This is a genomic window from Pseudomonas sp. (assembly GCF_035512415.1).
Taxonomy (GTDB): Bacteria; Pseudomonadota; Gammaproteobacteria; order Pseudomonadales; family Pseudomonadaceae; genus Aquipseudomonas.
The window spans coordinates 56268-111761 of the sequence record NZ_DATKDZ010000026.1 but is presented as its reverse complement, the minus strand read 5'-3'; the positions used below and the strand labels follow the sequence as shown (position 1 = coordinate 111761).

The window sequence follows — 55494 nt, the reverse complement described above, 5'->3', positions numbered from 1 at the left end:
ACGGTTGAAACCCTTACCGCTGCGTTGCAGCCAGGGGCGAACGCGGTGGGCCATGCGTGCCAGCAGGTATTCGACGCAGCCTTCAACCACGGCAAAGGTGGCGGCCATGATCGCGAATTGCAGCCAGAGGTCGCCGCGCGGGTCGAGAAACTGCGGCAAAAACGCGCCGAAAAACAGGATCACCTTGGGGTTGGACAGGGCTGACAGCAGGCCCTGGCGAAACAGCTTGAAGCCACTGCGTTCGGTGGTTTTCTCGGCCATGGCGAGGTGCAGCGGCGGGGCGCGCCAGAGTTGAATGCCGAGCCAGATCAGGTAGGCACCGCCGAGCCATTTGAGAATGGTCAAGGCCTGCGCCGAGGCTTGCAGCAAGGTACCGATACCGAGCATCGACAGGGCCATCAGCAGGGTAAAGCCGAGTACGCCACCACCGACGGTAAACAGGGTTCTGCGATGGCCATAGAGCGCGCCATGGCTGAGGGCGAGCAGGCCGTTTGGCCCCGGGGTCAGCGCCAGGCCGATCACCGCAGTGAGATAGAGCAGCCAGGTATGCAGGGCCATGGGTAGGGATCCGAATCGCGATATAGAGCGCAGCGCCCAGTAGTTGCAGGCGCATGCGGCCCTGTTTTTTCATGATGTGACCGAATAGTCAAGTACGCATGCCCGGACGGGCGGCGGCAAGGGGAAAGCCCGCACCGGTGAACCGGGCGGGCATCTGCATGTCAGCGGTTGGCTTCCTTGAAGTTATCGTCGGACGGTTCCTTGGTATAAGCCCCCTGATCGTGCACCAGCTTCTTGCTGCCATTCATGATGGCAGCGATGCGGCTGTCGCTGGTTCTGGCCGATGCGGCTTGAGTGCTGGTACCGCTGATCAGCGGCGGGTTGCTGCTGAATGACCAGAGGTAGTGCCAGACCGCGGCGTTGTGTTTCTCGGTCAATTGGGTAGCACCGAAATACCAGGGCTTGAGTTCAGTAAAGGCGGTCATGTTCATCAGGCCGCTGTTGCTGTCGCCGATAAAACCGGTACTGCTGGCACCCGAACTGCGGTAGGTCTCGAAGATCACCCCCTTGGTCTTCAGCTCGCTGACATAAGTGCGGCAGACTTCGCCGACCCATTTGTTGCCCAGGTAGCTCTTGGCGTAATTGGAGTAGAAGGGGTCGAGCAGGGCCACGCGCTTGGGCAGCAGGCGGCTGTGGAGGCTGCCGGCGTTTACCGCGTCGCTGATCTTCTTGGTCAGCACGATGGCCATCTGGTTGCCCAGGGAGTGGCCGAGGATGCGGATATTGTTGCCGCTGTAGCCGGCCATATTGGCCTTGTAGCTGTTGAATAGCAGGTCACCGGCCGACTGGCTGGGGCCGTTGCTGTAAACACCGCTGCTGTTGCGCCAGCGCATGGCACGCGGGCCGCTGGCGGTCCAGATCTTGGCTTCGGCGTCCTTTACCTCGCCTTCGTCGGCGAACTGGTTCCAGTACAGCACGCCGACGTTATAGCCCGCCGCAAGCCAGCTGTGCGCCAGGTCCAGGTTGGGGCCACCGGCATCCTGACGGTTGAAGGTTTCGCGGTTCTTCCGCTGGGTCGAGCCGTTCTGCCATCCGTGCACATAAATGATGGTCGGCTTGGTGGTGCCGAAATAGGCATTGCTCTGACCTGGCACGGCCTTCTGCCAGCTGTCGCCGTAACCGAACCAGTACAGGCCGTGGTCGAGGTTCTGGAAGGAACTGTCGGGGAATACCCCCACGGCGGCCTGGGACAGCGACGAAACACTGAGCAGCAGCAACAAAAACAGCCTGCGCATAAGGGAACCTTTTTTGTTATTAGAGGTATAGCGCAGCTTATAGATCGTTCTATAGGCGGCTATCACCCGGATGGGTGGGGTACGGGCCATGGCGCGCGCCACCCTGTCTGGCTGTGGGTTCGGCGCAGTTTTGCCCCAATAGTCGTCATTTTCTTGCACCTGCGCCGATGGCTAGGGCGGACGAAGTCCCTCGGGCTGTGGCAAACTCTGCGGCCAGTAACAGGACGTTTCATGGATCGAACACAGTGAGCCTGTAAGCCCGAATATGTGCCCAAGGTCAGTGCGCCTTGGGCTTACTGCCTAACTGGCCGCCCTGGGCGGCAAAGAACCAAGAGGAATGACCGTGCATAACGTCGTGATCAGTGGGACCGGCCTCTACACCCCGGCGAACAGTATTTCCAACGATGAGCTGGTTGAGTCATTCAACGCCTTTGTGCAGCTATTCAATGCCGACAATGCAGCGGCCATCGCCCGTGGCGAAGTGGAAGCGCTGAGCGAGTCGAGCAGCGGTTTTATCGAGAAGGCCTCGGGCATCAAGAGCCGCTTTGTCATGGACAAGGCCGGCATCCTCGATCCCAAGCGCATGGCTCCGCGCATCCCTGAGCGCGGCAACGAGGAGTGGGGCATTCTCTGCGAGATGGCCGTAGGCGCTGCCAAGGACGCCCTGGAGCGTGCTGGCAAGACCGCCGCCGATATCGACGGGGTAATAGTCGCCTGCTCCAACCTGCAGCGCGCCTACCCGGCTGTTGCGATTGAGGTGCAGGCCGCACTGGGCATCCAGGGTTTCGGCTACGACATGAACGTGGCCTGTTCCTCGGCCACCTTCGGCATCCAGGCCGCGGCCAACAGCGTACAGCTCGGCCAGGCGCGGGCGATTCTGATGGTCAACCCGGAAATCTGCACCGGTCACCTGAACTTCCGCGACCGCGACAGCCACTTTATCTTCGGCGACGCCGCCACTGCGGTGATCATCGAACGCGCCGATCAGGCCACCTCGGCCTACCAGTTCGATATCGTCGGCACCAAGCTGATCACCCAGTTCAGCAACAATATCCGCAACAACTTCGGCTTCCTCAACCGCTGCGCGGAAGAGGGCATTGGTGCCCGCGACAAGCTGTTTGTCCAGGAAGGCCGCAAGGTGTTCAAGGACGTCTGCCCGATGGTGGCCGAGCTGATTGCCGCGCACCTGGCAGAAAACCAGCTGAATGTCGGCGATGTGAAGCGCTTCTGGCTGCACCAGGCCAACCTCAATATGAACCTGCTGATCGCGCGCAAGCTGCTTGGCCGCGACGCCGAGCCGGGCGAAGCGCCGGTGATTCTCGACACCTACGCCAACACCAGTTCGGCCGGCTCGGTAATCGCCCTGCACAAATATCAGGACGACCTGGCCAGCGGCAGCCTCGGGGTGCTTAGCTCCTTTGGTGCCGGTTATTCGATTGGTAGCGTGATTCTGCGCAAGCATTGATCTCGGGGTGCGCCCCTGTTGACGTGGAGGCGGTGCGCACGGCCAAGGTGGCCCCGCGCACCCTACGGGAGCAGCATGACGGATGCCGATCTGCTAAAGCGTCTTCTGGCCGGCGAGCAGAAGGCTTTCCGCGAGCTGGTCGCCACCTATCAGGGGGCGATGTGCGCGGTGGCCTATGCCATTGTGGGCAGCCGCAATGCCGATGAGGTGGTGCAGGATGCCTGGCTGGCTGTGGTGCGTAGCCTCGACGGCTTTCAGGGCCGGGCGAGCCTGAAGACCTGGCTGCTGACCATCACCGCCAACACCGCCAAGACCCGTCTCAAGCACAACCGCCGCGAAGTGTTGCTCGACGATCTGCCTTCCCCCCATGGCAGCATCGGCGACGAGCGTTTCAGCGACAATGGTCACTGGTTGCTGGCTCCCCATGCCTGGCACCACGACAGCCCGGACGCGCTACTGACCGAAGATGAGCTGCGCGAGTGCCTGGAGAAAACCCTGGCCAGCCTGCCCGAGCAGCAAGGCAGTGTGCTGCACCTGCGTGAACGTGCAGGGCTGGAGCTGGAGGAAATTTGTAACCTTCTGCAGGTTTCTGCCTCCAATGTACGGGTGCTGCTGCACCGTGCCCGTCTCAAGGTGTATGCCACCCTTGAGCATTTCGAGGAGACCGGTCAATGCTGAGTTGCAAGGAGCTGGTAGCCCTTTCCAGCGATCTGCTTGATGCCCGCTTGAGCCTGCGCCAGCGCGTGGCCGTGCGTCTGCACCTGGCCATCTGTTATCGCTGCCGGCGTTTTATCCGTCAGATGCGCCTGAGCCAGGGCGTACTGCGTCAGCTGCCGCAAGGGCAGAGCGCCGAACTGGATGCCCTGGCCGTTCGCCTGGCCGAGTTGCGCCGTCAGCAACATTAGGCTCCCTTGCCCCGCCCTACAGCCTGAATCTGACCCGCCAGCGGCTTGTACCTCGTTGTTCTTTGAGGTGGCTATTGCTGCGCTAATGCCTGATTAAACCCAATTCGCCCTAGCGCGGGTGGCAGCAGATGTATTCGGCGATGCCGAGATTTTTGTGAATTCCTCCTGTGGTGCTGTAACGCCAGTGATTGGGCTCACTCTATTGAGCCGAGGGTGCCAATCTGGCCCCATTTTCAACTGCACTGGAGATTCGCCATGAAACACCTGAATAGCGTTGTTGCCACCCTGGGTGCTGCTCTGCTGAGCAGCGCAGCATTTAGCGTACAGGCTGCCAGCAACCCGTTCGCCGCGCAGGAGCTGAGCAGCGGTTACAGCCTGGCGGCTGGCGAGAAATCTGCCGAAGGCAGCTGCGGCGAAGGCAAATGTGGCGGCGAGATGAAAAAAGCCGAAGGCGAAGGCAAGTGCGGTGGCGAAGCCAAAGCCGAAGGCGAGGGCAAATGCGGTGAAGGCAAGTGCGGCGCTGAGAAGAAAGCCGAGTAACTGAATAACTGTGTGCAGGGGCAGAATATGCAGATGGATTTCGTTAGCGGTGCTGGGCTGGGCCTGCGCCGCGGCCTGCTTGGCGCGCTGCAGGGCTGCAGCACAGGCGAGCTGGATTTCCTCGAAGTAGCGCCGGAGAACTGGATCGGCGTGGGCGGGCGTTTGGGCAAGCAGTTGCGTGCCCTGAGTGAGCGTTTGCCACTGCTCTGTCATGGTCTGTCCCTCAATCTTGGTGGTTTTGCCCCGCTGGATATCGAGCTGCTCAAGGCCATCAAGGGCTTTCTCGAGCAGCACGGTGTGCGCGGTTACAGCGAGCATCTGTCGGCCTGCGCCGACCATGGCCAGCTCTATGACCTGATGCCGCTGCCCTTTTCCGAGGAGTCGGTGCTGCGCATTGCCGAGCGCGTGCGCATCGTGCAGGACGTGCTGGAGCGTCCGCTGATCATCGAGAATGTCTCGGCCTATGCACAGCTGCCGGGCGAGCTGGATGAGGCGGCATTTGTCAGCGCGGTGCTGGAGCAGGCCGACTGCCAGCTGTTGCTGGACGTGAACAACGTCTTCGTCAACAGCATCAATTTCAACTTCGATGCGGCCGCCTATATCGCCGCCATGCCCAGTGCGCGCATCGCCTATCTGCATGTGGCCGGGCATTACGACCAGGCCAGCGATCTGAAAATCGACACCCACGGCGCGCCGGTAATCGACCCGGTCTGGGCGCTGCTGGAGCAGGCCTACGCCGAACATGGTGTGCGCCCGACCTTGCTGGAGCGCGATTTCAACTTCCCACCGATTGCCGAGCTGTATGCCGAGGTGGCGCAGATTCGTCAGCTGCAAGCGGCTGCGGCACTTGCTGCCGCTCCGCTCAGAGGGTACGGCACATGAGTGGCGTTGAGGCACAACGCGCTTTTGCCGCGCGTATTCGTCAGCCGGCGCAACAGCCGTTGCTCGATGGCATTAGCGCAGAGCGTATGGCGGTATATGAAGCGTTGTTCTTCAACAATATCGAAGGCTTTATCAGCGGTGCCTTTCCGGTGTTGCGCCGGCTGATCGAGGCAAGTCGCTGGCAGCGCCTGGTGCGCAGCTTTATCGCCGAGCATCAGGCGCGCACACCGTACTTTCTTGAGATCAGTGAGGAGTTTCTCGCCTGGTTGCAGCAGGGCTATGTCGCCGAGGCAGGCGATCCGCCGTTTATCCTCGAACTGGCGCATTACGAGTGGGTCGAGCTGGCCCTCGATGTCAGCGAGGCCGAGCGGCCGGAGCAGGGCTGGTCACCACTGGCCTGGCCGTTGGCCTATCAGTGGCCGGTGCAGCGTATTGGCGTGGACTTCCAACCCTGTAAGCCGGATGCCGAGCCGACCTGCCTACTGGTCTGGCGGGATGGGCAGGACAAGGTGCGCTTTATGCAACTTAGCTCGTTCGCCTACCAACTGGCGGCGCGCCTGCAGGCCGGCGAAGCAGCTGAACCTGCGTTGTTGGCACTGGCGCAGCAGCATGGCCTGACGGCCGACACGCAGTACCTCAACAACGCCCAGAACTTGCTGGATGACTGGCAGCGCCAGGGCATCTGGCGCTTCTAATTTCTCGCTGTACCTGAACCTCGGTGCCAAGCACCGGCTTGTGGAGATTTACCATGCTGAGCTTTTTCAATCGTCTCCAGGACGCCCTGGATGTTTCCCTTCGCCTGGATTTTCTCGGCCCGTTGCTGCTGCGCCTGTACTTGGTGCCGGTGTTCTGGATGGCCGGCATGCACAAACTGGCGGATATCGACGCCACTGCGGCCTGGTTCGGTAACCCGGATTGGGGCCTGGGCCTGCCATTCCCCGAGTTGCTGGCCTGGGCCGCAGCCTTGACCGAGGCGGGCGGGGCGCTGCTGCTGTTGTTCGGCCTGGCGGTGCGCTGGGTGAGCATCCCGCTGATCGTCACCATGCTGGTGGCCATCTTCGCCGTGCACCTGCCCTACGGCTGGCAGGCGATTGCCGATGCCTCAGCGCCTTTTGCCAATGAGCGGGTAATGGATTCGGTGGAGAAGCTGGAGCGCGCCCGCGAGTTGCTCAAGCAGCACGGTAATTACGACTGGCTGACCAGCAGCGGCAAGCTGGTGGTGCTGAACAACGGCATCGAGTTTGCCGCCACCTATCTGGTGATGCTGGTGGCGTTGTTCTTCAGCGGTGCCGGGCGTTGGTTGAGCCTGGATTACTGGCTGGCCAAGGCCTGGCGGCATAACTGAGGCGCAAACCGGAGTGCCGCGCGCAGCGCAGGGCGGCAGTTGGTTTTATCCGATCTTGGTCTAGTCTCACGCAATAACAATTATTCGGCAGGTAGCGGTATGCCTCGGGCCATCAAGATATTCGTATGGGCGGTAGAGCGCATAAACCGGGTAGTGGGCAGGTTCGCCATGTACCTGATCTTCGTCATCCTCGGGGTGCTGCTGTACTCCTCCGCTACCAAGGCCTTTACCCAGCCGGCCGCCTGGACCCTCGAGTCGGCGCAGTTTCTGATGGTCGCCTACTTCCTCCTCGGTGGCGCCTATTCCATGCAGCTCGACGCCCATGTGCGCATGGACCTGTTCTATAGCCGCTGGGCTCCTCGTACCCGGGCGATCATGGATGCCATCACCATCGGCTTTCTGATCTTCTATCTGGTGTTTCTGCTGTACGGCGGCATCTCCTCGACCCTGTATGCCCTGGAATATAAGGAGACCAGCTACTCGGCCTGGTCGCCGCCCATGGCTCCGATCAAGATCGTCATGTGCATCGGTATCACCCTGATGCTGCTGCAGGCCATCGCCACCCTGTTCAAGGATATCGCCGCGGCCCGGGGGGAAACGCTGTAATGGAATACGAGCTGATAGCCTTGCTGATGTTCTCCTCGATGATGTTGCTGCTGCTCACCGGCAAGCGGGTATTCGGTGCGATCGGCTTCGTCGCGGTGGTTTCGGCCCTGCTGCTGTGGGGCGATGGCGGCTCGGAAATGGCCTTTAGCGCGGCCATGAAACTGATGAAGTGGTACCCGCTGCTGACCCTGCCGCTGTTCGTTTATATGGGCTATATGCTCTCCGAGTCGGGTATCGCCGAAGACCTCTACCGCATGTTCCATGTGTGGATGGGGCCGCTGCACGGTGGCCTGGCCATCGGCACCATCGCCCTGATGGTGGCGATCTCGGCAATGAATGGCCTGAGCGTGGCCGGCATGGCCATCGGCGCGAGCATCGCCCTGCCGGAGCTGCTGCGCCGCGGCTACGACAAGATCATGATCACCGGGGTGATCCAGGCCGGCAGTTCCCTGGGGATTCTGATCCCGCCCAGCGTGGTGCTGGTGCTCTACGGCATGATCGCCCGTCAGCCGGTGGGCCAGTTATGGCTGGCCGGGGCGATTCCGGGGCTGATGATGGCCGGCATGTTTATCCTCTATATCGCCATTCGCTGCCGCTTGCAGCCGCACCTGGGGCCAGCCCTCAGCGTCGAGGAGCGCGAGCAGATCAGCTGGGGCGAGAAGCTGCGCCTGCTTAGCGCCGGGCTGGTGCCGCTGTTTATTTTTTTCAGCATGACCGGGCTGTTTCTCATGGGCTACACCAGCCTGGTGGAAAGTTCGGCGGTGGGCGCTGCGGCGGCGACCCTGGCGGCGCTGGCCAAGCGCAGGCTGACCCGTCATGTGATGGAAGAGACCCTGCGCAAGACGCTGGGTATCAGCTGCATGTTTATGTGGATCATCCTCGCCGCCCTGTGCTTCGGCGCGGTGTTCGATGGCCTGGGCGCGGTCAAGGCGATCGAGGCGTTCTTTCTCGAAAGCCTCGGCCTGGGGCCCTGGCAGGTGCTGATCCTGATGCAGCTGTCGTTCATCCTGATGGGCATGTTTCTCGACGACACGGCGATGCTGGTGATAGTCGCGCCGCTGTATATCCCCCTGGTCGGGGCCCTGGGCTTCGATCTGGTTTGGTACGGCGTGCTCTACACCATCACCTGCCAGATCGCCTATATGACCCCGCCCTTCGGCTACAACCTGTTTCTGATGCGCGCCATGGCTCCGCCGGAAGTCAGCCTGCGCGACATCTATGTTTCGGTCACCCCCTTCGTCTTGATCATGGCCCTGGCCCTGGTGCTGGTCATGCTCTTCCCGCAGATCGCCCTGTGGCTGCCGCAGTGGCACTACGGGCGGTGAGCTATAAAGTTCAGGAGCAGTAGGTAAGCGCAGACGTACCGGCAGCAGCCAGTTGCGGATCGCCCGGCGCAAGCGCGGCGGGTCCGCGGACGGCCTGTCGGTTGCCCACCTGAAAACCTGCACGGCCGCTCTGGCCGGTGCAGCGCGGTTGTATGCCATCTGAATCGACAAGACTGGAGAAACAGCATGAGTACGAGACGCAGTTTTCTGAAAACCGCCGCCGTGGCCACCGGCGCCGCCGGGACCGCGGCGCTGGGCTCGGCGCACATCTACGCCGAGGAACCGAAGAAGATCACCTGGCGCCTGCAGACCTATGCCGGTCCGGCGCTGGGCGAGCACGTGATCAAGCCGTCCATCGACGCCTTTAACAAGGCCGCCAATGGCCAGATGGAAATCCAGCTGTATTACGCCGACCAGCTGGTGCCCACCGGCGAGCTGTTCCGCGCCATGCAGCGGGGCACCATCGATGCGGTTCAGAGCGACGACGACTCCATCGCCGCGCCGGTGGATATCTCGGTATTCGGTGGTTATTTCCCCTTTGCCACCCGCTACAGCCTCGACGTGCCAGTGTTGTTCGAGAAGTACGGCCTCAACGAGATCTGGGCTGAGGCCTATGGCGAGGTCAAGGGCGTGACCTGGCTTGGCGCAGGTGCTTGGGACCCCTGCCATTTCGCCACGGTGGAACCCATCACCAAACTGGAACACCTCAAGGGCAAGCGCATCTTCACCTTTCCCACCGCCGGCAAGTTTCTCTCGCGCTTTGGCGTGATCCCGGTGACCCTGCCCTGGGAAGACATCGAGGTGGCGATCCAGACCGGTGAACTGGACGGCATCGCCTGGTCCGGCATCACCGAGGACTACACCGTGGGCTGGGCCAACGTCACCAAGTACTTCCTCACCAACAATATCTCCGGGGCCTGGTGCGGTTCCTACTTTGCCAACTCGGACAAATGGGACGCGGTACCCGAGCACCTCAAGACCCTCTTCAAGCTGTGCATGGACAGCTCCAACTACTACCGCCAGCACTGGTACTGGGGCGGGGAGGCGCAACTGCGGGTGGAAGGCGGCAAGCTGGAGCTGACCTCCATCCCGGCCGAGGAGTGGGCCACGGTGGAGGCCGAGGCGCAGAAGTTCTGGGACGAAATCGCCAAGACCAGCCCACGCTGCGCCAAGGTGGTGGACATCTTCAAGAAGTACAACGCACTGATGGCCAAGGCCGGCGCGCCCTATCGTTGAGCACCGCGACCTGCCTGCAAACCACGCCCGCGCCGCAAAGTGCGGGCGTTTTGTTTGGGTTATGTGTTGTTACTGTGTTGCGTTTAGACGTTGGTATCTAAGTGTGCCGAGGCCTGATTTAGTAGGGTGCGCCGTGCACCAGCCTGGTTAATGAGTCCGCGGTGCGCACGGCGCACCCTACCTATTCCCGGCAAGCCGCATCATGCGGCTTGCTCAGCCATGCGTTTGGTTGCGCGCAATTGCATCCCGTGCCTAAGCGGCTGCTTGCCGCGTTCCTGCGACGGGGTTGCGGGTTTTTCCCCAAGCGAGCCAGCCAACTTGGCAAACCTGTACCACACTCAGTGGGCTTTTTACCGAGTGTTGCAACAGGCGTGGGCTGTTGCGTCCCGGCGCGTACAGGGGGCTGCCTGCCCCGCGCCGCAGACGCCGAGGTTGCCTGAGGCTGGACACCGGAGGTCGGCCATAACAACAAGAAGGGGTGTTTATGCTCAATCCGCGGGATGTAAAGACCAGCGAGGATGCCAAACGCATCGTCGAGGAACGTGGGCTCAGCCATATCAAGGTCGGGGTGTTCGATAACGACGGGGTGATGCGCGGCAAGTACCTGAGCCGCAGCAAATTCTTCTCCGCCCTGGACAGCGGTTTCGCCTTCTGCGACGTGGTGCTGGGCTGGGATGTGAAGGATCAGCTCTACGACAACGCGCAGTACACCGGTTGGCACACCGGCTACCCGGACGCTCCGGTGCGGGTGTTGCCGCATACCTGTCGGGAGTTGCCGTTCGAGAACGGCATGCTGCTGTTTATCTGCGAGTTTGCCGAGGCCGCCGAGCAGGTCTGCCCGCGCGCCACCCTGCGCCGTGTGGTGGAGCGCTGCAAGGCCATGGGCTTCGATGCCTTCGCCGCCCTCGAATATGAGTTTTTTATGTTCGACGAGACCCCGGAGTCGGCCCGGGAGAAGGGTTTTCGCAACCTCAAGCCGTTTACCCCGGACTGGTTCGGCTACTCGATGATCCGCAACTCGGTGCACGCCGAGCTGTACCACGAGATTCTGGCCATGGCCGAAGCCATGGACTTTCCCATCGAAGGCCTGCACACCGAAACCGGCCCCGGCGTGCTGGAGGCGGCCATCGCCTATGACCGCGCCGAAGCGGCGGCGGACAAGGGCGCGCTGTTCAAGACCTTTATGAAGGTGCTGGCCCAACGCAACGGCCTGATGGCCACCTTTATGGCCAAGTGGTCGGGCAAGTACCCGGGGCAGAGCGGGCATATCCACGTGTCGTTGCGCGATCTGGCGAGCGGCAAGTCGGCGTTCCATGACCCGAGCCAGGCGCACAATATGAGCAAGATTCAGCGCCATTTCCTCGCCGGTCAGCAGCGGCTGATGCCGGAGTTTCTGTGCATGGTCGCGCCGACCCTGAACAGCTATCGGCGTCTGATTCCCGGTTTCTGGGCCCCCACCGATGCTACCTGGGGCGTGGAGAATCGCACCGCGGCGCTGCGGGTGATTCCCGGTACGGACAAGTCGCAGCGCCAGGAATATCGCCTCGGCGCGGCCGACGGCAACCCTTATCTGGCCCTCTCGGTGGCCCTCGGCAGCGGCCTGTACGGGGTGATGCAGCAGTGGGAACCGACCGACCCGGTGGTGGGCAATGCCTATGCGCAGAAACACCCGGAGCACCTGGCCCTGCCGCGCACCCTATGGGACGCGGCGCAGCGCCTGAAGGGCTCCACGGCGGCGCGGGAGCTGTTCGGCGATGCCTTCGTCGAGCACTTTGCCGCCAGCCGCGAATGGGAAGAGCGCGAGTACCGCCGGCATGTCAGCGACTGGGAGCTGGATCGCTATTTCGAAATCATCTGACCACGCCCCTCACCCCAGCCCTCTCCCCGAAGGGGCGAGGGAGCCGAGCGCGGCACGCTAGCTAGCGCGTGGATTGCGACTCCACCAACGGAGCCTGTTATGAACAAACTGCAATGTATTTCCCCCATCGACGGTTCGGTTTATGTCGAGCGTCATCTGGCCTCCAATCCCGAGATCCAGGCGGCCCTGGCCAGGGCCGAGTTGGCACAGAAGGCCTGGAAGAGCACCCCGCTGGCCGAGCGCGTGGCCATCGGGCGCAGAGCCATCGCCGCCTTCTGCGCCAAGGAGGATCAGCTGGCCGAAGAGCTGTGCTGGATGATGGGCCGGCCGATTCGCTATGCCGCCGGCGAGATTCGCGGCTTTGCCGAGCGCGCCGGCTATATGGCGGATATCGCCGAAAGCGCCCTGGCCGATATCCAGGTGCCGGAAAAACCCGGCTTCACCCGCTTTATCCGCCGCGAGCCGCTGGGTGTGGTGCTGGTTATCGCACCCTGGAATTACCCCTACCTGACCGCCGTCAACGCGGTGATGCCGGCGCTGTTGGCCGGCAATGCGGTGCTGCTCAAGCACTCGGCGCAAACCCCGCTGTGCGCCGAGCGTATGGTCGAGGCGTTTGCCGAAGCCGGACTGCCGGAGGGGGTGTTCCAGTACCTGCACCTAAGCCATGCCGAGACTGCGGTGCTGATTCGTGCTCCGACCATTGCCCATGTGGCCTTTACTGGTTCGGTGGCGGGTGGGGCCATGGTCGAGCGGGCGGCGGTGGGGCGCTTTATCAGCACCGGCCTGGAGCTGGGCGGCAAGGACCCGGCCTATGTACGGGCCGACGCCGACCTGGGCCACGCGGTGGAAACCACGATTGACGGTGCCTTCTTCAACTCCGGGCAATCCTGCTGCGGCATCGAGCGCATCTATGTGCACGAGGCGCTGTACGACGCCTTTGTCGAGCAGGCGGTGGCCCTGGTTAAACAATACAAGCTGGGCCGCTCGGATGATCCCGAGACCACCCTGGGGCCGTTGGTGCGCGCCGAGGCGGCGGACTTCGTCCGTGGGCAGATCCACGAGGCGATCGAGCAGGGGGCCACGGCCCATCTGGTGCCGGCCGACTTCGCCCTGGACAAGCCCGGCAGCCCTTATCTGGCCCCCCAAGTGCTGACCGATGTGCACCACGGCATGCGGGTGATGACCGAGGAATCCTTCGGCCCGGTGGTCGGCATCCAGAAGGTGCGTGACGACGAAGAGGCGCTGGCGCTGATGAACGACAGCGAGTTTGGCCTGACCGCGGCGATCTTCAGCGCCGATGCCGAAGCGGCCATGGCCCTGGCTGAGCGGGTCGAGGCCGGCACGGTGTTTCTCAACCGCTGCGATTATCTTGACCCCGCGCTAGCCTGGACCGGGGTGAAAAATTCCGGGCGCGGCTGCACCCTGTCCAGCGTCGGTTACGAGCAACTGACCCGGCCGAAATCCTTCCACTTCAAGACCCAGTTATGAGGCCCGTCATGGATATCAATCAGTACCGCATGAACTGGAACTACCCAACCGCGCTGCGGGTTGGCGTCGGCCGTATCCGCGAGCTGCCCGAGGCCTGCCGGCAGCTGGGCATGAGCGCGCCGCTGCTGGTTACCGACCCCGGCCTGGCCACCTTGCCGATGGTCGACCGCGCGCTGCTGCAGTGCCGCGACGACGGTCTCAAGGCCGGCCTGTTCCACGGTATCAAGGGCAACCCCACCGGGCCCAACGTGATGGATGGGGTGGCAGCGTACAAGGCCGGTGGGCATGACGGGGTGATCGCCTTCGGCGGCGGCTCGGCGCTGGATGCCGGCAAGGCCATCGCCCTGATGGTCGGCCAGGATCGACCGCTGTGGGATTTTGAGGATATCGGCGACAACTGCAACCGCGTCAACGTAGCCGGCATGGCCCCGGTGGTGGCGGTGCCGACCACCGCCGGCACCGGCTCGGAAGTCGGCCGCGCCTCGGTGATCACCGATGATGAGGCGCATATCAAGCGCATTATCTTCCACGCCAAAATGCTCCCGGCTGTGGTGATACTCGACCCCGAACTGTGCCTCGGTCTGCCGCCCAAGATCACTGCCGCCACCGGCATGGATGCGCTGTCGCACAACCTCGAGGCCTATTGCTCACCGCTGTTCCACCCCATGGCCGAAGGTATCGCACTGGAGGGTATGCGTCTGGTGCAGCAATACCTACCGCGGGCGGTCAGCCATGGCGCGGATGTCGAGGCACGCTTGCAGATGCTGGTGGCCTCAAGCATGGGCGCGACTGCCTTCCAGCGAGGCCTGGGGGCGATGCATGCCCTGGCTCATCCACTCGGCGCGTTGTACGACGCCCACCACGGCCTGCTCAACGCGGTGCTGATGCCCTATGTGCTGGTGGCCAACCGCGCCAGCATCGAGGCGCAGATGGAGAAGATGGCGCGCTACTTGAATCTGGCCAAACCCGGTTTTGTCGGGGTGCTCGACTGGGTGCTGCACCTGCGCAACGAGGTCGGCATTCCCCATAGCCTCAGCGAGATTGGCATCGACGACAAACGTATTGAGCAGGTCGGGCAGATGGCCGAGGTCGACCCCTCGGCGGGGACCAACCCGATTGCCTTTAGCGCGGTGCAGTACAGCCAGTTGTTCGAAAAGGCGCTGCGCGGAACTCTGTAGGGCGGCGCACTTTGCCGCCCGTCATCGCGTACTCAGCGTTGGAACAGAGGGTAGGGGTTGATCGCGGTGCCTTTCCACCATTGCTTTTCGGGGCCGAGTACGAACACCGCAAAATGCAGGTGCGGAGCCAGCGGGTCGGAGTTGCCGGTGACGCCGACATAGCCGAGCAGGTCGCCACGCTTGATCGCCTGGCCTTCCACCAGGTCGGCGGCGTAGCCGTCCAGGTGCGCGTAGTAGTAGGCGAAGGTTGCGCTCGCATCGTATTGGTAGAGGGTGAGGCCGCCGGCTTTGCTGTCGAAGAGTTTCACCAGGGTGCCGTCATCGACCGCGAACACCGGGGTCTGCATCGGGGCCATGATGTCGAGCGCCTCGTGGCTACGCTCGGTGCCACGCATGTCATGGAAGGTGTCCAGCAGGTGCGCCGGGGCAATACCTGCCACGGGAATCAGCAGCCCGCCGGGATGTGTCGGCAAAGGCTCGGCGAACGGGTCTGCGGCGTCGCTCTGCTCCAGCGCGCTGGGCGCAGTGGGCGCAGTGGGCGGCTCGGGGGCGAGCGAGGGTTCGACTTGAATTTCCTCTGCCGGCTCGTCTGCGCGGGTGAGCGGTATATCTGGGGTCTCTGTACTAACAACCAGTTCTACCGTCTGCGCACGCGGCACCGTGCTCGGTTCCTGCATCGGGGCCGCGACAGTCACGGCCTCATACGGCAAGGGTTCGAGGGCAGCGGGGGCGAGTGCCACAGGCGAAGTCAGCAAGTCGCTGTGCAGGGCATAGAACAGCCCCGCAGCGCCGACCAAAGCACCTACCGCAAATATCAGAATGCTCTTCATAGCCTGCTGCCTACTCTTGCAAAAGGGCGGGTAGCCCAGGCGAGACCGAGTGCCCCATGGCCTCGACATTCCAGTTGGTCAGGCGGATACAACCGTGGGATTGAGTCTTGCCGATCTTCGACGGTTCCGGAGTGCCATGGATGCCGTAATGGGGCTTGGACAGGGCGACCCAGGCGACGCCTACGGGGTTATTCGGGCCAGGTGGGATGGTGGCCTTGGCATGGGCGGGGTTGGCGTCCCAGAACAGCTTGGGGTTGTATTTGAACTCGGGGTTTCTTGCCACGCCGAGAATCTTCCATTTGCCGAGCGGCAGCGGATCGCGTCCGCTGCCGGTGGAGGCGGGGAATTGCGCGATAACGACATCCGCGGCATCGAACAGGGTGACGGTCGAGTCGGACTTGTCGACCACCACTCGCGCGGCCTTGGCCAGGGGCGCTGCCGATGCCAGGTTGGGCACCACTATCGCCTCGCCTGCGCGGCCCAGATACTTGCCCGGATTGAGTTCTGCCAGCAGTGCGGGGCTGGCGTGGAATTTCTCGCCGAGCGCTTCCACCGGGTCGCGGTAGCCCAGGGCTGGGAGTTTGGCCTTGTCCATCATATCGGCGGGAATCTTGATAAAGGGGCCGGCGACATCGGCCTCGGTGACGGTATAGGTCACCAGCACCGGCTCGAGGTCGCTGTTCAGCGCTGTCCAGGTGGGCTCGTCCATGGCACCGCTGGCGGTCAGGCCGTTGTGTTTCTGAAAGCCGCTGATGGCGATCCGAGTGTTCGAACCGAAACTGGCGTCGACCTCGCCGGGAAAGAAGCGCGCGCGATCAAGCAGGATCTGCACGCGCAGTACCGCGACATTGCGTTGTTTGGGGCCGACGTCACCGCGCAGGCTGGCGTCATTGGCAACTTCGGCCGTGAGTGGCAGCGCGGCGGCACTGGTCGCGGCGGGCGTGGCGGCCGCGAAGGCGAAGGAGCTGGTGGCGCTATACAGGGCGAGGGTAACGGCGCAGGTTAGGGTTGTTGTTTTCAAGATGCGATCCTCGAACGAACCAGCAGGGCAAGTTGCAGCGTGTTCGAGCAGGCTCGGCACACTGGCGTATAGGGTGTTCTACAGAGTCGGTGATCAATAACTCAGGGGCGGCTATACAGTTTGGGCAGTTGTGGGAACTGCCTGCGGCACCCGGCTCCATTCGGGACACGGGCACTCGGCATGGTGCCAGTGATCGTTTATCAAACAGACCATTCCCGCATGGCTGCGTGAGGTGGGCGCAGGGCTGTCGCGACGATCGGTGGCTTAGATCAGGCCGGTGGATAGGAGTTCCTTGGGTGCTGGCGATTTGCCTTTATCGCGCTGTGTTTTGTCATGTTCCGCCGTGCTCACCCATCCCAGGGATGCTCCGCGTCTTGCGCGGCGGAGCATCTTCGCCTGCACCTCCCGGCTGATGGCCAAGCTAGCTGCTGGTTTTGCGCCAGGACTGCACGGCGATCACCACCAAGGTCACCGCCGTTAGCGGCAAGGCGTAGCCGAGTATGGCATGAGCGAACTGATCCGCCAGGGGGCGGCCAGAAGCGCTGAGCACCAAGTACAGAGTATAGGCTGCGTAGTAGGCCAGAAACAGCAGCCCTTCCCAGCGGTTGATGCGGTATCCGGAGAAGAAGATCGGCAGGCAGACGATGGCCACGCCAATCATGACCGGGAAGTCGAAAGCCAGGGCATTGGCCGACACAGCGACGGGTAGGGGCGCAACCAGCGAGGCTAGGCCAAGAACGCACAGCAGGTTGAAGATATTGCTGCCGACTATGTTGCCCACGGCGATATCGCGCTCACCGCGAATGGCCGCCAGCAGCGAGGTGGCCAGTTCCGGCAGGGAGGTGCCGACCGCCACCACGGTCAGGCCGATCACCAGCTCCGACAGCCCCAGGGCGCGAGCCAGGCTGACCGCCCCCTGCACCAGGAAGTTCGAACCGGTCACCAGCAGCACCAGGCCGACCACTATCAGTACCAGGTTGATCAGCCAGGCATTAGGCTTGGGCGGCTCGTGGAGGGCGAATTCCTTGGCGAATTCATCGTCAGCGCTGGCGCTCTTGTCGCGACGGGCGCTGACAATCAGAAAAGCCGTGTAGGCCAGGATGCCGACGAACAACAGCAGGCCATCGAGTTTATCCAGACTGCCATCCCAGGCCAGAGCGAAGGTCAGCAGGCTGGCACCAATCATGATCGGTACGTCCAGGCGGATCAGTTGACGCGACACCACCAGAGGCGCGATCAGGGCGGTCAGACCGAGGATAAACAGCACGTTGGCGATATTGCTGCCCACCACGTTGCCAATCGCCAGATCGCCACTGCCATTTAACGCAGCTTGCACGCTGACCGCGGTCTCCGGCGCGCTGGTACCGAAGGCCACCACAGTCAGGCCGATGATCAGCGGCGGTATGCCGAACTGTGCCGCCAGTTTGGCCGCGCCGCGTACCAGCACTTCGGCACCGGCCACCAGTAGGATCAGGCCAGCGATCAGATAGCCCCATGTGATCAAGCTCATTGCGCAAACTCCGGGAAAGATGCGCCAGTGTAAGTGAGCCATAAGAGCGCCGTTAGGGGACGCTCGGGTAAATTTATTGCCGTTTTTGTCGGCCTATTCCTCGGCCTGGCCAGCCTTGAGGCTTTCATAGGCCGGTGCGGCGTAAATGCCGATTTCCACAGCCAGTTCCATCACCCGCGGCAGGTCGCTGCTGTACACCAGCACCGCTTGCAGCGCGTCGTCCAGCGGTTCGCTGAAATCCAGCAGCACATAGCCCTGGGTCTCCGGCGACAGGCTGCCGAGTTGCACCTGGATGCGGTTCAGCGCCTTGAGCGGTTCGGTCTTGGCCAGCTGCTTGGGCTTGAGCACGAAGCTTACGTCAGGGCCGAAGGAGTCGACGATCTGCTGAAACAGCGCGTCATAGCTGTCGGCCTGGAACAGCACAGTCTCCGGCAGGCTGCCGACCACCACCCATTCGCCAAGGGGGATGGGGAAGCTGTCGTCGTAGTTGATATCCGCGTTGGCGGCGAGGAAGGCTTGCGGGTCGGCATAGGCCTGGGCCGCTTCATCGGCGATCCGCGCGATTTCTTCCGGCAGCATGCAGCCCGAGCTTATTTTGCCGATCAGTTCTTCGAGCTGGGCTTTCATCGGTGATTCCTGGCGAGGGGTAAAGGGTCGCAAAGGATAGCCTGGGTGCGTCCCTGCCGCGAGGGCCTGTTAAACTTGCCCGCTTTGCGGACTTGGCAGGCTGCTGAATGCCACCTGCCGCCATCACTCAGGGAGTTATTTGTGAGCGCGCGTATCCATCCTCTGGCCGGGCAGCCGGCACCCGCTTCGATGTTGACCGATATTGCCGGGCTGCTGGCAGCCTATGACGATCTGCAGCCCGATCCGACTCAGGCCTCTCAGCGTGTCGCCTTCGGCACTTCCGGGCATCGTGGCTGTTCATTGCAGGGCAGCTTCAACCGCTGGCATGTGTTGGCCATCAGCCAGGCGATCTGTGATTACCGGGTAGCCCAGGGCATCAGCGGCCCGCTGTTTATCGGTGCCGATACTCACGCGCTGTCGCAGCCGGCGCTGGAAAGCGCTCTGGAGGTGCTGGCGGCCAATGGCGTGCAGACCATGATCTCCGCCGGCGGTGAGTTCACCCCGACGCCTGCGATCAGCCAGGCCATCCTGGTGTACAACCAGGGCCGCAGCTCTGGCCTTGCCGACGGCATCGTGATCACCCCCTCGCACAACCCGCCGGACAGCGGCGGCTTCAAGTACAACCCCAGCAACGGCGGCCCGGCTGACAGCGATATCACCACCTGGGTGCAGAACCGCGCCAATGCGCTGCTCGAAGGCGGCCTGCGTGAGGTCAAACGCATGCCCCTGGCGCAGGCGCGGCAGGCGGCCAATGTGCAGCAATACGATTACCTCGGCAGCTATGTGAATGATCTGGGCAATGTCATCGACTTCGCCCCGATTCGCGCAGCCGGTCTGCGCCTGGGTGTCGATCCGCTGGGCGGTGCCGGCGTGCATTACTGGGCGCGGATCGCCGAGCAGTACGGCCTCAATCTGGATGTGGTGAGCGAGATTATCGATCCGCAGTTCGCCTTTATGAGCCTGGACTGGGACGGGCAGATCCGCATGGACCCATCCTCCAGCCATGCCATGCAGCGCCTGATCGGCCTGAAGAACGGTTACGACATCGCCTTTGCCTGCGACACCGACTACGACCGCCACGGCATCGTTGCGCCGAGCGTCGGCCTGTTGCCGGCCAACCACTTCCTCAGCGTGGCCATCGATTACCTGTTCCAGCATCGCCCGCAGTGGAGCCCCACGGCAGCGGTGGGCAAGACCCTGGTCAGCAGCGCCATGATCGACCGCGTCAGTACCCGTCTGGGCCGGCCGATGCAGGAAGTACCGGTAGGTTTCAAATGGTTTGCCGGCGGCCTGTTCGACGGCTCTCTCGGCTTTGGCGGCGAGGAGAGCGCCGGGGCGACCTTCCTGCGCCGTGATGGCCGAGTCTGGACCACCGACAAGGACGGCATCGCCTTGGCCCTGCTGGCCGCTGAAATGACCGCCGTCAGCGGACGCGACCCTGGCGAGCTGTACCAGGGCCTGAGCGATGAGTTCGGCGCGATTTACGCCGACCGCGTTGACGCGCCGGCTACACCTGCGCAGAAAAAAGCCCTGGGCCAACTCTCGCCCGCACAGATCGGCAGCCGCGAGCTGGCCGGTGATGCCATCACCCAGGTGCTGGACAAGGCTCCGGGCAATGGCGCGGCGATTGGTGGGATCAAGGTGATCAGCGAAGGCGGCTGGTTCGCCGCGCGGCCATCGGGCACCGAGGACATCTACAAGATCTACGCCGAGAGCTACCGCGATAAGGCGCATCTGCAGCGCATCTTCGGTGAGGCGCAGCAGCTGGTCGATGCGGCCCTGGAGTAGATCCGGGGCTGGAGTGGCGGAGGAGGAGGCAAGGCCATGCAGCGTCTCGAGGTAAAAATCCGCCTGCATAACGGCAGCGATATCGCCATGGGCCCGGGCAAGGCCGATCTGCTGGCGGCCATCGCCCAGCACGGCTCGATCAGCGCCGCGGCGCGGGCCCTGGGCATGTCCTACCGGCGCGCCTGGCTGCTGGTGGAAACCATGAACCGCAGCTTCAGGGAACCGCTGGTTAGCACCCTGGCCGGCGGTAAACAGGGCGGTGGCACCCGCTTGACCGCCCCGGGCGAGCAGGTGCTGCAGCGCTATCGCGCCCTGTGCGCCAAGGCGCAGGCGGCGGTGCAGGATGACGCGGCCCTGCTTGCCGAGTTGTTGGCCGAACTGCCCGCCTGCTAGCCGGCCGTTGTGGCTATATCGCGCGGCATAAGCGCAGCGGCAGTTTTTTCTAGACGGCCATTCGCTATATATGGAAGGATATAGCGCTTTTGTATACAAACCACTGAGCGGAAGTCGTTCCATGCTGCGCAAATCTTCGCTGCGTTCCCTGCTGCTGGGCCTTCTGGCCTGCCTGCCGCTGCCGACCATGGCCGTCGAAGCTCCGGCAGTGGCTGCCGCTTCCGATCTGCAGTTCGCCCTGGAGGCGGTGGCCGCGCGCTTCAAGGCCGATAGCGGGCAGTCGGTCAGGCTGGTGTTCGGCTCCTCCGGCAATTTCTACCGGCAGATCAGCGAGGGTGCGCCTTTTCAGTTATTCCTGTCGGCCGATGAGCACTATGTTGAGCAGCTGGCGGCCGCGGGCAAAACCCGGGACAGCGGCGTGCTTTATGCCATCGGCCGTATCGTGCTGCTGGCTGCGCAGGGGCCGCGGTTGAAGGTCGACGGCGAGCTGCAAGGCCTGCGCGCGGCGCTGGCGGCGGGGCAGGTCCGGCGTTTCGCCATCGCCAACCCCGAGCATGCGCCCTACGGCCAGCGCGCCGAGGAGGCGCTACGTCACGCCGACCTCTGGGACGGTCTGCAGGGGCGGCTGGTGCTGGGTGAGAACGTGTCCCAGGCGGCGCAGTTCGCCACCTCAGGCAATGCCCAGGGCGGGATTATTGCCTACTCCCTGGCCCTGGCCCCTAATCTGGCCGGGCGTGGCGAGTGGGCGCTGATTCCGCAGGACTGGCATCAGCCGCTGCGCCAGCGCATGGTCCTGTTGAACAATGCCAACGCCACCAGTGAGGCCTTCTACCGTTATCTGCAGGAGCCCGCCGCCCGCGCCATCATGGCCGACTATGGCTTTACCCTGCCCGCAGCCGAATAGGACTGTTTATGGATTGGCCCGCGCTGCTGCTGTCCCTGCAACTGGCCCTGTGCACCATGCTGATTCTCTTGCCCTTGGGCGTCTGGATCGGGCGCAAGCTGGCCTGGAGCCAGTTTCGCGGCAAGAGCCTGGTGGAGGCGCTGCTGGCATTGCCGCTGGTGCTGCCGCCGACCGTGTTGGGCTTCTACCTGCTCGTCGCCATGGGGGCCAGCTCGCCCATCGGTCAGGCCTATCAGGCGCTGTTCGGCAGCCAGCTGACCTTTTCCTTCGCAGGCTTGCTGGTGGCTTCGCTGCTATTCAACCTGCCTTTTGCCATTCAGCCCATGCAGCGCGCCTTCGAGGCTATCCCGCGGGATGTGCGCGAGGCGGCGCGCTGCTGTGGTCTGTCGCCCTGGCGAGTGCTGCGGCGCATCGAGTTGCCGCTGGCCTGGCCGGGGATTCTCTCGGCCCTGGTACTGACCTTCGCCCACACCCTGGGTGAGTTCGGTGTGGTGCTGATGGTTGGCGGCAGTATCCCGGGGGAGACCCGCACCATCGCCATCGCCATCTACGACCGGGTGCAGGCCTTCGACGACCAGGCCGCGGGGCTGATGTCGGCGGTGCTGTTGCTGATTTCCCTGTGCGCCATCGGCCTGTCCTACTTCGCCACCTCACGCCTGGCGGCAAGGCGGCAGCATGACTGAGGGCTTGCATCTCGACCTGCAGCAGAGCAGCCCGATTCCGCTGGCGGCCCAGATAAGCTGCGCCCCCGGTGAAGTGCTGGCCCTGGTCGGGCCTTCCGGTAGCGGCAAGTCGACCTTGCTGCGCAGCATTGCCGGCTTGTATCAACCAGCTAACGGCAGCATCCGCTGCGGCGGCGAAACCTGGTTCGACAGCGGGCGCGGCATCACCGTACCGACCATGAATCGGCGGGTCGGCATGGTGTTTCAGCATTTCGCCCTGTTTCCCCATCTCAGCGCCCGGCACAACGTCGCCGAGGCGCTGCTGGATTATCCGCCAGTCGAGCGCCTGGCACGTGCCCAGGCCTGGCTGGAGCGGGTGCACCTGCACGACCTGGGCGAGCGCTTGCCCCATCAACTGTCCGGCGGGCAGCAGCAGCGGGTGGCGGTAGCCCGGGCCCTGGCCCGCGAACCCAAGGTGTTGCTGCTCGACGAACCCTTTTCCGCGGTGGACCGCAGCACCCGCGAGGCTCTGTATGGTGAACTGGCTGAGTTGCGCGAGGAGCTGCGCATGCCGGTGGTTCTGGTTACCCATGACCTGGACGAGGCTACGCTGCTGGCTGACCGCATGTGTATTCTGGCGGCCGGCCAGACCCTGCAGGCCGACACCCCGGACCGCCTGATGCAGGCACCGGCCACGGCGGAGGTGGCGCGTTTACTGGGCATGCGCAATATGTCCAGCGGCCGGCTGCTGGGGCATGCTGTCGATCACAGCCTGCTGGCCTGGGGCGAGTACCGTCTCAAGGTCCGCGCCCAACCGCAGCTGGCGGTGGGGCAGCAGGTGGCGTGGGTGATGCCGACGTCCGGAGTGCTGCTGATGCCGCTCAACCAGCGCCCGGGGACGCCTCTGGATAACCGCGTGGCGGTGCGCATCGAGCGCCTGTTGTCGTTGGGCGAGCAATACCGGGTGACGCTGCTGGCCGGCGCGGAACGCCTGAGCATGAACGTGCCGCGCCATGTGGCGCAGCGCTATGGCCTTGAGGTCGGGCAGGCAATTGACGTGCGTCTGCGCGGCGAGACGATCCATCTGATGCCGAGCTAAGCGTCTGGCCTTTGCCACAGGGGGCGATGTGAGTGGCTGTTGCGCAACTAGATGCGCAGCTTTCTGTGGATAAGTCTGTGGGTAGCTTGCTGCATACGCTGCTGCTAAAGGCCCGTAGAGGTGTTGGCAGCTTCTTGCGCAGCGCTGCGCAAGAAGCTGCTCAACTTTCAGTGATATACCGCACGGTATGACCGGCCTTGCATTTGTGGTCATGCTAAATATTTGAAATATATATATTTTTAATAAATGGCACGGTTATCGCTCTTTGTATGGCTCCCGGATCGCTTCAGATCCATGACCCAAGGCAAGGAAAGCACTCATGCCAACACCCGCGTATCTGTCCCTCGAAGGCACCAAGCAAGGCCTGATCACCGCCGGCACCTTCACCGAAGATTCCGTCGGCAATATCTTCCAGGAAGGTCATGAAGACCAGATCCTGGTTCAAGCCTTCAACCACCAGGTCATCATCCCGCGCGATCCGCAGTCCGGTCAGCCGACTGGCCAGCGCGTACACAAGCCGCTGATGATCACCAAAGTCTTCGACAAATCCTCGCCACTGATCTTCAACTCCCTGACCTCCGGTGAGCGTCTGAACAAGTGCCGTCTGGAGTGGTACCGCACTTCCTCCACTGGTACCCAGGAGCACTACTTCACCATCGAGCTGGAAGACGCCGTGATCGTCGACGTGCAGTCGCGTATGCCGAACTGCCAGGATCCGAACATGTCGCACTTCACTCACCTGGAAGACGTGTACTTCACCTACCGCAAAATCGTCTGGACCCACGAAGTCTCCGGTACTTCCGGTTCCGACGACTGGCGTACCCCGATCTCCGCCTAAGCACTGGCTGAGTTCGCGTAACACCGCTTCGGCCAGGCATCGTCCTGGCCGTTGCGTTTCAGTCTTGGCATCTACGCGCACGAGCCCCGTAGGGTGCGACTTGGCGGAGCCTTGTCCACCATGGCGTTCCAGGCGTCAGGCGATAAACGTCGAATACGCCCGGTTATCAGGACGATGTGCTCGTAAAATTGCTGGCTCATTCATGGATCGAAAGAAGAGGAACAACGAATGTTCGCCCCTGCCAACCAGACCCATTTCAGCCTCAGTATCGAGGGCATCAGCCACGATCTGCAGGTGCTCGAATTCAGCGGCCGCGAAGCGATCAGCCAGCCCTTTGAGTTCGAACTGGAACTGGTCAGCGAACGTCCCGACCTCGACTTGGAAAGCCTGCTGCATCAGTCGGCATTCCTGGCGTTATCCCAAGCTGGCAACGGCATCCACGGGCAGATCTACCGCGTCGCCCAGGGCGAATCCGGTAAACGCCTGACCCGCTACCATGTGACCCTGCGCCCGCAATTGTCCTATTTGGCGCACCGCACCAACCAGCGGATCTTCCAGCACCTGACGGTGGAAAAGATCATCAGCCAAGTGCTCGAAGAGCACGGCATCCAGGCCAACGCCTACCAATTCCAACTCGGCTCGATCTACCCCGAGCGCGAGTACTGCGTGCAGTACGACGAAAGCGACCTGCACTTCGTCCAGCGCCTGTGCGAGGAGGAAGGGATTCACTACCACTTTCAGCACAGCGAACAAGGCCATGTACTGGTCTTCGGCGACGACCAAACGCCGTTTCCAAAACTTGCCCCAACCGCCTACCAGCAAGACAGCGGCCTGGTCGCCGACGAGCCAGTAATCAAACGCTTCGGCGTGCGCGTGGAAACCCGTACCAGCCGGGTGACCCGCCGCGACTACGACTTCGAAAAGCCCAAACTGCTGATGGAGGCCGAGGCCAAGAGCGAATTCGTCCCTGATCTTGAGGACTACGACTACCCCGGCCGCTTCGTCGAACGCGAGCGCGGCAAACACCTCAGCCAACGCGCCCTCGAACGCCACCGCCACGACTTCGAACTGGCGCAAGGCGACGGCGATCAGCCGCTGCTGGTCAGCGGCCACTTCCTGGCGCTCACCGAGCACCCGCGCGCGAGCTGGAACGACTTCTGGCTGATCACCGAAATCCACCACGAGGGCAAGCAGCCCCAGGTGCTGGAAGAGTCGGTCACCGACTTCTCTGGAAGCCACCGCGGTCAGCCCCCTCTCCCTCCGGGAGAGGGCTGGGGTGAGGGAAAAGCAGACAACGCGGACTTCACCCAAGGCTACCGCAACCACTTCACCGCCACCCCCTGGGCGGTGCCTTACCGCCCCAGCCTGGAACACCCCAAACCACGCATCCTCGGCAGCCAGAGCGCTGTGGTCACCGGCCCCGCTGGCGAAGAAATCCACTGCGATAAATACGGCCGGGTCAAAGTGCAATTCTTCTGGGACCGTGAGGGCCAGGCCGACGACAAGACCAGTTGCTGGCTACGGGTTTCATCAAGCTGGGCCGGCGACCGTTACGGTGCCATCGCCATCCCCCGCATCGGCATGGAAGTGCTGGTCACCTTCCTCGAAGGCGACCCCGACCAGCCCCTGGTCACCGGCTGCCTGTACCACAAGGAACACGTCGTCCCCTACGACCTGCCGGCGAACAAGACCCGCACTGTGTTCAAGACCCTCAGCAGCCCCGGCGGTGGCGGCTACAACGAAATACGCATCGAAGACAAAAAGGGCGAGGAGCAGATCTATATCCACGCCGAGCGCGACTGGGACGAAAACATCGAGCACGACCAGAAGATCCGTGTCGGCAACGAACGCCACGACACCGTCGAGGCCAACAGCTACAGCGAATTCAAAGCCGAAGAACACCGCACCACCCACGCAGACCGCAAAAGTGAGGTCAAAGCCAACGACCACCTCACCGTCGGCAACAACCAGCACATCAAGATCGGCACCGGCCAATTTATCAACGCCGGCAGCGAGATCCATTTATCCAGCGGCCAGAAAGTCGTGCTCGAAGCCGGCAGCGAACTGACCTTCAAAACCGCCGGCAGCTTTATCAAACTCGACGCCAGCGGCATCACCATGGTCGGCCCGATCATCAAGTTCAACTCCGGTGGCGCGCCGGGCAAGGGCTCGGGAGCCGCGCCTGTGTTGCCGGTTATCCCCAAACCCGCCGATACCGCACCTGTAGGTGAAAAGACCGGCCAGGCCAATATCAATCCGCTGCTACTAATGGCGAGCCTGGGTGAGCTAGGGCCACAACAACTGATTGTCGATGTATGGGGCGACCCTGCCTTGGGTGGTCAAGTACAACTGCTCGACCCGGAAGGTGACGCATGAGTGAGCTAAAGGATCAGCCCATCAAGCAGGGCACACGCAAACGCGCGGAATACGACAATACACGCCGTGCTCGGTTAGCTCTGAATATCGAGCGCATTGATGGTGGGATGCTGCAGATTCCTGTCGAATTGGATATGCGCAGCAACGAAGAAGAGCCAGAGATTCAGCAGAATACCTTTCTCGCCGTCGTGCCTATGGCGCGCCTGCCAGGTTACGACAAATACGACGAAGCGCCTAAAGGCGCGCTGCTGCGCCCTGGTCGTCTTTATGTATTCCGCCAAGGCAAACTCTGGCGTGAATTGGAAAGTGATGGTCAGGGCCAGCTTTTTGAGGTGGATGTCGCACACTGGCGTAAAGCCGCACAGAGCGGCGGCAATGCAGATGAGCGCACGCCTGTCGGTGCCAAGCAGCATCTGATTCTTGTGCCGATGTTATTGCAGGGGCGTTTTGTTGGTGACCAACTTGCCATGGCCTACAGCGAACTGCCCTGGACGTGGGAGTACATTCAGTGGCTAGAAGCTAGTTCCGGGCGCATCAAGCAACGTTGCCAGAACATTGCACCTGCCTGGGCCGCCGCCGTCGTAGGCCCCGAGCAATGGAAGGCCACCCAGGCGATGCCGATCATCCCGATCACGCGCATCAGCAAAGGTATGTGCGCCCGTGAGCTGCACCTTGAAACCTTGCTGGAAGACCCTCTGCTATTCAATGCCGGTCTCACTGAATTACCCGCTACGTCGTTGGTTAAACAGCTTGAGCAGCGCCAAAAGGAACTGGCTGGTTTTATTCGCACTACACCGCCCGATCCTCTACCCGTATTGCCAGCAAACAAAGACCTGCTCAGCGAATATCAGTTGCGCGACTATCCGCAACTGGTCGGGGTGATGCTCGATGACCCCATTTTTGCCTTGCGCCATGCGGTAGCCCAGTCACGGCTATGCGCCGAACTGCTGCAAACCCTCAACGCCCTGGTACCGCACCAACCCTTTGGCCGTTATGCCGAGTTGCTCTACCAGGAAGCCATGCCTGCGGGCGGCCCGTTGCAAGAGTTCAAAAGCCATATCGATATTGCTGCGCTAAAGAAAGCCACCCTGCACAGCGAGCGCGAACAGGCCCGCGAACAGCTCTATCGCCAGCAGGAACGTGTGCTTGAATTAGTCAAACAACTACCGCCCGTTTGGAACGATTTCCTCCACAGCCAAGACGAGCGCCTGCTTGAACCCTACGCCCAACTGACTGAACTGCTGGAAGTCCTCAATCGCACGCCCAAGGGCTGCGACCCGCGCTGCATCGAAGCGCAGGATATGAAAGTCAGTGCTGATGTGGACAAACTCAGCCGTCAACTGATTGAAGCCACCCACGTGTTGACTAAAGGCTTGTTGGCCAATGTCCAGGGTGAATTACCAGAAACCGCCAAGCGCTTACAGGCACTTGTGGCGAGCGGTATTGCGATAAAACCAGAGCGGCTGGGCTTGAGCGCACTGAGCTTTCTCAACAATGCCTATATTGGCCAGAACCTGCTGTCGTCAGTGGATGAGCTGTTTAACCATGTCGCCACGGCCAGTATGCTCGCGGTCAAGCGTATCAGCGAAAGCAATAGCATCAGCCAGGTTCAGCTGCACCGTAGCTTTGCGCCGACCTTCGATGTGCTGAACAAACTGCATAGTCGCGCCAAAGGCTTAAAACTGCTGCCCCAAGGTGAAGCCCTCGCCAAAAATATGGTGGTGCTGGGCGTGCATGGTGACGGTTTTAGTTTTGGCATCACTGCTGCAGAGCGCGCCACCCTGACACGCGATAACTACCTCTACGCCAACCTGGAAGCGAAGAATGGCAAGGTGCTTGCGACCAGCAGCGGGAAGCTAGCGGAGCGCTTGGGCTTTGCCCGCAAAGACCTGGGACAAGCCATGGTGGTGGCTGCGGAGGCTAACGATCCATTGGTGGCCGACTACAAACAATGGCGCACCGCTGCAGGTCATCTGGATACGGCCAAGGCCCTCGCTAACAGTAAAGCGCTGCCCATACTGGCGACTGTATGTGCGGGTTTTAGTTTGTATGCAAATTTATGGGGAGCAAAAGATTTAATCAGCCAAGGCGAGAAAGGAAGATGGCTCCTTGGCGTAGGGGGGGCTTTGGCAGACCTTGGGTTAGCCAGCAATAACGTTGCGCTCAAGTTGCTAACCGATGCCAAGCGTAGCGGCAATCCATGGAATGTGTTCTGGGAGCGAGGCCGCTTTCAAACCTCAGGATTCTGGGCCGAAAACCTGATGAAACGCACGGGCAGCAATTGGCTTAATTTCTCGCGTATCGGCTCCTCTGCCGCCATGACATTCACTGCAGCACTATTCGCTTGGGATGCTTACCGTGCCTCTCGTGACGGTGACGACGATGTCGCCATGGCCAATATGATCGCCGCTAGCGGCTCGGGTATCTGGGCGCTCTATACCATTGGCCTGCTGGCCAGTCCCTGGCTGCTCGGGCTGGGGGTCGGCTTGCTGGTCGCCGGAGTTATTGGGACCGTGTTATTGGCCGATGGCGCGGTAGAACAGGCGATCAAGCACGGCCCCTTCGGCACCAAGCAGCGCTTGCCGCAGATGAACGACCCCTTGCAGGCCTATCAGCAACTGCTCGGCGCGCTGGGTGAGCCCCGCGTGCAGATCGAGCGCCTGCAGTTATGGCAGGACAAGGCCAGCGCGGCGGACAAGGCCCGCCTGCTAGCCGCGCAAAACCAAGTGCGCGTTTACCTGGCCCCGCAAGACTGGGTAGTCGAGGTAAGCACCCCGCTGCTGGGCCAGTTCCGCAATGGCCTCGACTTTCGCCTAATCGCCAAGGAAGTGCTGCGCACTCGCGGTCATACCTCAGGCTGGACCTACCGTTACCAGCCGATCCCCAAGGAAAAGCTCGGTGCCCTAGTGCTCACCGGCAACCGCTTGCTCTTTGTACTGCCCGCGCAGTTTGGCGTGCCCACGGCGGGTGACCCGCTGCGTTACCGGCAAGCCATCGAATACAGCCTCAAGGTCTACGGGCAGTTCCAACTGGGCGAAACTATTTGCCACGCGGACGATCCCTTCCCTGGCTATAACCGCATCACGCTCCCCCAGCCAAAGCCGCGTAGCTGGCAAGCGTTTGCAGCGCAGATGCCCACAGACGGCGACAATGCCGATGACGTGGCCTACTGGCTGATCACCCAAAGGGACTTTGCCAAAATATGAATGCCTCCGTTAAACCAACAGCAACTTATGCCGATTCGGCCTACCGCAGCACCGCTATCCCAGTTCAACCACCGCATAAGTGGTCGCAAGATGCCGACCGTACCGGCCCAACTCGTACGCAACTGCGCTGGGGACATTACGCCAATCTGGAGCCGTGGCAGGATGTGGATGCCCAGTTGCAGTCAGGCATGCGTGACTATCTAGATGAAAAAAAAGAAGATGACCTTTATATCAATCAAAAACGCTGGAACTTCGACAACACCAGCAAGTGGATGATTTTGACTCCATACTTCAAATGGTGGTCGATTTTATTTATACCATGGTTGCTCTGGGGATTTGTGATTACAGAAGCTCTTGCTGCAACCATAGAGTGGGCGACAGGAATAAACAGCGTAAACGCCTACGTCGTTATTGGTTTTCTCTCCCTTATAATATCTTTTTTATTTATGGGTCTTAGCTCTTGGTATATGTGGGGGGGAGATAACCCGCGCTATAAAATATATCTAATCCAAGTCGGCGCCGGCCTTGCCTTAGCTTTGATAGCATCGCTATTTACCTTCCAAAGTACCTCTGCTGGTACGAACATGTTCTGGCTCTGTGCCTATATGGCCTTTAGCGTCTTTATGGGGCTTATCGGCTGGGATTACTTGCAAGACCTTTACTTGCGCGTGTTCGCCCACGATGGCAGCGGTTTTAATCGTCAGACCGGCATGCTGACCATTGGCCGGCGCTTTCAAAAACCCTTTAGCGCGCCGCTCTACGAGTTCGACGCCACCCTGGAATTCCGCCCCGGTCCACACGGCAATAGCGGCTTCGCCATCTGGCTGCATCACCGCTACACCTCGGTCGAGGTGTTTCTCGGCGCTAAAATTCAATCACTGGGCATGAACCTGGAAGAAGCGCTGGCGTTCTGGGATACGCTGCAACGTTATATGGATGTGACCCAGCCCTTGCCTGAACTGCCGATCCTTGAACAGTTTCGCCACCTCGATCCGGTCACCGCCAAACATGACCAGCAGAACAAGCGCGACCCGCGCCGCTGGCGCGATATGCCTTACCGGGCCTGGGAGCGCCGTGGCCGCGCGGAGATGATAAAGCGCAACCGCGATTACAGCTGGCAGGAACAACCCTGCATCCTCCAATCCAAGATCGACCCTAGCCTCAGCATCGAAGTCTACTACCGCAGCCAGGAAGCCAAAGGCATTCAGGCCACGCCCAAAGGCGATGACTACGACAATATCCACCGTGGTTGAAACATCAATAATGCACATTTTCTTGCTGGGCAGCTTCTTCCTTATGTCTGGTGGTGGCTTAGTCTGGTCAGCTTTTCAGGATTTGGAGAGCGGTTATGTAAACACTTCCGGCGGTCGAGGCTCCCTTCCTGGGCATTACACGCGTGAGCACAATCCAGAAGCCTTTTATGAGCTCTTTATGCTCAACATCGGTTTTGCCGTCGTTTCGACCGTTGTGGGGGTGATCTTGATTTGGGTGGCAGTCTGGATGGCTTGGACAAAGCGACCTGGGCTGCGCGGTTTATTTTAGTTCACGTCAAAGAAGTAATCGCGCAAAGGCAGCAAGAGCTTCCACTACGACCCACTGGATCGCCTGGTGGCGGTGCGCGGAGACACCCCGGAAAGCTTCGCCCATGACCCGGCGGGCACCCTGCTGGCGCAAAGCAGCGCCGTCGCCGACGACCGCACAAACGTCAAAGGCAACCGCCTGCTGATGCAGGGCGACCGCCATTTCGACTACGACGCCTTCGGCAACCTGATGCGCGAACGCCGCGGTGCAGGCCAGCGGCTGATCACCGACTACCGTTACGACAGCCAACACCGCCTGATCGGTGCCAGCCTGCCCAATGGCAGCCAGGTGAGCTACCGCTACGACGCCTTCGGCCGGCGTACCGCCAAAATCGTCGATGGCAAGACCACCGAGTTCCTCTGGCAAGGCGACCGCCTGATCGCCGAAAGCGGCCCCGAGCAGTACCGCAGCTACGTCTACGAACCCGGCAGCTTCCGCCCCCTGGCCATGCTCCAGGGCAAGGGTAAAGAGGCCGAGCCGTTCTACTACCAGCTCGACCACCTCGGCACCCCGCAGGAACTCACCAGCGCCGCCGGCGAGATACTCTGGTCGGTGAAATACCGCGCCTACGGCAACGTCGCCAAACTGGAAATCGCCGAAGTCGACAACCCCCTGCGCTTCCAGGGCCAGTACTTCGACGCCGAAACCGGTCTGCACTACAACCGCCACCGCTACTACAATCCGAACACCGGCAGCTACCTCACCCCCGACCCGATCAAGCTGGCGGGTGGGCTGAATAACTACCAGTATGTAAACAACCCGACTGGGTGGGTGGATCCGCTGGGGTTGACTGAGGTGAAGGGGGATTGCCCTGGGAATAGTGGCGGCTTCCTTGACAAACCTGCCGACTCCGACGGCTCCATTAATATCGGTGCGGGGCATAATCCAAAACAGGGCTATTACAATATTGACATTGACCCCAAAACACCCGGAGTTCATCAAGGGGATGCCACTAGCCTGCCCCAAGTCAAAACCGGGTCTCAAAGTAAAATAAATATGGATAATCCGTATGGGTACGACCCATTAAATCCAGAAATAATGCGAGTTCTCTCTCATGACGGTCAAATCACAATGACTGGCAACACCAGGTCAAACAAATACGTTAAAGGCGCCTTGCGAAGACTGGAAGAATTAAAACTTGAAATAGTTTCTAGGCAAAACATTAGTTCGGACGGATATAAATTGGTAGACGGCTCTGATATGGCTGCCAAAAACCTCGAAGAAGTCGTTATTCGCAGGAAGAATTAATATGGACATTCACCTTAATCTAACAGGCACACTAAGCAGTGTCATTGACTATGATAATGGCGGCGGCCTTAAAACCTATATAGATATAGGATTGACTGAGGGCTTATGCAGTAACTTTGAATTTCAACTTGAGAACTTTGTGCTTAATCTTGATGAGGCGCTGATCGAAGAAATCACCAGTCAAGACGATACACTGGGAGAGCAAGTAAACGAGGAAGGCTTTCTTATTGTCAAAAAGGCCACCGTCAAAATAGCCGAAGTAAAAGGATGTGATGCGCAGCTCACTTTTCGCAATGAGAGAGGAGAGAAAGTCATTGTCAACAATACATGGGATTACTCCCTCACTGAAGATGACAGCATATATGACATGGGGGGGCGCCTCATCAGCTTCCCACAGCTAACGCTTAATTTAGAGATAGTCTCTAACGGTGCAGTAATCATTTCATTAAATTCGGTAGATTGTGCGTTTATGAGCAACTATCAGGATTTGCTAAAAATATCAGAACTCTTAAACAAAGACAGGAAGACAGAGGCTCGGCCTCTTGGAAAGCTTTTTGATCCTGTCTTTCGATCCGAATATTTGAATACTGACTATAACGGACGGGTTAGTATAAAAAAATAGTTTCGGTTTGACGGAGATGGAACAATAAGGACGTAGTAATCCTCTTCAAACTAGACACTACGCCCCTTTAATCACAGGTAACTTATGCATTTAGGATGCATGCTGGTGGAGCACAGATTCGCTTCTTAGCTTCTGCACCTTTAAAGCGGAGAGTTTCATCAAAGATCCCTAATAGTTGCTGCGCGATCTGAGCCTGCAACTAAATCCAAAATAGCCTTCCAGCTTAGATATCCCCGCTTCAAATGGATTTGAATCTGCGATAAATAACAAAAATCGCGCGCATAACTATTCGTGCCCATGAGTGAAACTTAGAATATATTTTAACGAAGCAAAAGCAGCCGTAACAAACTTCCATCCATCGATGGGTTAGTGTCATGGAACCTATATGTTGAAATATAACGAGGTCAGCATAGTAAATAATTGCTTGCTTGATTTTAGAGGCTCTTCATCTTTGGAGGTTGATAGTTACCTCGCGATTTTGATGAGTCGGCTTCTCAAGCTAGAGGGTGTCGGCTTGGAAGTGTCTGGGGTATATTTAAGCAGCGATGAGGATATAGAGAATATTCCGGATTATTTATTAGATGTAAATGGTATGGCCTTCGAGTTTATGGGTGAGCACGTCACTGTACCTTTTTCATTGGGCGCAACCCTTATAGCAGATTGGTGCAACAAGAATATCGTTGAAAATCGAGACGCCATTATTAGCAAATGCAATGATTTAATTAAAAATACCAACCCATTTAACTGCAAAGCCAAATAGAATTTAAAGAACCTTCTCCGCCTATTGAAGTAGTGTCTGGTGGTTTTAGCAATATAACGTTGTGTGATATTTATTTACTATCCGTCATCGAAGACGAATTCAGCTTAATTCCGTAGCATGACAATTCGGATCAGCCAAACCATGAAAGATGAACTTGAACTTTCAGACCGCTACGCAGGCAGCTTGCTTGGTTTGGCTTGCGGCGATGCGGTGGGAACATCAGTGGAGTTTTGTCCCCGCGGTACGTTTAGCCCGCTCGTTGATATGGTCGGAGGAGGCCCATTTAATCTGGTGCCGGGCCAGTGGACTGACGATACATCAATGGCCCTTTGTCTCGCGGAAAGCCTGCTGACGAAGAATGGTTTCGATGCCAAGGATCAGATGGGGCGGTACCTCAACTGGTGGCAATGGGGGTATATGAGTTCGACGGGGCAGTGCTTTGACATTGGCAATACTGTCAGGCAAGCGCTGTTGAAGTACCAGCAAACGAATCAACCCTTTGCCGGCTCCATTGAGCCGGAAACAGCCGGCAACGGCTCACTTATGCGTCTCGCTCCTGTGGTGCTTTTCTACTACCCATCCCATCATGAGATCGCCAAATTCTCAGTGGCGAGTTCATGCACAACCCATTCAGCCCCGGAGGCGACCGAGTGCTGTCAGCTGCTCGGAGAGCTGATTGCCAAGGCTTTGTCAGGCAAGCCCAAGGCCGAAATACTGGGTGCTTCGCAAACAACCTTTAGCGAAGAGAAGGTTCGCAGCATCGTGGCTGGGGAATATAGGTTTAAGACCCGCGAGCAAATTGCTGGCACAGGCTATAGCGTGGCCTCGCTGGAAGCGGCGTTATGGTGTTTTTGGCGCTCGGAAAGCTTCGAATCGGCGATCCTGGAAGCGGCCAACCTTGGTGATGATGCTGATACCACCGCAGCGATAGCCGGTCAGTTAGCCGGCGCGTTCTATGGTGAGTCGGGAATACCCCCTCAATGGCTTGAGAAGCTACATATGCGGACGGAGATTAAAGGGATGGCGATGGCGCTGCTTCATGCCGCCAAGTCTAGGCAGGCCTGATTTTCTGTAACAGCCGTCAGCCCACTCCAGCTCGGGCGCGTACAGGCAGCTAGGCTGTCTGTACGGCATCAAAAGATCGACTATCGTCGAGCACGGCTCCACTGACGGCCGCCTGCTTGGTGACCTCTGCAGCTTCATCACCGTTAACCCAGCCCAGCCACAAATCAAGATCCGACCAGGGCACTCTAGCTCCTAGCGCAGCTGCGCCTCGGCCAGGGTGCGTTGGTTAGGGATCAGGTCGGAGCACCAGTGTTGGCTGGCCCAGTGCAGCAGTTCCTGTGGCTGGCCGTAGGTTGCGCCTTCAGGCACTGGCTGGCCGAGGGTGCGCAGGGCGCGGATTAGCAGGGGAGTGGCCTGGTCGGCCGGTAGTGGTGGCGAACGGTAGGATTTGCCCAGCTTGTGGCCGTCGGGCTGGATGATCAGGGGGACGTGCAGGTAGCGCGGCTGCGGCAGGCCCAGCAGTTGCTGCAGGTAGAGCTGGCGCGGGGTGGAGTCGAGCAGGTCGGCACCGCGCACTACGTCGGTTACACCCTGCCAGGCATCGTCAATCACTACTCCAAGCTGGTAGGCGTAAAGCCCGTCGCGGCGCTGGATAACGAAGTCGCCGACTTCGCGGCCCAGGTGCTGGCTGTAAGGGCCCTGTACTCGGTCGGTGAAGCCATAGCTCTGCTCGGCTACGCGTAGGCGAATCGCCGCGTTGGCCCGGGGATGCCCGGCCTCCCGGCAAAACCCTGGATAGATGCCCTGATAGCCTTCCAGCTGCTTGCGCGAGCAGACACAGGCATAGGCCAGGCCCCGCTCCAGCAAGTTATCGACCTGGGCGGCATATTCGGCATGCCGGCTGCTCTGGCGCACCATTTCGCCATCCCAGGCAAAGCCGTAGCGCTCCAGGGTGTTCAGAATGGCACTCTGCGCGCCGGGGACTTCCCTGGGCGGGTCGAGGTCTTCCATGCGCAGCAGCCAGCGGCCATTTACTGCGCGCGCGTCGAGGTAGGACGCAAGGGCTGCGACCAGTGAGCCGAAATGCAGGTAACCACTAGGGGTGGGGGCGAAGCGGCCGATATAGGCGGGCGTGTTCATACGGGCGAAGGACTGCCGGTTGCGCACAGGGAGACAGAAACAACAGAGGGTGCCGAAGCACCCTCTGAGTCAGATCAGGAACCGATCTGCTTTTCCTTGATTTCCGCCAGCGTTTTGCAATCGATGCAAAGGGTGGCGGTGGGGCGGGCTTCGAGGCGGCGGATGCCGATCTCGACGCCGCAGGAATCGCACCAGCCGTAATCGTTGTCTTCGATCAACTGCAGGGTTTCGTCGATTTTCTTGATCAGTTTGCGCTCGCGATCACGGGCACGCAGTTCCAGGCTGAATTCTTCTTCCTGGCTGGCGCGGTCCGCTGGATCGGGGAAGTTGGCCGCTTCGTCCTGCATATGGTGCACAGTACGGTCGACTTCCTGCATCAACTCAAGCTTCCACTTGTTGAGGATGCCGGTGAAGTGGGCGCGCATCGGCTCACCCATATATTCCTCGCCCTTTACTTCTTTATAGGGCTCGAAACCACGAGTCAGTTGGCTGCTTTTTGCTTTTGCTTTGGTGGGCATGGATGACCGCCTCTCACTCTCTCTAATCCACTGCGCAGGACGGTGTCCCTTGCCGATTCTACGTCGAGTAGAACTGGCCCTGCGGCTGCAAGCGGGCGAACTTACCAGATCGACTCGAGCGGCGCCACTCCCTGTTGTCGTGGTGACTGACGTTTCGCTCAAGCCTTGGTTTAGAATCCGCGCCTTAATTCATTTGAAGGCAGCTCCATGGCCCCGTCCTACAGTGCGCGCAGCCGCGCCATAGAACCTTTTCACGTGATGGCGCTGCTGGCCCGCGCCAATCAGTTGCAGGCTGAAGGCCATGATGTGATTCACCTGGAAATCGGCGAACCGGACTTCACCACGGCCGCACCCATAGTCGCCGCCGGTCAGGCCGCTCTGGCCGATGGTCATACCCGCTACACCGCCGCCCGCGGTTTGCCGGCCCTGCGCGAGGCGATTGCCGGCTTCTATGCCGAGCGCTATCGACTAAGCATAGACCCTGAGCGGATTCTCATTACCCCGGGCGGCTCGGGGGCCTTGCTGCTGGCCACCAGCCTGCTGGTCGACCCTGGCAAGCACTGGCTGCTGGCCGACCCCGGTTACCCCTGCAATCGGCACTTTCTGCGTTTGGTGGAGGGCGCGGCGCAGCTGGTGCCAGTGGGCCCCGAGGTGCGTTATCAGCTGACCCCCGACCTGGTGGCACGTTATTGGGATCAGGACAGCGTCGGTGCGCTGGTGGCCTCGCCGGCCAACCCGACCGGCACACTGTTGGCCCGTGACGAGCTGGCGGGGCTGTCCCAGGCGTTGCGCGAGCGCGGTGGGCACCTGGTGGTGGATGAGATCTATCACGGCCTGACCTACGGCGTGGACGCCGCCAGCGTGCTCGAGGTGGATGACGAGGCCTTTGTGCTCAATAGTTTTTCCAAGTATTTCGGCATGACCGGTTGGCGGCTCGGCTGGCTGGTCGCGCCACCTGCGGCGGTCGCGGATCTGGAGAAGCTGGCGCAGAACCTCTATATCAGCGCCCCAAGCATGGCCCAGCACGCCGCGCTGGCCTGCTTCCAGCCGCAGACCCTGGAAATCCTCGAGCAGCGCCGCCATGAGTTCCAGCGCCGCCGCGATTTCCTCCTGCCAGCCCTACGCGAGCTGGGTTTCAGGATCGCCGTGGAGCCGCAGGGGGCGTTTTACCTGTACGCCGATATCAGCGCCTTTGGTGGCGATGCCTTCGCCTTCTGCCAGCACTTTCTGGAAACCGAGCACGTGGCCTTTACCCCAGGCCTGGATTTCGGTCGCCATCTGGCCGCGCAGCATGTGCGCTTTGCCTACACCCAGGATCTGCCGCGCCTGCAGCAGGCCGTTGATCGGATCAAACGTGGCCTGAACAGTTGGCAGCCCAATGCGCTTTGATCCCCCCCTCGAAGAAGGACGGCTGCTGCGCCGTTACAAGCGTTTTCTCGCCGATATCGAGACCGGCAGCGGCGAGCTGTTGACCATCCACTGCGCCAATACCGGCTCGATGCTCAACTGCATGAGCGAGGGCGCGCGCATCTGGTTTAGCCGCAGCAATGACCCCAAACGCAAGCTGCCAGGCACCTGGGAGATTGGTGAGACGCCCCACGGCCGCCTGGCGGTGATCAACACCGGGCGCGCCAATGCCCTGGTGGAGGAGGCGTTGCGCGCCGGGCTGATCGCCGAGCTGAACGGCTTTACCGGCCTCAAGCGCGAAGTGGCCTACGGTCAGGAACGTAGCCGTATCGATTTTCGCCTGGACTATCCAGAGGGCGCGGCCTTTGTTGAAGTCAAAAGCGTCACCCTGGGCTTTGCCGACAGCCGCGTTGCCGCCTTTCCCGATGCGCGCACCGAGCGCGGCAGCAAGCACCTGCGCGAGCTGGCCGCGCTAGCCCGTGCCGGCACCCGTGCGGTGCAGCTGTATTGCGTGAACCTGACGGGTATCGATGCGGTACGCCCGGCCGAGGAAATCGACCCGGCCTATGCCGCCGCGTTGCGTGAGGCGGTCAGTGCTGGTGTTGAGGTGCTGGCCTATGGCGCGGCCATCAGCGCCCAGGACGTGCGGCTGATCAAGCGTCTGGAGGTGTTGTTGTAGGCGGGGCCGGGCGGCGTTCCGCTTTAGCCGCGAGCTTTTGCAGTTTCAGGCAATGCTTTTCGCGGGCATGGCGGAGTGCCGCCCAGCCGCTCCTACAGGGGCGTCAATGCTGCGTTCTGCCGGCGGGCAGCTCCGCCAGTGGTTGCATGGCGCTGCGAAGGTGTTGTTCGAACAGTTCGACTATCGCCGCCCAGCCTTGCCCAGCGGCATGTTGGCGGGCATTCAGGCGCGCTCGGCGCAGGCCTTCGGCATCGTTCAGCAAATCGCTAGCGGCCTGGATAAAGCCCTGTTCGTCCTGCGCGCCCGCCAGGGCACCATTGTGGCCGTGGCGGATATGCTGCGCCGCCGCGGCCTGGTCAAAGGCCACCACGCCAAGCCCGGAGGCCAGGGCCTCGAGCACCACATTGCCGAAGGTTTCCGAGAGGCTGGGGAACAGGAACAGGTCGCCCGAGGCGTAATGCGCAGCCAGCTCTTCGCCGCGTTGCAGGCCGCAGAAGACGGCGTCCGGCAGTTGCTGCTGGAGGCTGGCGCGTTGCGGGCCGTCGCCGACCAGGATCAGTTTCAGTTGCCGCTGCGGGTGCGTCTGTTGCAGCGCTTGAAAGCTCTTGCTGAGCAGGGCCAGGTTCTTTTCCGCGGCCAGGCGGCCGACATGCAGGATGGCGATATCGCCTTCTTGCAGCCCCCAGCTGGCGCGCAGTTGGTCGCAGCGTCTGGCGGGGTGAAACAGCTGGCTGTCGACGCCGCGCGCAAGCAGTTCGAGGCGCTCGAAGCCGCGGCGTTGCAGTTCGATCTGCTGGCTGACGCTGGGCACCAGGGTCATCTGCGAGCGGTTATGGAACCAGCGCAGGTAATTGGTCAGGGCGCGGGTCAGCAGGCCGACGCCGTAATGGCCGGTGTACTGCTGGAAGTTGGTATGAAAGCCGCTGACCACCGGAATCTGCAAGCGCCGCGCCGCACGCAGGGCAGAAAAGCCCAGCGGCCCCTCGGTGGCGATATACAGCACATCCGGGCGCTGTCGTTGCCAGCTGCGCAGCAACTTGTGCATGGACGATTGGCCCCACTGCAAGCCGGGGTAGCCGGGCAGCGGCCAGCCGCGGGTCAGCAACAACTGCTCGTCATGCCCACGACCCTGGTCGCAGCCCTGGCGTGGCCTGACCAGCTGAATGCGATGACCACGGGCGCGCAAGCCATCGGCCAGGCGGCCGAGGGTGTTGGCCACGCCGTTGATTTCCGGCGGGAAGGTTTCAGTGATCAGTGCGACAGATAATGAGGATGTGTTCATGGCCGCAGTGTCGGCTGCGGCCATGTAGCGGTTATGACAGTAACGTTGCGGGTTTGTGACCGGCGCGCGGGCTGCTAGCCGCGCTCACGCACCCAGAACACCGTGGCTCCGGCCACGGCCGCCGGCATCATCAGGATATTCAGGCCCGGTACCAGCAGCGCGGCGTAAGTGATGCCGCCGAAACCCAGGCTCTGCCAGCGCTTCTCACGGAGCCAGGCGAGCATGTCCTGCCAGCTCATTTTGTTGTTGTCCGCCGGGTAGTCGATGTACTGAATCGCCATCATCCACACGCCAAACAGCAGCCACAGCGGTGCGGCGATCAGGTTGACCACCGGGATAAAGGTCAGGATCAGCAGGGCGATGGCGCGCGGCAGAAAGTAGGCCAGCTTGCGCATCTCGCGGCCCAGGGTGCGCGGCACCATGGCCATCAGTTCGGCCCAGCTGAACGGCGGAAAATCATCCTGGCCGCGCACCACCACCTCGACCTTCTCTGCGAGAAAGCCGTTAAACGGCGCGGCGATGATATTGGCCAGCAGGGTGAAGGTGAAAAACACCATCAGCAGTACCAGCACCACAAACAGCGGCCACAGCACGTATTCGAGAAAGCTCAGCCAGCTCGGCAGGCTGGGCATAAAGGTATCGACCCAGCCGCCGAACTGCTGCAGGGCCAGGTAAATCAGGCCAATAAAGAGGATCAGATTAATCGTTAGCGGTAGCAACACAAACAGGCGCAAGCCGGGGCTGAGGACCAGTTTCAGGCCTTCGCTGAGGTATTGCGGGCCGGTAAGCACGGGGGCAGGCATGGGGCGGTCTCCGCGAGATAAAAGTCGCGCCGACCTTACCGGCTTTGCGTGTCAGGGGAAAGCGCTCGGGGCGCGATTGCAGGCCTGTGGCGGGCGGCCATAGGGCGCGTCTATGCAGGGAATTACTAAAGGGTATTTCCTCTATGGCGTGCGCGCGCCTAGGCTGCGCCGCATTGTCGGGTTTTCCCTGTTATCGGGCTCCTGTCGCTGGTGTTTGTCCCCCGTTAGACGGGACGCCCCTTTTATTACCGCCGGCCGTACCGGCGAGGAGTTAACGATGTCTGCCACTCGTCATGCTCGCGTGATCATTCTGGGTTCCGGCCCTGCCGGTTACAGCGCTGCGGTGTACGCCGCACGGGCCAACCTCAAGCCGCTGCTGATTACCGGCATGCAGGCCGGTGGCCAACTGACCACCACCACCGAGGTGGACAACTGGCCGGGTGATGTTCACGGCCTGACCGGCCCGGCGCTGATGCAGCGCATGCAGGAGCATGCCGAGCGTTTCGAGACCGAGATCGTCTTCGACCATATCAATGCCGTGGACCTGGCCGGCAAGCCCTTCACCCTGATCGGTGACAGCGCCACCTATAGCTGCGACGCGCTGATTATCGCCACCGGGGCCAGCGCTCGTTACCTGGGTTTGCCCAGTGAGGAGGCCTTTATGGGCAAGGGCGTGTCGGCTTGCGCCACGTGCGACGGTTTCTTCTACCGCAACCGTGAGGTGGCGGTGGTCGGCGGCGGCAATACCGCGGTGGAAGAGGCGCTGTACCTGGCCAATATCGCCAGCAAGGTGACCCTGGTGCATCGCCGTGGCAGCTTCCGCGCGGAGAAGATTCTGCAGAACAAACTGCAGGCGCGGGTGGCAGAAGGCAAGATCGTGCTCAAGCTCCATGCTGAGGTGGATGAAGTCCTCGGCAACAATATGGGCGTGACCGGTGTGCGGGTGAAGAACAACGATGGCAGCTTCGATGAGCTGAGTGTTGACGGCCTGTTCGTCGCCATTGGCCATACACCGAACACGGCGCTGTTCGAAGGCCAGCTGGCGCTCAAGGACGGCTATCTGGTGGTCAACGGTGGGCGCGACGGCAATGCCACCGCTACCCGCGTGCCGGGCGTGTTCGCCGCCGGCGATGTGGCCGACCACGTCTACCGTCAGGCGATCACCTCGGCCGGAGCCGGCTGCATGGCGGCATTGGATGTGGAGCGTTATCTCGACGGTCAGTGATCCAGATGGCGCTATGGCGTGTTGCGCCAGCTAATCGGGAAGTATGTGCTGGGAGCGACCCTGTGCACCAAGAGCCCGCGGACTTTGGCGGTGCGCACGGCGCACCCTACGCGATGCTATCGCCTGATCGTGCAGTCAGTCGTCAGACCCAGGTATTGAGCCTGAGATCCCGCGAGCTCATGCGCAGAAACTGGTCGCTGGCCTTGACCAGCAGGGCGTGTTCGTCCACGGCCAGTTCGCTGCTCTGCAGGCCTTCGGGGTCGCAGCGGTAGAGGGTGCTGGTGCCTTCCTGGCGCAGGTGCTGGTAGCGCTGGCCGCGGGCTTCGACCTTGAGGGTCAGCAGGTCGACGTAAGCCACCTGCAACTGTTCGCTCTGGCCGTTTTCCAGGGCGCAGCGCTGCAGGGCCGGGGTATGGGTAAAGGGCGAGTCGGACAGCATGACTTGCTGGCAGTCGTGCAGGTCGGGGCGTGGTTCGCCGTTATGGAACCAGTTGCCGCGTATATCGCGCTTGAGGTCGATGCGCCGCTGGCCGTGATTGTCGACTTTCAGCCACAGGCGACGAAAGCGCCAGCGCGGGTCGCAGTTGAGTACATAGGTGGCGGCGATGCTGTGGCCGCGCAGGCTCTGCATCAGGTGGCTGGTGGCCTGGATACCGTTTTCGTCGATATTCAGGCGCAGGTTTTCCACGCCGGGGTTATGCCATGGTTTCCATACCAAGGTCTGCTGCATGCAAGCGACTCCAAGCCAGGTAGGGTTGGGGCCAGGGAAGTCGTGTGCGGCCGTGAGGCTTGCGGGTGCACCTTCCCTGGTGGCCCGATAATTGATGGTTACAAGGGTAATGCCTGGCGAGCCGGCTGTCTGTCAGTCTTTGCCGACAGTTGCGCAAGTTTCTGCGCGCTGTAGGGGCTGTCTTAGAGCGCCTTGTGTTGCAGCGAAGGCTGCTCGAAGTGCACGCCGGCCAGGCCGGTGTCCATCAGCGCGCGGATATTGCCGTGGTCGTTGCCGTCCGGGGTGGCCAGCACGCTGCGGTAGTGTTCGCCGAAGCACAGCAGGGCCTCTTCCAGGCTTAAACCTTCGAGCAGGGCCAAACCCAGGGTCTTGCACGAGCCTTCGTTCTGCCCGGCGGCATTGGCCACCGGACCATTGCTGAAGGCGCTGGGCTGGTAGTCATAGTGATCGGCGATAAAGGCCAGGGTTTCGCTAAAGGCGAAGTGTTCACTGCGCAGGCGGGCGCGGAAGTCGCTCAGGGTGTTCATTGGGGCTTTCCTTTGGCGAAGGCCGCCTGCTGCTCGGCGCTGGCTTCCTTCTGGTATTTGGCTTTCCATTCGGCATAGGGCATGCCGTAGATTTCTTCGCGGGCCTCGTCGGGGGTGACCTGCACGCCGATATCGTCGGCGGCGGCCTTGAACCACTTGGACAGGCAGTTGCGGCAGAAGCCGGCCTGGTTCATCAGGTCGATGTTCTGCACATCGGGGCGCGAACGCAGGTGTTGCACCAGGCTGCGGAAGGCGGCGGCTTCGAGTTCGAGACGTTCTTGTTCGGTCATGGCGATGCTCTCATGGGGCGGGCAGGGGAGAGGTTGCCGGCGATGATAAGAGCATGGCCGCCTGGCGGCAACGGCCCCGGCGCAGGACGCGCCGGGAATCTGCAGGGCGTTTCTCAGCAGTCTATCTATGCCCGGCGAGGGTGATGGATACCGATTCGGCAAAGCGCAGGGCGTGCAGTTTATCCACTTCCACTTCGGCGTAGCACACGTCCGGGTTGGCCATCACCAGGTCGAGAATCTCCTGGGTCATGCGCTCCAGCAGGGCGAAGCGGTTTTCTTCGACGTGGCGAATCACTGCCTTGGTGATGGTGCGGTAGTTCAGGGCGTGGTCGATATCGTTATCGCGCACCGCTTCCACGGCGGGATAGAGGATGGTCAGGTTGATCAACACATCCTGCTTGTTGTTGATCTCCTCCTCCTTGATGCCGATGTAGGTGCGCAGACGCAGGTCCTTGACGCGGATGCGCGCCATCCCAGGTTCCAGTCGCGGCATTACTTGCTCCGTCCGATCAGTTGCAGGAATTCATGGCGAGTGTTGCAGGATTCGCGGAAGGCTCCAAGCATCACCGAGGAGGTCATCACCGAGTTCTGCTTCTCCACTCCACGCATCATCATGCACATATGCTTGGCCTCGATCACCACGGCCACGCCAGCGGCGTTGGTGACCTGCTGCACGGCATCGGCGATCTGCTTGGTAAGGTTTTCCTGAATTTGCAAACGCCGCGCGAACATATCGACGATGCGCGCCACCTTCGATAGGCCCAGCACCTTGCCGGTGGGGATATAGGCCACGTGAGCCTTGCCGATAAACGGCAGCATATGGTGCTCGCACAGCGAGTACAGCTCGATATCACGGACGATCACCATCTCGTCGTTATCCGACTCGAACAGCGCGCCGTTGACCACTTCTTCCAGGCTCTTGTGGTAGCCGTTGCACAGGTACTGCATGGCCTTGGCGGCGCGCTTGGGGGTGTCCAGCAGGCCTTCGCGCTCGGGGTTTTCACCAACGCCGACGATGATTTCGCGGTAGTGGTCAAGCATCTGAGAATTCATTACAGGGTCCTCGCGGTGCCCCTCACTTGAGGTGGCGGCCGCCGTTGACAGTCAGTGTTGTGCCGGTGACGTAAGGGTTGTCGAGCAGGTAGCGCAAGCTCTGGTAGATCACTTGGGGCCCGGGTTCTATGCCCAGTGCCGATTTATTCAGGGTTTTACTGCGGTAGTCGGCGTCGTCGTCCGGGTTGAACAGAATCAGCGCCGGGGCGATGCCGTTGACCTTGATCTGCGGGGCAAAGCGTGCGGCAAACGACAGAGTCAGGCTGTCCAGCCCGGCCTTACTGGCGCAGTAGGCCGGACGTTTGGCGCTGCCCTTGCGCGTGACATCGTCGCTGATATGCACGATATCGGCGGGTGTCGAACGGCGCAGTAGGTCTTCGCAGTGCAGGTTGATCAGGTAGGGCGCAAGCATATGTACGGCAAACAGCTGCTGAAAGGCGGCCGCTTCCTGGCCCGCTTGTTCATCCAGCCAGTCGGAGGCGTTGTGCACGATGGCGCGCAGGCTATCGGTGTGGCTTTTCAGCAACTCGATAAACGCCAGGATGCTGGCTTCGCTGGAAAAATCCGCCTGCAAGGCCAGAGCGCCGCGCTGCCTCAGTGCCTCGACGCCCTCGCGCTCATTGCGGTAAGTAACAATCAGCGCATGGCCGTCATCCAGCAGGCGTTCGGCGCAGTACAGGCCGATACGCTGGCTGGCTCCGGTAATCAGGATAGGGGCGGCGCTGAGGCTCATGCTCGACTCTGCAGAAGAATAAGGGGTGGGTTCAGCGACGCTGCGCCGGGATACCTGACCAGTAGGACGCGGCCTCGACTGAACCAGGAGTAAAGTTATACCAGCAATGCGCTTTGTACAACCATCTGCACTGTGTGGGTACTGGGTGTGATGGCGGTATTTTGCCTATTTTATTGAGCTGCAAGGGATTTCGTCGAAGATAAGGCGCTGAAATAATTGTTTCTATCGTGTACAAACATAGAAATCTTGTACAGCTATAAGGTGTTCGCTATGGGGGCTTGGCAGCTGCGATTGGCGTTGATCTGTCGGCAGGTCAGGCAGGTGGATATATGGGTAGTGCGGGGCGTGGGTTATGCGGTACGGGTGGTTACCCGTGATGGCCAGGTGCATGCGCTGTGCCCGCAGGTGCCGCAGCGCCTGTGGCCCACGTGGCCGCCACTGAAGCTGCGCCTGCGATGCTGCGGGGTGCGTCAGGTGGTTTTGCACCAGGCGGAAAGCCACGATGAAATAATCGGTCGCCCAGCAATGCTTGAGGCTGACCCGGGTCTGGCCATGCCGTTGCGGTAGGCAGGCTTAGGGTTGCGCGCGGCTCGAACAGGTCTTGTCCTTGCAGCGCTGGCCGGCATCCGGGTGGGGCAGCCAGTCGAGGTGAGGGCGCAGCCGGCAGAACAGGCGGTAGCCCAGCTCGAACAGTGGCCGTAAGGGTCGCCAGGCCAGAGGCGCGGCCCAGGTGCCCATGCCCGCCGCGCGCCAGCTCCACAGGGTGGCGTCCAGCCCGGTCAGCCACTGGCCGTCGGCAAAGTGTGCGTGTAGGCGCTCTTGCAGGGTTTTCTGAGTCAGGCCGAGGGCGCTTGCCTGGAAGCCGGGCTGGCTGATATCCACCAGCTGCAGGCGTTGTCGGTCTGCGCGCTGGCGCAGCAGGCGTATCTCCCTGGCGCACAGCGGACAACTGCCGTCGTAGTAAAGGGTTAGGGGCCATTGCGGTGAGTTGTTCATGGTCTAACTCTTTGTATAAGTGTTGTACAAAGTATGCGCTAAAGAGCTGAGTTACAATGCGCGTAACATTTTTCCTGTGATGCCGCCTCCCATGTCCGATCACGCCGGTGCTTCGTCCCTCGTTTCGAATGCCCTCAAGCAGGAAGAGTTGTTTCCTATTCGCGAGGTTGCGCGTTTGACCGGGGTCAATCCGGTCACTCTGCGCGCCTGGGAGCGGCGTTATGGGTTGATCCAGCCGACCCGTACCGAGAGTGGCCATCGCCTCTATTCCCTGGTGGATATCGAGTCGGTGCGCAGCATTCTGGCGTGGATCGAACGCGGCGTTTCGGTGAGCAAGGTTGGCAAGATCCTCGCCAAAAGCAGCTCGATCAAGGCGGCCAGTGCCCCGGTCTATGAAGAAGTCAGCGCCAGCGAATGGGCTGAGTGGCAGGCACAGCTGCGCCGTGCCATCGCGGCCTTCGACGAGGGGCGACTGGACCGTCTGTATGGCCAGGTGTTTTCCAGCTACCCACTGCCGGTGGTGTTTCAGGACATCCTGATGCCGCTGTGGCAGGAGCTGTTGCTGCGTCAGGACGAGTACGGCCAGACCAGCGAGTGGCTGTTTCTCGATACCTTCCTGCGCGCGCGCACCTTGCAGCGCCTGCAGATGATGCGCGCTCAGGTCGAGGAGCGGGTGCTGCTGGCGGCCTTGCCGGGCCATTGCCGCGAGCTGGAACTACTGGTCGCCGGCTTGCTGCTGAGCAGTTCCGAGGTCGCGGTCAGCGTGCTGGGGCTGGGTCAGCCGCTGGAAGAGCTGACCCTGATCTGCGAGAAGATGCAGCCCCAGGCGCTGGTGCTGTTCTCCAACCAGCCGCCCAGCGATGATCTGCCGCGAATGCTCGCGCGCCTGGCTCTGGCGCTGGATTGCCCGCTGGTGATGGCCGGTGATGGTGCCGATCTGGCCGAGGAAAGCCTCAGTGGCTCACCGATTGCCTGCCTGGGTAATGAAGGGCGTCTGATGCAGCGCCGCCTGCAGCAGTTTCTGGCCGGCCACCTGGATACCTGATTCCTCCTATTAAGTACGCCTGAATAGTCGCGGTCGCCGCCAAAGCGACCGCGCTTTCGCGTGTCTGCGATTTGGCGCTGATTCTGAATGGTTGTACAGGATGTACAGAAAATTGCTTGCTATCTGAGTCTTTAGGCTATACAAAAGCTATACATTGTTTATTTGTGTACAGCTTGAGGGCTTGGCAACATGACTCAATACCGCGCACCCCTTCGTGATATGCGTTTCGTTTTTGACGAGGTGCTCGACGCTTATGCCACCTTGCAGTCGCTGCCTGGTCAGCGCGAGTTCGGAGACGACCTCGGTGGCGCCATTCTGCAAGAAGCCGCCAAGCTGGCGGAGAACGTCCTGGCTCCGCTCAACAGTTCCGGCGACAAGCAGGGCTGCACCTACGACCCGCAGAGCAAATCGGTGAAGGCACCGGATGGTTTCCGCGCCGCTTACCAGCAGTTCGCCGAAGGCGGCTGGACCGCGCTGGCCTGCGCACCTGAGTTCGGCGGCCAGGGCTTGCCCCATGTGCTGAACATGATGGTTGAGGAGATGGTCTGCTCGGCCAACCTGTCGTTGGGCATGTACCCGGGCCTGACCCATGGCGCGATAAATGCGCTGACCGCCCATGGCGCGCGTGAATTGCAGGAGCGCTACCTATCCAAACTGATCAGCGGCGAATGGACCGGCACCATGTGCCTGACCGAACCGCAGTGTGGCACCGATCTGGGCCTGATCCGTACCCGCGCCTTACCGCAGGCAGACGGCAGCTATGCCATCAGCGGCACCAAGATCTGGATCACCGGCGGTGAGCACGATCTGGTCGACAATATCCTGCACCTGGTATTGGCCAAGCTGCCCGATGCCCCGGACAGCGTGAAAGGTATTTCGCTGTTCCTAGTGCCCAAGTTCCTCGAGGACGGTAGCCGTAACCCGGCGTTCTGCGGCGGCCTGGAACACAAAATGGGTATCAAGGGCTCAGCCACCTGCGTGATGAATTTTGAGGGTGCCCAGGGCTGGTTGATCGGTGAGCCGAACAAGGGCCTCAAGTGCATGTTCACCATGATGAACTCGGCGCGTCTGATGGTCGGCATGCAGGGTCTTGGCATTGCTGAAAGTGCCTATCAGGTCAGCTTGGGCTTCGCTAAAGAGCGCCTGCAAAGTCGCTCGCTGTCCGGCCCGAAAGCGGCGGACAAGCCGGCAGACCCGATCATCGTGCACCCCGATGTACGGCGCATGTTGCTGCGCCAGAAGGTGATGATCGAAGGTTGCCGCGCGCTGGCGTATTTCACCGGCCTGCATGAAGACGTTGCCCATGATCACGAAGACCCTGCAGTACGTGAGCAGGCCGATGATCTGGTGCAGTTGCTGACTCCGGTGGTGAAGTCATTCCTTACCGATGAAGGCTTCAACTGCGCCAACGAAGGCTTGCAGGTGCTGGGTGGCTCCGGTTTCACCGAGGATTGGGGCATTGAGCAATTGGTACGTGATTCGCGGATTACCCGCATCTACGAAGGCACCAACGGCATTCAGGCGCTCGACTTGGTCGGGCGCAAGCTGGGCTTGGGTGGCGGTCGCGCGGTGCGCAATTACTTCGCCCTGGTCGAGGGTTGGCTCAGGGCCAACCCCGAGGCTGAGCACGTTGCCGCCGTGGGTGCTGCGCTTAAGCAGTTGCAGCAGGCCACCCTCTGGATTGCCAGCGAGGGCATGAAAGACCCCGAGCAGGCCGGTGCGGCCGCAACGCCTTATCTGCGCCTGTTTGCGCTGACCAGTCTGGCCTGGATGTGGGCACGCATGGCCGCGGTGGCCAAGGCCAAGCTGGCGCAAGGCAGCACGGAAACCCTGTTTTATGGTGCCAAGTTGAAGTCTGCGGATTTCTTTATGGCGCGCATCCTGACTGAAACCGACAGCCTGCTGGCTGAGGTCAAGGCCGGCAAAGCCACGCTGATGGCCTTTAGCGAAGAGGAATTTGCTGCCTGAAACGACTGCGCAATCCGGTAGCCAGCTGTTTTGCCCATTTTCGGCTATCGGATTTTTTTATCCCTGCTGCAGGAGCTTCTCCTGCACTTTAGGCCCGCGCTGATTGCGGGTTTTTTTTTGCCTGGAATAAAAGGCTGGGGGTCAGAGCGAGTGCTGGTGCTGCTCCAGCAGGCGATGCTGCAGGTAGATAAATTGGCGCAGCAGCTCATCGCTTTGCGGGTCCAGCGTATGCAGTTGGTAGGCCAGCAGGCCGCTCTCGGTTTCGCGGACGAAAACCCCGGATACGGCAATCGGTTCCTGCTCGCCCACCGGCAATACCAACTGAAAGCGTTTGGGGGCTTTGCGCCGCGCCCGCTGTTCGATCAGTGCGCCATTCATCGACAGCTGATGAATCCACAGGTTGCTGGGCTGCGCGTTGAGTTTATGCAGTGGCAGCGGTTCGGGCAGGGGCGAGCGCCAGGCGCGATTGATTTCACCTTCATCGAAAATCTGCGGGGCGCTGAGTTGCAGGCAGGGCGAGTTCTGCTCGTCCTGGCTAAGGTGCAGGTCAAAGGTCAGGTGCTGGTTGGCGATATGCGCGTGCAGGCTCAGCGGTTCATCGGCCGAGTAGTGCGACAGCAGTTCGCTGAGCTGCTTGCCAATATCCACCGGCAGACGCGGTTGGCTGCTCTGCTCGGTAGTGGCGGACTGGTGCAGCTGGCGGAGAAAGGCCAATTCTGCCTGGGTCAGGAGTGCCTGTTCTTGCATGGAGGCGGTCTACATCAATCCCTAGAAGCTGTTGTGACCGCTGGTCTGGGGATTAGTTACTGCCGGTCGTCGGCTGCAGACGTGCCAGTTCGGCCTTGAGGATGGCCAGTTCGGCCTCCAGCTCCTTGACCCGCTCCTGGGCTTCGACCTGCTCGGTAACGTTCTTCTGGATGCCGATGTAGTAGGTCAGCTGGTCGGCGTCGTTAACCACCGGGGTAATCGACAGCTCGTTCCAGAACGGCGTGCCGTCCTTGCGGTAATTGCGGATGATTTGCCGGCACGGGCGGTGCGCCTTGACCGCTTCTCGGATGGCGGCCAGGCCAGGCTGGTCGCGGTCATCGGCCTGAAGGAAGCGGCAGTCCTGATAAAGGATGTCTTCGCTGGCGTAGCCGGTGAGTTTTTCAAAGGCGGGGTTGGCATAGATCAGGATGTTGTCGTCACCTTCCTGTTCGGCCACCACGATGCCGTCGTTGGAGGCGTTGATCACCAGTTGCAGCAGTTTGGCGTTGATCATGAGGCGATTTCCCAGTCTATGTCCGCTGCATTCTAAAACATCCGGGCGGGCTGTCTACTTGCGGCATAATGCCGGGCTTATCGATTTGGTTCTGACTGTTTCGGAGTTCTGCATGAAAATCGCCATTCTTTCCGGCTCGGTGTACGGCACTGCCGAGGAAGTTGCCCGCCACGCCGAGCGCCTGCTCAAGGCCGCCGGCCATGAGGCCTGGCATAACCCACGCGCCAGCCTGGCGGATATTCAGGCCTTTGCCCCTGAAGCATTTCTGGCTGTGACCTCGACCACCGGCATGGGCGAACTGCCGGATAATCTGCAGCCGCTGTACTTCGCCATCCGTGACCATCTGCCGGCCTGGAGCGGGTTGCCGGGTGGGGTAATTGCCCTGGGCGATTCCAGTTATGGCGATACCTTCTGCGGCGGCGGCGAGCTGGTGCGCGAGTTGTATGCCGAGCTGGGCATTCGCGAAGTGCAGCCGATGCTGCGCCTGGACAGCAGCGAAAGCGTGACCCCGGAAACCGACGCCGAGCCCTGGCTGGCGGACTTTATTGCGGCGCTGCAGGGCTGATACAGCCCGTACGCATGCGTTGAGCGTGGCGGGTTGTCGCTTTGCGCCGAGCGGCCGGCGTCCCGGGCCGCCCTACGCGCGGCAATCTCCCAACAGGTTTGACTCGCAAGGCCACCACGCTGGCCGCCAGAGCGACTCACCTTTGCTGCATCTCTCGCTAGACTCCTTGGCATTCCATAACAAGAACAGCCGAGGAATTCGCCATGACCGTTGCCCACGCTCTGCCTGTTATAAGCCTCAAGGATCAGGTGTCTGCCGCCGAATGGCAGGCCCGGGTGGATCTCGCCGCCTGTTACCGGCTGATCGCCCTGTATGGCTGGGATGATCTGATCTTCACCCATATCTCGGCGAAGATTCCCGGCAGCGAAGATTTCCTGATCAACCCCTATGGCCTGATGTTCCACGAGATCACCGCCTCCAGCCTGGTGAAGATCGACCTGGCCGGCAACAAGCTGATGGACAGCCCATTCGACATCAACCCGGCCGGCTACACCATTCACAGCGCCGTGCACGAGGTGCGCCACGATGTCGGCTGCGTGCTGCATATTCATACCCCGCAGGGGATTGCGGTTTCCGCGCAGAAGCAGGGTTTGCTGCCACTGTCGCAGCAGTCGCTGTTTGTTCTCGCCAGCCTGGCTTACCACGGCTATGAGGGTGTGGCCCTGAACCATGACGAGAAGTCGCGGTTGCAGGCGGATCTGGGCGACAAGAACTTTATGATCCTGCCCAACCACGGCCTACTTACCGCCTTTGGCAGCATTGCCGACGCTTTCCTCGGCATGTTCACCCTGCAGCGCGCCTGCGAGATTCAGGTGATGGCGCAGGGCGGCGGCACCGAGCTGATCCATATCCCGCAGCAGGTGCTCGACGGTGCCCGGGCGATGCTCGCCGGGGTGATGAAAAGCCCACAGGGCATGGGCGGTGCCTTGCCGTGGCCGGCGCTGCTGCGCAAGCTCGATCAGCAGATGCCCGGTTACGCCGCATGAGTGCGCGGCCAGGCATCGCTCTGGCGGACTGGCGCGCTCAGGGCTTGAACTTCAGCTTTCAAGGCCATGCCGTACGCTACTGGACGGCGGGGCAGGGCGAGCCCCTGCTGCTGATCCATGGCTTTCCCACCGCCAGTTGGGACTGGCATTACCTGTGGGCGCCACTGGCGGCGCGTTACCGGCTGATTGCCTGCGATATGCTCGGTTTTGGTGACTCGGCCAAGCCGCGTGACCATGCCTATAGCCTGCTTGAGCAGGCTGATCTGCAACAGGCGTTGTTGGCGCATTTGGGCGTGTCCGCATCTGTGCATGTTCTGGCCCATGACTACGGCGACAGCGTGGCCCAGGAACTGCTCGCCCGGCATCAGGATGGGCGCATCGCGCTGGCCAGCTGCGTATTTCTTAACGGCGGCCTGTTTCCGGAAACCCATCACCCGGTGCTGGTGCAGAAGCTGCTGCTCAGCCCCATTGGCCCGCTGATCGGCCGGCTATTTAGTCGCAAGAAGCTGGCCGCTAGCTTTGCCCAGGTGTTCGGCCCGCATACCCAGCCAAGCATCAGCGAACTGGATGATTTCTGGAGCCTGATTGCCGCTAATGACGGGCCTGGGGTGATGCATCGGTTGATCCGCTATATACCCGAGCGCCGTCAGCAGCGTGAGCGTTGGGTCACGGCCATGCAGGCCACGGCTGTGCCAATGCGGGTGATCGATGGTGCTGACGACCCGATTTCCGGCGCGCATATGGTGGCGCGCTACCGTGAGCTGATTGCCAATGCCGACACCGTGCTGCTTGATGGGATCGGCCATTACCCGCAGACCGAGGCAGCGGATCAGGTGCTGACGCATTACCTGCAATTTCGTAAACGGCTGGAGACCAAAGAATGCAGCGACGCACTGTCTTAAAGGGAGCCGCCCTGGGCGGTGTGACGATTCTGGGTGCCGGGTTCTGGGCATTGCCCAGCGGCGAGGCACCGGCGGCCCTGAGTCTGGACGGAGCGCAGCAGGTGCTGGCCGGGTTGGTCGATAAACCGCTGTCGAGCGTCAAGGGCTGGAGCCCGGCCGAGGTGTTCAACCACTGCGCGCAGAGCATCGAGTATTCCATCAGCGGTTATCCCGAACTCAAGCACGGCTGGTTTCGCAGCAGCGTCGGTCCGTTGGCCTTTAGCGTATTTGCCGCGCGTGGGGCCATGCGCCACGCGCTGGATGAGGCCATTCCCGGCGCAGCCCCACTAAATACGCCTGCCACCCAAGCCCAGGCGCTGCAGCGTTTGCAGCAGGCTTTTACCGACTTCGCCGCTTACCAGGGCGAGCTGCAACCGCACTTTGCCTATGGCGCGTTAGATCACGCTGACTATGCCCAGGCCCATGTGCTGCATCTCTTTAATCATTTGAGTCTGATCCGCCCTGCCTGACTATCCCGCTGCTTTATCGCGCACCATTCAGCGCGGCTCGTGTCTATTGTGACCAGAGCGCGCCTGCTGGACACTCAGGACATTGTTAATCTGCCGAGGAATGCTGCATGAGCGACGCCATCCGTTTTCAAGATCAGGTTGTAATCGTCACCGGGGCCGGCGGCGGCCTGGGCCGCGCCCATGCGCTGCTGTTCGCCAAACACGGTGCCAAGGTGGTGGTCAACGATCTGGGCGGCAGCACCCACGGCGAAGGTGCCAACGCTTCGGCGGCCGACAAAGTGGTCGAGGAAATCCGCGCCGCGGGCGGCACCGCAGTGGCCAACCATGACTCGGTGACCGACGGCGAGAAGATCGTGCAGTGCGCCCTGGATACTTTCGGCCGCATCGATGTGGTGGTGAATAACGCCGGCATCCTGCGCGACAAGACCTTCCACAAGATGGAAGACGCCGACTGGGACTTGGTTTACAAGGTTCACGTCGAAGGTGCCTACAAGGTCACCCGCGCCGCCTGGCCGCATATGCGCGAGCAGGGCTATGGCCGCATCATCTTCACCGCGTCCACTTCGGGCATCTACGGCAACTTCGGCCAGTCCAACTACGGCATGGCCAAGCTCGGCCTGTACGGCCTGACCCGCACCCTGGCCATTGAAGGGCGCAAGAACAATATCCTGGTCAACGCCATCGCCCCTACGGGCGGCACGCGCATGACCGAAGGGCTGATCCCACCGCAGGTGTTCGAGCAGCTCAAGCCTGAGCTGGTCAGCCCGCTGGTGGTGTACCTGGCGAGCAGCGCCTGCGAAGAAACCTCTGGGTTGTTTGAAGTCGGCGGCGGCTGGATGGGTAAAGTGCGTTGGGAGCGCAGCCTGGGTGCCGGCTTCGATCCGCGTGAAGGCTACAGCCCGGAAGACGTGGCGGCCAACTTCGCGCAGATCTGCGACTTCGAAGGCGCGGCCCACCCAGCCGACAACCTTGAAGCGCTAAAAGAAATGATGGCCCACCTGCAGAAATACGCGCTCTGATCGCGCTGGGCGGACATGCCCAAGGCTTGTCCGCCATCTGCGCTGCCAACGGTAGACCAGGCTTCGCCATGTCTACCCTACAAAGCCCGCTTTGTAGTCCGGATAAGCTTTAGCGCAATCCGGGAGCGATTTAACGACGGGCATTGCTCCCGGATTGCATCCGGGCTACCAGAGCGGTCTCCTGCGCTGGTCCTCAGGCCTTGCCCGGAATCCCATATTTGCGCAAACGCATGGCAATCGCGCTATGGGATGTGTGCAGGCGGGTTGCCAGTTGCCGGGTCGAGGGGTGGCTGGGGTAGAGTTTTTCCAGCAGGGCTTTTTCGAACTGGTCCACCGCCGCTTCCAGGCTGCTGACTTCGCCATCGGCCTGCTGCGCGGCCACTGCGGTGCCGGCGATATCCAGGTCATCAATCTGCACCAGGTTGCTTTCGCAGATGGCGGCGGCGCGGAAGATCACGTTCTGCAGTTGGCGCACATTGCCCGGCCAGCGGTTGCCCAGCAGTGCCGGGTAGGTGTCCGGTGTCAGGCGGCAGGGCAGGCGCTGGATCTGCGCGCAGGCCTGCTGCATAAAGTGCCGCGCCAGTAAAAGGATGTCCTGGCCGCGCTCGCGCAGGGGCGGTACTTCCAGGTTGAGCACGTTGAGGCGATAGAACAGATCCTCACGGAACGCGCCTTCGCCGACCATCTTTTCCAGATCGCGGTGGGTGGCGCTGAGGATGCGCACATTGACCTTGACCTCACGCTCGCCGCCGACCCGGCGGAAGG

Annotated in this window: 57 protein-coding genes and 1 pseudogene (2 of these 58 running past the window's edge); 38 read left to right on the top strand and 20 right to left on the bottom strand. The window is 61.1% G+C overall.

Going from position 1 to position 55494, the window contains the following annotated elements:
• Positions 1 to 558, bottom strand: partial view of a LysE family translocator gene (locus VMP31_RS13150; protein WP_325507808.1) — the 5' portion only. The gene continues 54 nt to the left of window position 1, outside the view; the window shows 558 of its 612 coding nt (coding positions 1-558); the start codon lies at positions 556 to 558; the stop codon falls past the left edge of the window.
• Positions 559 to 719: 161 nt separating this feature from the next.
• The gene (locus VMP31_RS13145; RefSeq protein WP_325507806.1) at positions 720 to 1793 is read right to left on the bottom strand and encodes a hypothetical protein; all 1074 of its coding nucleotides are present in this window, start codon (positions 1791 to 1793) and stop codon (positions 720 to 722) included.
• A 343-nt stretch (positions 1794 to 2136) separates the two neighbouring features.
• Here VMP31_RS13145 and VMP31_RS13140 point away from each other — a divergent pair, with 343 nt between their 5' ends.
• From VMP31_RS13140 to VMP31_RS13080, 13 genes are all read left to right on the top strand, one after another.
• Complete coding sequence (locus VMP31_RS13140) at positions 2137 to 3258, top strand: beta-ketoacyl-ACP synthase III (protein ID WP_325507804.1); 1122 nt, start codon at positions 2137 to 2139, stop codon at positions 3256 to 3258.
• A 75-nt stretch (positions 3259 to 3333) separates the two neighbouring features.
• Positions 3334 to 3936 carry an RNA polymerase sigma factor gene (locus VMP31_RS13135; RefSeq protein WP_325507802.1) on the top strand — a complete coding sequence of 201 codons (603 nt, stop codon included), beginning with the start codon at positions 3334 to 3336 and terminating at the stop codon, positions 3934 to 3936.
• Positions 3930 to 4163 (top strand): zf-HC2 domain-containing protein, encoded by a 234-nt coding sequence (locus tag VMP31_RS13130; protein ID WP_325507800.1) that lies wholly within the window; start codon positions 3930 to 3932, stop codon positions 4161 to 4163. Before VMP31_RS13135 ends, VMP31_RS13130 begins: the two co-directional genes overlap by 7 nt.
• A 255-nt stretch (positions 4164 to 4418) precedes the next feature.
• Positions 4419 to 4703, top strand: a complete 285-nt coding sequence (locus VMP31_RS13125) for a hypothetical protein (protein WP_325507798.1) — start codon at positions 4419 to 4421, stop codon at positions 4701 to 4703.
• A 27-nt stretch (positions 4704 to 4730) separates the two neighbouring features.
• Positions 4731 to 5585, top strand: a complete 855-nt coding sequence (locus VMP31_RS13120; protein WP_325507796.1) for a DUF692 domain-containing protein — start codon at positions 4731 to 4733, stop codon at positions 5583 to 5585.
• Positions 5582 to 6280 (top strand): DNA-binding domain-containing protein, encoded by a 699-nt coding sequence (locus VMP31_RS13115; protein ID WP_325507794.1) that lies wholly within the window; start codon positions 5582 to 5584, stop codon positions 6278 to 6280. The genes VMP31_RS13120 and VMP31_RS13115 overlap by 4 nt, the downstream gene beginning before the upstream one ends.
• A 53-nt stretch (positions 6281 to 6333) precedes the next feature.
• Complete coding sequence (locus VMP31_RS13110; protein WP_325507792.1) at positions 6334 to 6930, top strand: DoxX family protein; 597 nt, start codon at positions 6334 to 6336, stop codon at positions 6928 to 6930.
• A gap of 168 nt (positions 6931 to 7098) precedes the next feature.
• Complete coding sequence (locus tag VMP31_RS13105) at positions 7099 to 7536, top strand: TRAP transporter small permease subunit (protein WP_414705457.1); 438 nt, start codon at positions 7099 to 7101, stop codon at positions 7534 to 7536.
• Entirely contained in the window at positions 7536 to 8861 is a 1326-nt protein-coding gene (locus VMP31_RS13100; RefSeq protein ID WP_325507788.1) for a TRAP transporter large permease, read from the top strand. Before VMP31_RS13105 ends, VMP31_RS13100 begins: the two co-directional genes overlap by 1 nt.
• Before the next feature lie 186 nt (positions 8862 to 9047).
• Positions 9048 to 10097 carry a TRAP transporter substrate-binding protein gene (locus VMP31_RS13095; protein ID WP_325507786.1) on the top strand — a complete coding sequence of 350 codons (1050 nt, stop codon included), beginning with the start codon at positions 9048 to 9050 and terminating at the stop codon, positions 10095 to 10097.
• A 484-nt stretch (positions 10098 to 10581) separates the two neighbouring features.
• The gene (locus VMP31_RS13090; RefSeq protein ID WP_325507784.1) at positions 10582 to 11955 is read left to right on the top strand and encodes a glutamine synthetase; all 1374 of its coding nucleotides are present in this window, start codon (positions 10582 to 10584) and stop codon (positions 11953 to 11955) included.
• A 99-nt stretch (positions 11956 to 12054) separates the two neighbouring features.
• Positions 12055 to 13443 (top strand): aldehyde dehydrogenase family protein, encoded by a 1389-nt coding sequence (locus tag VMP31_RS13085; RefSeq protein WP_325507782.1) that lies wholly within the window; start codon positions 12055 to 12057, stop codon positions 13441 to 13443.
• An 8-nt stretch (positions 13444 to 13451) separates the two neighbouring features.
• A complete protein-coding gene (locus tag VMP31_RS13080; RefSeq protein WP_325507780.1) occupies positions 13452 to 14621 on the top strand; it encodes an iron-containing alcohol dehydrogenase in 1170 nt (389 codons plus the stop codon).
• A gap of 32 nt (positions 14622 to 14653) precedes the next feature.
• On the opposite strand, the gene VMP31_RS13075 is transcribed toward VMP31_RS13080, so the two are convergent.
• The 4 genes from VMP31_RS13075 to VMP31_RS13060 form a co-directional block, all read right to left on the bottom strand.
• Positions 14654 to 15451 (bottom strand): M23 family metallopeptidase, encoded by a 798-nt coding sequence (locus VMP31_RS13075; RefSeq protein ID WP_325507778.1) that lies wholly within the window; start codon positions 15449 to 15451, stop codon positions 14654 to 14656.
• Positions 15452 to 15461: 10 nt separating this feature from the next.
• On the bottom strand, positions 15462 to 16472 hold the full coding sequence (locus VMP31_RS13070; protein ID WP_325507776.1) for a L,D-transpeptidase: 1011 nt from the start codon (positions 16470 to 16472) through the stop codon (positions 15462 to 15464).
• A 421-nt stretch (positions 16473 to 16893) separates the two neighbouring features.
• Positions 16894 to 17982, bottom strand: a complete 1089-nt coding sequence (locus tag VMP31_RS13065) for a calcium/sodium antiporter (protein ID WP_325507774.1) — start codon at positions 17980 to 17982, stop codon at positions 16894 to 16896.
• Between the two features lie 93 nt (positions 17983 to 18075).
• The gene (locus VMP31_RS13060; protein WP_325507772.1) at positions 18076 to 18609 is read right to left on the bottom strand and encodes a hypothetical protein; all 534 of its coding nucleotides are present in this window, start codon (positions 18607 to 18609) and stop codon (positions 18076 to 18078) included.
• 141 nt (positions 18610 to 18750) lie between these two features.
• On the opposite strand from VMP31_RS13060, the gene pgm reads away from it, so the two are divergent.
• The 14 genes and pseudogenes from pgm to VMP31_RS12990 all read left to right on the top strand — a co-directional run bounded on the left by pgm (position 18751) and on the right by VMP31_RS12990 (position 35151).
• Positions 18751 to 20397 (top strand): phosphoglucomutase (alpha-D-glucose-1,6-bisphosphate-dependent), encoded by a 1647-nt coding sequence (pgm, locus tag VMP31_RS13055; protein ID WP_325507770.1) that lies wholly within the window; start codon positions 18751 to 18753, stop codon positions 20395 to 20397.
• A 36-nt stretch (positions 20398 to 20433) separates the two neighbouring features.
• Positions 20434 to 20790, top strand: a complete 357-nt coding sequence (locus VMP31_RS13050; protein ID WP_325507768.1) for a winged helix-turn-helix domain-containing protein — start codon at positions 20434 to 20436, stop codon at positions 20788 to 20790.
• A gap of 121 nt (positions 20791 to 20911) precedes the next feature.
• On the top strand, positions 20912 to 21694 hold the full coding sequence (gene modA, locus VMP31_RS13045) for a molybdate ABC transporter substrate-binding protein (RefSeq protein WP_325507766.1): 783 nt from the start codon (positions 20912 to 20914) through the stop codon (positions 21692 to 21694).
• Positions 21695 to 21702: 8 nt separating this feature from the next.
• Positions 21703 to 22377: a molybdate ABC transporter permease subunit gene (gene modB / locus VMP31_RS13040; protein ID WP_325507764.1), complete on the top strand. Its 675-nt coding sequence runs from the start codon at positions 21703 to 21705 to the stop codon at positions 22375 to 22377.
• On the top strand, positions 22370 to 23455 hold the full coding sequence (locus VMP31_RS13035) for an ABC transporter ATP-binding protein (protein WP_325507762.1): 1086 nt from the start codon (positions 22370 to 22372) through the stop codon (positions 23453 to 23455). Before modB ends, VMP31_RS13035 begins: the two co-directional genes overlap by 8 nt.
• 319 nt (positions 23456 to 23774) lie before the next feature.
• Entirely contained in the window at positions 23775 to 24293 is a 519-nt protein-coding gene (locus tag VMP31_RS13030; RefSeq protein WP_090241257.1) for an Hcp family type VI secretion system effector, read from the top strand.
• A 228-nt stretch (positions 24294 to 24521) separates the two neighbouring features.
• Complete coding sequence (tssI, locus tag VMP31_RS13025) at positions 24522 to 26669, top strand: type VI secretion system tip protein TssI/VgrG (protein WP_325507759.1); 2148 nt, start codon at positions 24522 to 24524, stop codon at positions 26667 to 26669.
• Positions 26666 to 29875, top strand: coding sequence for a hypothetical protein (locus VMP31_RS13020; protein ID WP_325507757.1), 3210 nt, complete (start codon positions 26666 to 26668; stop codon positions 29873 to 29875). The genes tssI and VMP31_RS13020 overlap by 4 nt, the downstream gene beginning before the upstream one ends.
• Positions 29872 to 31128 carry a hypothetical protein gene (locus tag VMP31_RS13015; protein WP_325507755.1) on the top strand — a complete coding sequence of 419 codons (1257 nt, stop codon included), beginning with the start codon at positions 29872 to 29874 and terminating at the stop codon, positions 31126 to 31128. Before VMP31_RS13020 ends, VMP31_RS13015 begins: the two co-directional genes overlap by 4 nt.
• 10 nt (positions 31129 to 31138) lie before the next feature.
• On the top strand, positions 31139 to 31417 hold the full coding sequence (locus VMP31_RS13010; RefSeq protein WP_325507753.1) for a hypothetical protein: 279 nt from the start codon (positions 31139 to 31141) through the stop codon (positions 31415 to 31417).
• 18 nt (positions 31418 to 31435) lie between these two features.
• Positions 31436 to 32293, top strand: a pseudogene (locus VMP31_RS13005) (RHS repeat domain-containing protein); the annotation flags it as partial.
• A gap of 412 nt (positions 32294 to 32705) precedes the next feature.
• Positions 32706 to 33326: a hypothetical protein gene (locus VMP31_RS13000; protein ID WP_325507751.1), complete on the top strand. Its 621-nt coding sequence runs from the start codon at positions 32706 to 32708 to the stop codon at positions 33324 to 33326.
• 385 nt (positions 33327 to 33711) lie between these two features.
• Positions 33712 to 34086 carry a hypothetical protein gene (locus VMP31_RS12995; protein ID WP_325507749.1) on the top strand — a complete coding sequence of 125 codons (375 nt, stop codon included), beginning with the start codon at positions 33712 to 33714 and terminating at the stop codon, positions 34084 to 34086.
• A 141-nt stretch (positions 34087 to 34227) separates the two neighbouring features.
• The gene (locus VMP31_RS12990; protein ID WP_325507748.1) at positions 34228 to 35151 is read left to right on the top strand and encodes an ADP-ribosylglycohydrolase family protein; all 924 of its coding nucleotides are present in this window, start codon (positions 34228 to 34230) and stop codon (positions 35149 to 35151) included.
• Positions 35152 to 35343: 192 nt separating this feature from the next.
• On the opposite strand, the gene gluQRS is transcribed toward VMP31_RS12990, so the two are convergent.
• Positions 35344 to 36231, bottom strand: a complete 888-nt coding sequence (gluQRS, locus tag VMP31_RS12985) for a tRNA glutamyl-Q(34) synthetase GluQRS (RefSeq protein WP_325507746.1) — start codon at positions 36229 to 36231, stop codon at positions 35344 to 35346.
• A gap of 74 nt (positions 36232 to 36305) precedes the next feature.
• Positions 36306 to 36749 (bottom strand): RNA polymerase-binding protein DksA, encoded by a 444-nt coding sequence (dksA, locus tag VMP31_RS12980; protein WP_305623958.1) that lies wholly within the window; start codon positions 36747 to 36749, stop codon positions 36306 to 36308.
• A gap of 207 nt (positions 36750 to 36956) precedes the next feature.
• Here dksA and VMP31_RS12975 point away from each other — a divergent pair, with 207 nt between their 5' ends.
• Together VMP31_RS12975 and sfsA are read left to right on the top strand one after the other, a co-directional pair.
• Positions 36957 to 38138: a pyridoxal phosphate-dependent aminotransferase gene (locus VMP31_RS12975; protein ID WP_325507739.1), complete on the top strand. Its 1182-nt coding sequence runs from the start codon at positions 36957 to 36959 to the stop codon at positions 38136 to 38138.
• Positions 38128 to 38835, top strand: a complete 708-nt coding sequence (sfsA, locus tag VMP31_RS12970) for a DNA/RNA nuclease SfsA (RefSeq protein ID WP_325507737.1) — start codon at positions 38128 to 38130, stop codon at positions 38833 to 38835. The genes VMP31_RS12975 and sfsA overlap by 11 nt, the downstream gene beginning before the upstream one ends.
• 103 nt (positions 38836 to 38938) lie before the next feature.
• Here sfsA and VMP31_RS12965 read toward each other — a convergent pair whose 3' ends face one another.
• On the bottom strand, positions 38939 to 40141 hold the full coding sequence (locus VMP31_RS12965) for a glycosyltransferase family 1 protein (protein WP_325507735.1): 1203 nt from the start codon (positions 40139 to 40141) through the stop codon (positions 38939 to 38941).
• 50 nt (positions 40142 to 40191) lie between these two features.
• Positions 40192 to 40920, bottom strand: coding sequence for a sulfate transporter CysZ (gene cysZ / locus VMP31_RS12960; RefSeq protein ID WP_325507733.1), 729 nt, complete (start codon positions 40918 to 40920; stop codon positions 40192 to 40194).
• Between the two features lie 277 nt (positions 40921 to 41197).
• Here cysZ and trxB point away from each other — a divergent pair, with 277 nt between their 5' ends.
• The gene (gene trxB / locus VMP31_RS12955) at positions 41198 to 42145 is read left to right on the top strand and encodes a thioredoxin-disulfide reductase (protein ID WP_325507731.1); all 948 of its coding nucleotides are present in this window, start codon (positions 41198 to 41200) and stop codon (positions 42143 to 42145) included.
• 142 nt (positions 42146 to 42287) lie between these two features.
• On the opposite strand, the gene VMP31_RS12950 is transcribed toward trxB, so the two are convergent.
• From VMP31_RS12950 to folM, 6 genes are all read right to left on the bottom strand, one after another.
• Positions 42288 to 42875, bottom strand: coding sequence for a putative glycolipid-binding domain-containing protein (locus tag VMP31_RS12950; protein ID WP_325507729.1), 588 nt, complete (start codon positions 42873 to 42875; stop codon positions 42288 to 42290).
• A gap of 182 nt (positions 42876 to 43057) precedes the next feature.
• Positions 43058 to 43402 carry a HopJ type III effector protein gene (locus VMP31_RS12945; protein WP_325507727.1) on the bottom strand — a complete coding sequence of 115 codons (345 nt, stop codon included), beginning with the start codon at positions 43400 to 43402 and terminating at the stop codon, positions 43058 to 43060.
• A complete protein-coding gene (locus VMP31_RS12940) occupies positions 43399 to 43692 on the bottom strand; it encodes a DUF1244 domain-containing protein (protein WP_325507726.1) in 294 nt (97 codons plus the stop codon). The genes VMP31_RS12945 and VMP31_RS12940 overlap by 4 nt, the downstream gene beginning before the upstream one ends.
• A gap of 121 nt (positions 43693 to 43813) precedes the next feature.
• On the bottom strand, positions 43814 to 44185 hold the full coding sequence (gene folX, locus VMP31_RS12935) for a dihydroneopterin triphosphate 2'-epimerase (RefSeq protein WP_325507724.1): 372 nt from the start codon (positions 44183 to 44185) through the stop codon (positions 43814 to 43816).
• Positions 44185 to 44733: a GTP cyclohydrolase I FolE gene (gene folE, locus VMP31_RS12930; RefSeq protein ID WP_414705459.1), complete on the bottom strand. Its 549-nt coding sequence runs from the start codon at positions 44731 to 44733 to the stop codon at positions 44185 to 44187. Before folE ends, folX begins: the two co-directional genes overlap by 1 nt.
• A gap of 34 nt (positions 44734 to 44767) precedes the next feature.
• Positions 44768 to 45478, bottom strand: coding sequence for a dihydromonapterin reductase (folM, locus tag VMP31_RS12925; protein WP_325507720.1), 711 nt, complete (start codon positions 45476 to 45478; stop codon positions 44768 to 44770).
• Between the two features lie 321 nt (positions 45479 to 45799).
• On the opposite strand from folM, the gene VMP31_RS12920 reads away from it, so the two are divergent.
• Positions 45800 to 46045 (top strand): hypothetical protein, encoded by a 246-nt coding sequence (locus VMP31_RS12920; protein ID WP_325507718.1) that lies wholly within the window; start codon positions 45800 to 45802, stop codon positions 46043 to 46045.
• 6 nt (positions 46046 to 46051) lie between these two features.
• Here VMP31_RS12920 and VMP31_RS12915 read toward each other — a convergent pair whose 3' ends face one another.
• Complete coding sequence (locus VMP31_RS12915) at positions 46052 to 46474, bottom strand: DUF393 domain-containing protein (protein ID WP_325507716.1); 423 nt, start codon at positions 46472 to 46474, stop codon at positions 46052 to 46054.
• A 91-nt stretch (positions 46475 to 46565) separates the two neighbouring features.
• Here VMP31_RS12915 and VMP31_RS12910 point away from each other — a divergent pair, with 91 nt between their 5' ends.
• Positions 46566 to 47519 carry a MerR family transcriptional regulator gene (locus VMP31_RS12910; RefSeq protein WP_325507715.1) on the top strand — a complete coding sequence of 318 codons (954 nt, stop codon included), beginning with the start codon at positions 46566 to 46568 and terminating at the stop codon, positions 47517 to 47519.
• Positions 47520 to 47708: 189 nt separating this feature from the next.
• Complete coding sequence (locus VMP31_RS12905; RefSeq protein WP_325507713.1) at positions 47709 to 49487, top strand: acyl-CoA dehydrogenase C-terminal domain-containing protein; 1779 nt, start codon at positions 47709 to 47711, stop codon at positions 49485 to 49487.
• A 141-nt stretch (positions 49488 to 49628) separates the two neighbouring features.
• Here the strand turns inward: VMP31_RS12905 and VMP31_RS12900 are convergent, their stop codons facing one another.
• A complete protein-coding gene (locus VMP31_RS12900) occupies positions 49629 to 50234 on the bottom strand; it encodes a hypothetical protein (RefSeq protein ID WP_325507711.1) in 606 nt (201 codons plus the stop codon).
• A 52-nt stretch (positions 50235 to 50286) separates the two neighbouring features.
• Complete coding sequence (locus VMP31_RS12895; protein WP_325507709.1) at positions 50287 to 50748, bottom strand: PAS domain-containing protein; 462 nt, start codon at positions 50746 to 50748, stop codon at positions 50287 to 50289.
• 112 nt (positions 50749 to 50860) lie between these two features.
• On the opposite strand from VMP31_RS12895, the gene VMP31_RS12890 reads away from it, so the two are divergent.
• From VMP31_RS12890 to VMP31_RS12870, 5 genes are all read left to right on the top strand, one after another.
• The gene (locus VMP31_RS12890) at positions 50861 to 51313 is read left to right on the top strand and encodes a flavodoxin (protein ID WP_325507707.1); all 453 of its coding nucleotides are present in this window, start codon (positions 50861 to 50863) and stop codon (positions 51311 to 51313) included.
• Positions 51314 to 51516: 203 nt separating this feature from the next.
• Complete coding sequence (locus VMP31_RS12885) at positions 51517 to 52299, top strand: class II aldolase/adducin family protein (protein ID WP_325507705.1); 783 nt, start codon at positions 51517 to 51519, stop codon at positions 52297 to 52299.
• Positions 52296 to 53201 (top strand): alpha/beta hydrolase, encoded by a 906-nt coding sequence (locus VMP31_RS12880; protein WP_325507703.1) that lies wholly within the window; start codon positions 52296 to 52298, stop codon positions 53199 to 53201. The genes VMP31_RS12885 and VMP31_RS12880 overlap by 4 nt, the downstream gene beginning before the upstream one ends.
• Entirely contained in the window at positions 53180 to 53710 is a 531-nt protein-coding gene (locus VMP31_RS12875) for a DUF1569 domain-containing protein (protein WP_325507701.1), read from the top strand. Before VMP31_RS12880 ends, VMP31_RS12875 begins: the two co-directional genes overlap by 22 nt.
• A gap of 107 nt (positions 53711 to 53817) precedes the next feature.
• Positions 53818 to 54729 (top strand): SDR family oxidoreductase, encoded by a 912-nt coding sequence (locus VMP31_RS12870; protein WP_325507699.1) that lies wholly within the window; start codon positions 53818 to 53820, stop codon positions 54727 to 54729.
• Between the two features lie 193 nt (positions 54730 to 54922).
• Here VMP31_RS12870 and VMP31_RS12865 read toward each other — a convergent pair whose 3' ends face one another.
• Positions 54923 to 55494 carry the 3' end of a sigma-54-dependent transcriptional regulator gene (locus VMP31_RS12865; protein ID WP_325507697.1) on the bottom strand. The gene runs 967 nt beyond the window's last position, so 572 of the gene's 1539 nt are visible here — the last part of the coding sequence; its start codon lies beyond the right edge, outside the window — the gene reads right to left on this strand; it ends in the stop codon at positions 54923 to 54925.

Excerpts from the sequence above, each read along its gene's own strand:
- VMP31_RS13145 (WP_325507806.1), bottom strand. The coding sequence starts at position 1,793 with ATGCGCAGGCTGTTTTTGTTGCTGCTGCTCAGTGTTTCGTCGCTGTCC.
- VMP31_RS13135 (WP_325507802.1), top strand. The coding sequence starts at position 3,334 with ATGACGGATGCCGATCTGCTAAAGCGTCTTCTGGCCGGCGAGCAGAAG.
- VMP31_RS13130 (WP_325507800.1), top strand. The coding sequence starts at position 3,930 with ATGCTGAGTTGCAAGGAGCTGGTAGCCCTTTCCAGCGATCTGCTTGAT.
- VMP31_RS13125 (WP_325507798.1), top strand. The coding sequence starts at position 4,419 with ATGAAACACCTGAATAGCGTTGTTGCCACCCTGGGTGCTGCTCTGCTG.
- VMP31_RS13120 (WP_325507796.1), top strand. The coding sequence starts at position 4,731 with ATGCAGATGGATTTCGTTAGCGGTGCTGGGCTGGGCCTGCGCCGCGGC.
- VMP31_RS13115 (WP_325507794.1), top strand. The coding sequence starts at position 5,582 with ATGAGTGGCGTTGAGGCACAACGCGCTTTTGCCGCGCGTATTCGTCAG.
- VMP31_RS13110 (WP_325507792.1), top strand. The coding sequence starts at position 6,334 with ATGCTGAGCTTTTTCAATCGTCTCCAGGACGCCCTGGATGTTTCCCTT.
- VMP31_RS13105 (WP_414705457.1), top strand. The coding sequence starts at position 7,099 with ATGTACCTGATCTTCGTCATCCTCGGGGTGCTGCTGTACTCCTCCGCT.
- VMP31_RS13100 (WP_325507788.1), top strand. The coding sequence starts at position 7,536 with ATGGAATACGAGCTGATAGCCTTGCTGATGTTCTCCTCGATGATGTTG.
- VMP31_RS13095 (WP_325507786.1), top strand. The coding sequence starts at position 9,048 with ATGAGTACGAGACGCAGTTTTCTGAAAACCGCCGCCGTGGCCACCGGC.
- VMP31_RS13090 (WP_325507784.1), top strand. The coding sequence starts at position 10,582 with ATGCTCAATCCGCGGGATGTAAAGACCAGCGAGGATGCCAAACGCATC.
- VMP31_RS13085 (WP_325507782.1), top strand. The coding sequence starts at position 12,055 with ATGAACAAACTGCAATGTATTTCCCCCATCGACGGTTCGGTTTATGTC.
- VMP31_RS13080 (WP_325507780.1), top strand. The coding sequence starts at position 13,452 with ATGGATATCAATCAGTACCGCATGAACTGGAACTACCCAACCGCGCTG.
- VMP31_RS13075 (WP_325507778.1), bottom strand. The coding sequence starts at position 15,451 with ATGAAGAGCATTCTGATATTTGCGGTAGGTGCTTTGGTCGGCGCTGCG.
- VMP31_RS13065 (WP_325507774.1), bottom strand. The coding sequence starts at position 17,982 with ATGAGCTTGATCACATGGGGCTATCTGATCGCTGGCCTGATCCTACTG.
- VMP31_RS13060 (WP_325507772.1), bottom strand. The coding sequence starts at position 18,609 with ATGAAAGCCCAGCTCGAAGAACTGATCGGCAAAATAAGCTCGGGCTGC.
- VMP31_RS13050 (WP_325507768.1), top strand. The coding sequence starts at position 20,434 with ATGCAGCGTCTCGAGGTAAAAATCCGCCTGCATAACGGCAGCGATATC.
- modA (WP_325507766.1), top strand. The coding sequence starts at position 20,912 with ATGCTGCGCAAATCTTCGCTGCGTTCCCTGCTGCTGGGCCTTCTGGCC.
- modB (WP_325507764.1), top strand. The coding sequence starts at position 21,703 with ATGGATTGGCCCGCGCTGCTGCTGTCCCTGCAACTGGCCCTGTGCACC.
- VMP31_RS13035 (WP_325507762.1), top strand. The coding sequence starts at position 22,370 with ATGACTGAGGGCTTGCATCTCGACCTGCAGCAGAGCAGCCCGATTCCG.
- VMP31_RS13030 (WP_090241257.1), top strand. The coding sequence starts at position 23,775 with ATGCCAACACCCGCGTATCTGTCCCTCGAAGGCACCAAGCAAGGCCTG.
- tssI (WP_325507759.1), top strand. The coding sequence starts at position 24,522 with ATGTTCGCCCCTGCCAACCAGACCCATTTCAGCCTCAGTATCGAGGGC.
- VMP31_RS13020 (WP_325507757.1), top strand. The coding sequence starts at position 26,666 with ATGAGTGAGCTAAAGGATCAGCCCATCAAGCAGGGCACACGCAAACGC.
- VMP31_RS13015 (WP_325507755.1), top strand. The coding sequence starts at position 29,872 with ATGAATGCCTCCGTTAAACCAACAGCAACTTATGCCGATTCGGCCTAC.
- VMP31_RS13010 (WP_325507753.1), top strand. The coding sequence starts at position 31,139 with ATGCACATTTTCTTGCTGGGCAGCTTCTTCCTTATGTCTGGTGGTGGC.
- VMP31_RS13000 (WP_325507751.1), top strand. The coding sequence starts at position 32,706 with ATGGACATTCACCTTAATCTAACAGGCACACTAAGCAGTGTCATTGAC.
- VMP31_RS12995 (WP_325507749.1), top strand. The coding sequence starts at position 33,712 with ATGTTGAAATATAACGAGGTCAGCATAGTAAATAATTGCTTGCTTGAT.
- VMP31_RS12990 (WP_325507748.1), top strand. The coding sequence starts at position 34,228 with ATGAAAGATGAACTTGAACTTTCAGACCGCTACGCAGGCAGCTTGCTT.
- gluQRS (WP_325507746.1), bottom strand. The coding sequence starts at position 36,231 with ATGAACACGCCCGCCTATATCGGCCGCTTCGCCCCCACCCCTAGTGGT.
- dksA (WP_305623958.1), bottom strand. The coding sequence starts at position 36,749 with ATGCCCACCAAAGCAAAAGCAAAAAGCAGCCAACTGACTCGTGGTTTC.
- VMP31_RS12975 (WP_325507739.1), top strand. The coding sequence starts at position 36,957 with ATGGCCCCGTCCTACAGTGCGCGCAGCCGCGCCATAGAACCTTTTCAC.
- sfsA (WP_325507737.1), top strand. The coding sequence starts at position 38,128 with ATGCGCTTTGATCCCCCCCTCGAAGAAGGACGGCTGCTGCGCCGTTAC.
- VMP31_RS12965 (WP_325507735.1), bottom strand. The coding sequence starts at position 40,141 with ATGGCCGCAGCCGACACTGCGGCCATGAACACATCCTCATTATCTGTC.
- cysZ (WP_325507733.1), bottom strand. The coding sequence starts at position 40,920 with ATGCCTGCCCCCGTGCTTACCGGCCCGCAATACCTCAGCGAAGGCCTG.
- trxB (WP_325507731.1), top strand. The coding sequence starts at position 41,198 with ATGTCTGCCACTCGTCATGCTCGCGTGATCATTCTGGGTTCCGGCCCT.
- VMP31_RS12950 (WP_325507729.1), bottom strand. The coding sequence starts at position 42,875 with ATGCAGCAGACCTTGGTATGGAAACCATGGCATAACCCCGGCGTGGAA.
- VMP31_RS12945 (WP_325507727.1), bottom strand. The coding sequence starts at position 43,402 with ATGAACACCCTGAGCGACTTCCGCGCCCGCCTGCGCAGTGAACACTTC.
- VMP31_RS12940 (WP_325507726.1), bottom strand. The coding sequence starts at position 43,692 with ATGACCGAACAAGAACGTCTCGAACTCGAAGCCGCCGCCTTCCGCAGC.
- folX (WP_325507724.1), bottom strand. The coding sequence starts at position 44,185 with ATGCCGCGACTGGAACCTGGGATGGCGCGCATCCGCGTCAAGGACCTG.
- folE (WP_414705459.1), bottom strand. The coding sequence starts at position 44,733 with ATGCTTGACCACTACCGCGAAATCATCGTCGGCGTTGGTGAAAACCCC.
- folM (WP_325507720.1), bottom strand. The coding sequence starts at position 45,478 with ATGAGCCTCAGCGCCGCCCCTATCCTGATTACCGGAGCCAGCCAGCGT.
- VMP31_RS12915 (WP_325507716.1), bottom strand. The coding sequence starts at position 46,474 with ATGAACAACTCACCGCAATGGCCCCTAACCCTTTACTACGACGGCAGT.
- VMP31_RS12910 (WP_325507715.1), top strand. The coding sequence starts at position 46,566 with ATGTCCGATCACGCCGGTGCTTCGTCCCTCGTTTCGAATGCCCTCAAG.
- VMP31_RS12905 (WP_325507713.1), top strand. The coding sequence starts at position 47,709 with ATGACTCAATACCGCGCACCCCTTCGTGATATGCGTTTCGTTTTTGAC.
- VMP31_RS12900 (WP_325507711.1), bottom strand. The coding sequence starts at position 50,234 with ATGCAAGAACAGGCACTCCTGACCCAGGCAGAATTGGCCTTTCTCCGC.
- VMP31_RS12895 (WP_325507709.1), bottom strand. The coding sequence starts at position 50,748 with ATGATCAACGCCAAACTGCTGCAACTGGTGATCAACGCCTCCAACGAC.
- VMP31_RS12890 (WP_325507707.1), top strand. The coding sequence starts at position 50,861 with ATGAAAATCGCCATTCTTTCCGGCTCGGTGTACGGCACTGCCGAGGAA.
- VMP31_RS12885 (WP_325507705.1), top strand. The coding sequence starts at position 51,517 with ATGACCGTTGCCCACGCTCTGCCTGTTATAAGCCTCAAGGATCAGGTG.
- VMP31_RS12880 (WP_325507703.1), top strand. The coding sequence starts at position 52,296 with ATGAGTGCGCGGCCAGGCATCGCTCTGGCGGACTGGCGCGCTCAGGGC.
- VMP31_RS12875 (WP_325507701.1), top strand. The coding sequence starts at position 53,180 with ATGCAGCGACGCACTGTCTTAAAGGGAGCCGCCCTGGGCGGTGTGACG.
- VMP31_RS12870 (WP_325507699.1), top strand. The coding sequence starts at position 53,818 with ATGAGCGACGCCATCCGTTTTCAAGATCAGGTTGTAATCGTCACCGGG.